At 66.3% G+C, this 56,521-nt stretch carries 50 protein-coding genes and 1 pseudogene (1 of these 51 cut by a window edge); 33 read left to right on the top strand and 18 right to left on the bottom strand.

Translation table 11 applies throughout. The annotated features are described in order from the left end of the window. From dnaA to QP552_RS00075, 15 genes and pseudogenes are all read left to right on the top strand, one after another. Positions 1-1,332: a chromosomal replication initiator protein DnaA gene (dnaA, locus tag QP552_RS00005; RefSeq protein WP_005411730.1), complete on the top strand. Its 1,332-nt coding sequence runs from the start codon at positions 1-3 to the stop codon at positions 1,330-1,332. Positions 1,333-1,607: 275 nt separating this feature from the next. Further along, positions 1,608-2,708, top strand: a complete 1,101-nt coding sequence (dnaN, locus tag QP552_RS00010; protein ID WP_005411731.1) for a DNA polymerase III subunit beta — start codon at positions 1,608-1,610, stop codon at positions 2,706-2,708. A 991-nt stretch (positions 2,709-3,699) separates the two neighbouring features. After that, positions 3,700-4,794 (top strand): DNA replication/repair protein RecF, encoded by a 1,095-nt coding sequence (gene recF, locus QP552_RS00015; RefSeq protein ID WP_286074612.1) that lies wholly within the window; start codon positions 3,700-3,702, stop codon positions 4,792-4,794. A 112-nt stretch (positions 4,795-4,906) separates the two neighbouring features. Continuing rightward, a complete protein-coding gene (gene gyrB / locus QP552_RS00020) occupies positions 4,907-7,366 on the top strand; it encodes a DNA topoisomerase (ATP-hydrolyzing) subunit B (RefSeq protein ID WP_286074613.1) in 2,460 nt (819 codons plus the stop codon). A 67-nt stretch (positions 7,367-7,433) separates the two neighbouring features. After that, positions 7,434-8,279, top strand: coding sequence for a CPBP family intramembrane glutamic endopeptidase (locus QP552_RS00025; protein WP_106549151.1), 846 nt, complete (start codon positions 7,434-7,436; stop codon positions 8,277-8,279). A gap of 71 nt (positions 8,280-8,350) precedes the next feature. Next, positions 8,351-9,157: a M48 family metallopeptidase gene (locus QP552_RS00030; RefSeq protein WP_010487422.1), complete on the top strand. Its 807-nt coding sequence runs from the start codon at positions 8,351-8,353 to the stop codon at positions 9,155-9,157. Between the two features lie 132 nt (positions 9,158-9,289). Further along, positions 9,290-10,477: a tetratricopeptide repeat protein gene (locus QP552_RS00035; protein WP_111113437.1), complete on the top strand. Its 1,188-nt coding sequence runs from the start codon at positions 9,290-9,292 to the stop codon at positions 10,475-10,477. A gap of 254 nt (positions 10,478-10,731) precedes the next feature. Next, a complete protein-coding gene (locus tag QP552_RS00040) occupies positions 10,732-11,289 on the top strand; it encodes an energy transducer TonB (protein WP_170272480.1) in 558 nt (185 codons plus the stop codon). 94 nt (positions 11,290-11,383) lie between these two features. Next, positions 11,384-12,145 carry a TonB-system energizer ExbB gene (gene exbB, locus QP552_RS00045; RefSeq protein WP_005411738.1) on the top strand — a complete coding sequence of 254 codons (762 nt, stop codon included), beginning with the start codon at positions 11,384-11,386 and terminating at the stop codon, positions 12,143-12,145. A 57-nt stretch (positions 12,146-12,202) separates the two neighbouring features. Next, positions 12,203-12,628: a biopolymer transporter ExbD gene (locus QP552_RS00050; protein WP_012509603.1), complete on the top strand. Its 426-nt coding sequence runs from the start codon at positions 12,203-12,205 to the stop codon at positions 12,626-12,628. A 3-nt stretch (positions 12,629-12,631) separates the two neighbouring features. Continuing rightward, positions 12,632-13,045 carry a biopolymer transporter ExbD gene (locus tag QP552_RS00055; RefSeq protein ID WP_032129281.1) on the top strand — a complete coding sequence of 138 codons (414 nt, stop codon included), beginning with the start codon at positions 12,632-12,634 and terminating at the stop codon, positions 13,043-13,045. Between the two features lie 161 nt (positions 13,046-13,206). Next, on the top strand, positions 13,207-14,667 hold the full coding sequence (gene cls / locus QP552_RS00060) for a cardiolipin synthase (RefSeq protein ID WP_286074614.1): 1,461 nt from the start codon (positions 13,207-13,209) through the stop codon (positions 14,665-14,667). 40 nt (positions 14,668-14,707) lie between these two features. Further along, on the top strand, positions 14,708-14,977 hold the full coding sequence (locus QP552_RS00065; RefSeq protein ID WP_049429178.1) for a hypothetical protein: 270 nt from the start codon (positions 14,708-14,710) through the stop codon (positions 14,975-14,977). A 9-nt stretch (positions 14,978-14,986) separates the two neighbouring features. Continuing rightward, positions 14,987-15,724 (top strand): annotated as a pseudogene (locus QP552_RS00070) (pyridoxine 5'-phosphate synthase); the annotation flags it as partial. A 50-nt stretch (positions 15,725-15,774) separates the two neighbouring features. Beyond that, complete coding sequence (locus QP552_RS00075) at positions 15,775-16,866, top strand: PA0069 family radical SAM protein (RefSeq protein WP_286074615.1); 1,092 nt, start codon at positions 15,775-15,777, stop codon at positions 16,864-16,866. Between the two features lie 57 nt (positions 16,867-16,923). On the opposite strand, the gene QP552_RS00080 is transcribed toward QP552_RS00075, so the two are convergent. The 3 genes from QP552_RS00080 to QP552_RS00090 all read right to left on the bottom strand — a co-directional run bounded on the left by QP552_RS00080 (position 16,924) and on the right by QP552_RS00090 (position 20,299). Continuing rightward, the gene (locus tag QP552_RS00080) at positions 16,924-17,631 is read right to left on the bottom strand and encodes a 2OG-Fe(II) oxygenase (protein WP_111113896.1); all 708 of its coding nucleotides are present in this window, start codon (positions 17,629-17,631) and stop codon (positions 16,924-16,926) included. Between the two features lie 108 nt (positions 17,632-17,739). After that, positions 17,740-18,756 (bottom strand): class 1 fructose-bisphosphatase, encoded by a 1,017-nt coding sequence (locus tag QP552_RS00085; protein WP_286074616.1) that lies wholly within the window; start codon positions 18,754-18,756, stop codon positions 17,740-17,742. 340 nt (positions 18,757-19,096) lie between these two features. Next, positions 19,097-20,299, bottom strand: a complete 1,203-nt coding sequence (locus QP552_RS00090) for an amino acid aminotransferase (protein ID WP_106549157.1) — start codon at positions 20,297-20,299, stop codon at positions 19,097-19,099. 171 nt (positions 20,300-20,470) lie between these two features. Here QP552_RS00090 and QP552_RS00095 point away from each other — a divergent pair, with 171 nt between their 5' ends. After that, positions 20,471-22,561 (top strand): TonB-dependent receptor, encoded by a 2,091-nt coding sequence (locus QP552_RS00095; protein ID WP_286074617.1) that lies wholly within the window; start codon positions 20,471-20,473, stop codon positions 22,559-22,561. A gap of 42 nt (positions 22,562-22,603) precedes the next feature. Here QP552_RS00095 and QP552_RS00100 read toward each other — a convergent pair whose 3' ends face one another. Beyond that, a complete protein-coding gene (locus QP552_RS00100; protein ID WP_286074618.1) occupies positions 22,604-22,948 on the bottom strand; it encodes a hypothetical protein in 345 nt (114 codons plus the stop codon). Positions 22,949-23,093: 145 nt separating this feature from the next. Between QP552_RS00100 and QP552_RS00105 the strand changes: the two genes are divergently transcribed. Continuing rightward, positions 23,094-23,492, top strand: a complete 399-nt coding sequence (locus tag QP552_RS00105; protein WP_004132921.1) for a hypothetical protein — start codon at positions 23,094-23,096, stop codon at positions 23,490-23,492. A 121-nt stretch (positions 23,493-23,613) separates the two neighbouring features. Continuing rightward, on the top strand, positions 23,614-24,024 hold the full coding sequence (locus tag QP552_RS00110) for a hypothetical protein (RefSeq protein WP_106549160.1): 411 nt from the start codon (positions 23,614-23,616) through the stop codon (positions 24,022-24,024). A 109-nt stretch (positions 24,025-24,133) separates the two neighbouring features. Here the strand turns inward: QP552_RS00110 and QP552_RS00115 are convergent, their stop codons facing one another. From QP552_RS00115 to QP552_RS00135, 5 genes are all read right to left on the bottom strand, one after another. Continuing rightward, a complete protein-coding gene (locus tag QP552_RS00115; RefSeq protein WP_286074619.1) occupies positions 24,134-26,887 on the bottom strand; it encodes a TonB-dependent receptor in 2,754 nt (917 codons plus the stop codon). 168 nt (positions 26,888-27,055) lie between these two features. Continuing rightward, positions 27,056-27,454, bottom strand: a complete 399-nt coding sequence (locus tag QP552_RS00120) for a hypothetical protein (RefSeq protein ID WP_286074620.1) — start codon at positions 27,452-27,454, stop codon at positions 27,056-27,058. A 171-nt stretch (positions 27,455-27,625) separates the two neighbouring features. After that, positions 27,626-28,654, bottom strand: a complete 1,029-nt coding sequence (gene adhP / locus QP552_RS00125) for an alcohol dehydrogenase AdhP (RefSeq protein WP_111111888.1) — start codon at positions 28,652-28,654, stop codon at positions 27,626-27,628. A gap of 96 nt (positions 28,655-28,750) precedes the next feature. Then, positions 28,751-29,389 carry a bifunctional 4-hydroxy-2-oxoglutarate aldolase/2-dehydro-3-deoxy-phosphogluconate aldolase gene (gene eda / locus QP552_RS00130; RefSeq protein ID WP_286074621.1) on the bottom strand — a complete coding sequence of 213 codons (639 nt, stop codon included), beginning with the start codon at positions 29,387-29,389 and terminating at the stop codon, positions 28,751-28,753. A gap of 117 nt (positions 29,390-29,506) precedes the next feature. Then, entirely contained in the window at positions 29,507-30,097 is a 591-nt protein-coding gene (locus QP552_RS00135) for a cysteine dioxygenase family protein (RefSeq protein WP_286074623.1), read from the bottom strand. A 238-nt stretch (positions 30,098-30,335) separates the two neighbouring features. Between QP552_RS00135 and QP552_RS00140 the strand changes: the two genes are divergently transcribed. After that, complete coding sequence (locus QP552_RS00140; RefSeq protein ID WP_111111889.1) at positions 30,336-31,391, top strand: LacI family DNA-binding transcriptional regulator; 1,056 nt, start codon at positions 30,336-30,338, stop codon at positions 31,389-31,391. 105 nt (positions 31,392-31,496) lie between these two features. Here QP552_RS00140 and phhA read toward each other — a convergent pair whose 3' ends face one another. After that, positions 31,497-32,390 carry a phenylalanine 4-monooxygenase gene (gene phhA, locus QP552_RS00145; RefSeq protein WP_111111890.1) on the bottom strand — a complete coding sequence of 298 codons (894 nt, stop codon included), beginning with the start codon at positions 32,388-32,390 and terminating at the stop codon, positions 31,497-31,499. A gap of 125 nt (positions 32,391-32,515) precedes the next feature. Between phhA and QP552_RS00150 the strand changes: the two genes are divergently transcribed. Continuing rightward, positions 32,516-33,001 (top strand): Lrp/AsnC family transcriptional regulator, encoded by a 486-nt coding sequence (locus QP552_RS00150; protein WP_014645428.1) that lies wholly within the window; start codon positions 32,516-32,518, stop codon positions 32,999-33,001. A gap of 147 nt (positions 33,002-33,148) precedes the next feature. Further along, positions 33,149-33,892 carry a hypothetical protein gene (locus tag QP552_RS00155; protein WP_286074625.1) on the top strand — a complete coding sequence of 248 codons (744 nt, stop codon included), beginning with the start codon at positions 33,149-33,151 and terminating at the stop codon, positions 33,890-33,892. Positions 33,893-33,938: 46 nt separating this feature from the next. Here QP552_RS00155 and QP552_RS00160 read toward each other — a convergent pair whose 3' ends face one another. Beyond that, complete coding sequence (locus tag QP552_RS00160; protein WP_005411784.1) at positions 33,939-34,931, bottom strand: patatin-like phospholipase family protein; 993 nt, start codon at positions 34,929-34,931, stop codon at positions 33,939-33,941. Between the two features lie 179 nt (positions 34,932-35,110). Beyond that, on the bottom strand, positions 35,111-36,124 hold the full coding sequence (locus QP552_RS00165; RefSeq protein ID WP_106551273.1) for a TIGR00266 family protein: 1,014 nt from the start codon (positions 36,122-36,124) through the stop codon (positions 35,111-35,113). A gap of 158 nt (positions 36,125-36,282) precedes the next feature. On the opposite strand from QP552_RS00165, the gene QP552_RS00170 reads away from it, so the two are divergent. Then, entirely contained in the window at positions 36,283-38,553 is a 2,271-nt protein-coding gene (locus QP552_RS00170; protein ID WP_099552628.1) for a TonB-dependent receptor, read from the top strand. 148 nt (positions 38,554-38,701) lie between these two features. Here QP552_RS00170 and QP552_RS00175 read toward each other — a convergent pair whose 3' ends face one another. Continuing rightward, positions 38,702-39,541, bottom strand: a complete 840-nt coding sequence (locus QP552_RS00175) for a phosphatase PAP2 family protein (RefSeq protein ID WP_286074626.1) — start codon at positions 39,539-39,541, stop codon at positions 38,702-38,704. Positions 39,542-39,802: 261 nt separating this feature from the next. Here QP552_RS00175 and QP552_RS00180 point away from each other — a divergent pair, with 261 nt between their 5' ends. Both QP552_RS00180 and QP552_RS00185 read left to right on the top strand, forming a co-directional pair. Beyond that, positions 39,803-40,681, top strand: coding sequence for a hypothetical protein (locus QP552_RS00180; RefSeq protein ID WP_286074627.1), 879 nt, complete (start codon positions 39,803-39,805; stop codon positions 40,679-40,681). 11 nt (positions 40,682-40,692) lie between these two features. Beyond that, a complete protein-coding gene (locus tag QP552_RS00185; protein ID WP_286074628.1) occupies positions 40,693-41,895 on the top strand; it encodes a DUF4785 domain-containing protein in 1,203 nt (400 codons plus the stop codon). Positions 41,896-42,277: 382 nt separating this feature from the next. Here the strand turns inward: QP552_RS00185 and QP552_RS00190 are convergent, their stop codons facing one another. Beyond that, a complete protein-coding gene (locus tag QP552_RS00190; protein WP_106551401.1) occupies positions 42,278-43,099 on the bottom strand; it encodes an ATP-binding cassette domain-containing protein in 822 nt (273 codons plus the stop codon). A gap of 151 nt (positions 43,100-43,250) precedes the next feature. On the opposite strand from QP552_RS00190, the gene QP552_RS00195 reads away from it, so the two are divergent. The 4 genes from QP552_RS00195 (at position 43,251) to QP552_RS00210 (ending at position 47,391) form a co-directional block, all read left to right on the top strand. Further along, a complete protein-coding gene (locus QP552_RS00195) occupies positions 43,251-44,453 on the top strand; it encodes a fatty acid desaturase (RefSeq protein ID WP_286074629.1) in 1,203 nt (400 codons plus the stop codon). Beyond that, positions 44,450-44,782 (top strand): hypothetical protein, encoded by a 333-nt coding sequence (locus QP552_RS00200; protein ID WP_286074630.1) that lies wholly within the window; start codon positions 44,450-44,452, stop codon positions 44,780-44,782. The genes QP552_RS00195 and QP552_RS00200 overlap by 4 nt, the downstream gene beginning before the upstream one ends. A gap of 86 nt (positions 44,783-44,868) precedes the next feature. Further along, a complete protein-coding gene (mutM, locus tag QP552_RS00205) occupies positions 44,869-45,681 on the top strand; it encodes a bifunctional DNA-formamidopyrimidine glycosylase/DNA-(apurinic or apyrimidinic site) lyase (RefSeq protein ID WP_005421105.1) in 813 nt (270 codons plus the stop codon). 105 nt (positions 45,682-45,786) lie between these two features. Continuing rightward, positions 45,787-47,391, top strand: coding sequence for a glucan biosynthesis protein D (locus QP552_RS00210; RefSeq protein ID WP_286074632.1), 1,605 nt, complete (start codon positions 45,787-45,789; stop codon positions 47,389-47,391). Positions 47,392-47,951: 560 nt separating this feature from the next. Here the strand turns inward: QP552_RS00210 and QP552_RS00215 are convergent. From QP552_RS00215 to QP552_RS00225, 3 genes are read right to left on the bottom strand one after another with little or no spacing between them, the layout of a single operon-like run. Continuing rightward, positions 47,952-48,572, bottom strand: coding sequence for a thymidine kinase (locus QP552_RS00215; RefSeq protein WP_005411814.1), 621 nt, complete (start codon positions 48,570-48,572; stop codon positions 47,952-47,954). Positions 48,573-48,581: 9 nt separating this feature from the next. Beyond that, the gene (locus tag QP552_RS00220; protein ID WP_286074633.1) at positions 48,582-49,313 is read right to left on the bottom strand and encodes a sel1 repeat family protein; all 732 of its coding nucleotides are present in this window, start codon (positions 49,311-49,313) and stop codon (positions 48,582-48,584) included. A gap of 39 nt (positions 49,314-49,352) precedes the next feature. Beyond that, the gene (locus tag QP552_RS00225) at positions 49,353-50,081 is read right to left on the bottom strand and encodes an SEL1-like repeat protein (protein WP_286074634.1); all 729 of its coding nucleotides are present in this window, start codon (positions 50,079-50,081) and stop codon (positions 49,353-49,355) included. Between the two features lie 99 nt (positions 50,082-50,180). Here QP552_RS00225 and QP552_RS00230 point away from each other — a divergent pair, with 99 nt between their 5' ends. Together QP552_RS00230 and QP552_RS00235 are read left to right on the top strand one after the other, a co-directional pair. Next, positions 50,181-52,157: a UvrD-helicase domain-containing protein gene (locus QP552_RS00230; protein ID WP_111111662.1), complete on the top strand. Its 1,977-nt coding sequence runs from the start codon at positions 50,181-50,183 to the stop codon at positions 52,155-52,157. 332 nt (positions 52,158-52,489) lie between these two features. Next, positions 52,490-53,017, top strand: a complete 528-nt coding sequence (locus QP552_RS00235) for a GNAT family N-acetyltransferase (RefSeq protein ID WP_111111661.1) — start codon at positions 52,490-52,492, stop codon at positions 53,015-53,017. Between the two features lie 114 nt (positions 53,018-53,131). Here QP552_RS00235 and QP552_RS00240 read toward each other — a convergent pair whose 3' ends face one another. Then, positions 53,132-53,782: a DUF480 domain-containing protein gene (locus QP552_RS00240; RefSeq protein WP_286074635.1), complete on the bottom strand. Its 651-nt coding sequence runs from the start codon at positions 53,780-53,782 to the stop codon at positions 53,132-53,134. Positions 53,783-53,883: 101 nt separating this feature from the next. Between QP552_RS00240 and QP552_RS00245 the strand changes: the two genes are divergently transcribed. The 3 genes from QP552_RS00245 to QP552_RS00255 all read left to right on the top strand — a co-directional run. Beyond that, positions 53,884-54,807 (top strand): 5'-nucleotidase, lipoprotein e(P4) family, encoded by a 924-nt coding sequence (locus QP552_RS00245; RefSeq protein WP_021202272.1) that lies wholly within the window; start codon positions 53,884-53,886, stop codon positions 54,805-54,807. Beyond that, on the top strand, positions 54,804-55,529 hold the full coding sequence (gene pyrF / locus QP552_RS00250; protein WP_197633754.1) for an orotidine-5'-phosphate decarboxylase: 726 nt from the start codon (positions 54,804-54,806) through the stop codon (positions 55,527-55,529). Before QP552_RS00245 ends, pyrF begins: the two co-directional genes overlap by 4 nt. 452 nt (positions 55,530-55,981) lie before the next feature. Further along, on the top strand, positions 55,982-56,521 hold the 5' portion of the coding sequence (locus tag QP552_RS00255) for a hypothetical protein (protein ID WP_111111658.1). The gene runs 414 nt beyond the window's last position; the window shows 540 of its 954 coding nt (coding positions 1-540); it begins with the start codon at positions 55,982-55,984; its stop codon lies beyond the right edge, outside the window.

The raw sequence follows: 56,521 nt of genomic DNA on the forward strand, positions 1-56,521 counted from the left end.
ATGGATGCTTGGTCCCGTAGTCTCGAGCGCCTCGAAGCGGAGTTCCCGCCGGAAGACGTTCATACCTGGTTGAAGCCGCTGCAGGCCGATCTGCGCGTGGACAGCCTGGTGCTGTATGCACCGAATGCCTTCATCGTCGACCAGGTCCGCGAGCTGTATCTGGCCCGGATCCGCGAACTGCTGGCGCATTTCGCCGGCTTCAGCGACGTTTTTCTTGAAATCGGCTCGCGCCCGCGCCCTGTGGAGGCGCAGAACGCGCCGGTTTCCACGCCATCGGCGCATGTTTCCAGCGAACCGCAGGTGCCGTTTGCCGGCAACCTGGACAATCACTACACGTTCGCCAACTTCGTTGAAGGCCGCAGCAATCAGCTGGGTCTGGCCGCCGCCTTCCAGGCAGCGCAGAAGCCGGGCGACCGCGCGCACAATCCGCTGCTGCTGTACGGAGGCACCGGCCTGGGCAAGACCCACCTGATGTTCGCCGCCGGCAACGCCATGCGCCAGGCCAATCCAGGCGCAAAGGTGCTGTACCTGCGTTCGGAACAGTTCTTCAGCGCGATGATCCGGGCCCTGCAGGAAAAGACCATGGATCAGTTCAAGCGCCAGTTCCAGCAGGTGGACGCGCTGCTGATCGATGACATCCAGTTCTTCGCCGGCAAGGACCGCACCCAGGAAGAGTTCTTCCACACCTTCAACGCGCTGTTCGATGGCAAGCAGCAGATCATCCTGACCTGTGACCGCTATCCGCGCGAAGTCGAGGGCCTGGAAGCGCGCCTGAAGTCGCGGCTTGCCTGGGGCCTGTCGGTCGCGATCGAACCGCCGGACTTCGAGACCCGCGCCGCGATCGTGCTGGCCAAGGCACGCGAACGCGGTGCCGAGATTCCCGATGATGTTGCGTTCCTGATCGCCAAGAAGATGCGCTCCAACGTGCGCGACCTCGAGGGCGCGCTCAATACCCTGACCGCCCGCGCCAATTTCACCGGCCGCGCGATCACCACCGAATTCGCCCAGGAAACCCTGCGCGACCTGCTGCGCGCCCAGCAGCAGGCGATCAGCATTCCCAACATCCAGAAAACCGTTGCCGACTACTACGGCCTGCAGATCAAGGATCTGCTGTCGAAGCGTCGGACCCGCTCGCTGGCCCGCCCCCGCCAGGTCGCCATGGCCCTGACCAAGGAACTGACCGAGCACAGCCTGCCCGAGATCGGCGATGCCTTTGCCGGTCGCGATCACACCACGGTGCTGCACGCCTGCCGCCAGATCCGCACCCTGATGGAAACCGACGGCAAGCTCCGCGAGGACTGGGACAAGCTGATCCGGAAGCTGAGCGAATGATGCACGGATGCCGATGAGGCGTCATCGCACAAAACGGTGCAGAATCCGGTAGCAAGCGCGGGACACGTTGTGGATAAAAATGGCGTTTGAAATCGCGCTGAATTTATCCACAGCTTTCCCCACCCCCTGGGGGTCGGTAATACAGAGGGTTTCGAGGTTAGAAATTCTTTTATTTACAAAGACTTAGCGTTGTTTTCCAGCGATTCTGTCTCTACCAGCACCACCAAGCTTTTGATTTATTCCACATTTTTTAAAGCATAGGGGCACGGAACCACATGCGTTTCACACTGCAGCGCGAAGCCTTTCTCAAGCCGTTGGCACAGGTCGTCAACGTGGTCGAACGCCGCCAGACCCTTCCGGTTCTGGCCAATTTCCTGGTCCAGGTGCAGAACGGCCAGCTGTCGCTGACCGGTACCGACCTGGAAGTGGAGATGGTGTCGCGGATCGCGGTTGAAGACGCCCAGGACGGCGAAACCACCATTCCCGCCCGCAAGCTGTTCGAGATCATCCGCGCCCTGCCTGATGGCAGCCGGATCACCGTCTCGCAGACCGGTGACAAGATCACCGTGCAGGCCGGGCGCAGCCGCTTCACGCTGGCAACCCTGCCCTCCAACGACTTCCCGTCGGTGGACGAAGTGGAAGCCACCGAGCGCGTGGCCATTGGCGAAGCGACCCTGAAGGAACTGATCGAACGCACCGCGTTCGCGATGGCCCAGCAGGACGTGCGCTACTACCTCAACGGCCTGCTGTTCGATCTGCGCGGCGATGCCCTGCGCACGGTCGCCACCGACGGCCATCGCCTGGCGCTGTGTGAAACCGACCTGGCCAAGCCCAGTGGTTCCAAGCGCCAGATCATCGTGCCGCGCAAGGGCGTGACCGAACTGCAGCGCCTGCTGGAAAGCGGCGATCGCGAGATCGAGCTGGAAGTCGGCCGCAGCCACGTCCGCGTTAAGCGCGACGATGTCACCTTCACCTCGAAGCTGATCGACGGTCGTTTCCCGGATTACGAAGCGGTGATTCCGATCGGTGCCGACCGCGAAGTGAAGGTTGATCGTGAAGCACTGCGCGCCTCGCTGCAGCGTGCCGCGATTCTGTCCAACGAGAAGTACCGCGGCATCCGCGTGGAAGTCTCGCCGGGCAACCTGAAGATCAGTGCTCACAACCCTGAGCAGGAAGAAGCCCAGGAAGAGATCGAGGCCGACACCACGGTCAGCGATCTGGCCATTGGCTTCAATGTGAACTACCTGCTGGATGCGCTGTCCGCACTGCGCGACGAAGAAGTCATCATCCAGCTGCGCGACTCCAACTCCTCCGCGCTGGTGCGCGAATCCAGCAGCGAGAAGTCGCGTCACGTAGTCATGCCGCTGCGTCTCTGACAGCAGCGCTGTTCCACGTGGAACCGAACGACGCCCGGGATCTTCCCGGGCGTTTTTTTTTGTTCCACGTGGAGCATTGAATCGAGTTGCCGAGCAGCCTCCGTTTGGAGGGGCATCATCCTTCTTGTTGGTCCCCTCTTTCGCTCTGCCTTCAGCACCATTCATGGCGAGCGTTGGGACCTGCGATTGCAGCCAATGCCCGCTGGCGCATCCCCTTCGATCGGAAGCGCCCGCACCTGGATTCTCAACGCGGTGCATTCGGCCAGATCTGACTGGATTGACGAAGCGCCCCGCCGCTGGTGCCGCGATCCTCGCTGGTTCTGCAAACGCCTCTGTCCACAGGACCGATTCGAGGCAGTTTGGGCCAAGCCTAGCTTCTAAATCTGGGTATAAATCTAAAGCATGGTGGTGATGGTAGGGCCAGATTTCGTGGAGAAACAAGCTATCTGTATGATTTAAAAGAAATTTATAAGGCTGAAACCCCCTGTATAGAGGCCCCTGAGGCTGGGGGGGAACCTGTGGATAGTTTTCAGCGGCAGGCAAAAGGACTTTTTTATCCACAGATTGCCCATACCTTGTGTATAAGTCATACAGGCCCGCTGTGGACAGCGTGAAACGAAGGCGCTGAATTCTTTGAAATCTGTGGAACCCTCCAGGACACTGGATCGCAGATTTGAAGGAATCCGCGGGGTCATCCGACCGCACCCCCTGCCGAAGCGCGCACTCACACCTGTGTGAAGGCGCTGAAATCGTTGAAATCTGAGGGTCGATGCCCTGCTGCCCTCGGCAGAATTGAAGGGATTTCGGCCACGTCCAGGCCTGTAAGGGGCCAAGCGGGCGGCGTGGTGCCACGTGGAACGTGCGATCGCCAAGCGCGCAGAGGCCTCTGCTCTGCTTGGCGGCTGGCGCGGCGCGTCCTGCTTGACCGATGCAGTAAGCTGATGGATTCCCTGCCCCACTACCGCCTCGTGCGGATGGTCTTTCGCGCCCCATGCTTATCCGCCGCCTCGCCCTGCACCAACTGCGTCGCTTCAGTGCGGTGGACCTGTCGCCCCAGCCGGGATTGAACCTGCTGACCGGCGACAACGGTGCCGGCAAGACCAGCGTGCTCGAAGGCCTGCATCTGATGGCCTATGGACGCAGCTTCCGTGGCCGGGTCCGCGATGGATTGGTGCGCCAGGGCCAGGAAGCGTTGGAAATCTTCGTGGAATGGGACGAACAGCGTGCCGATCACCCGCCCCATCGCCGGAAGGCCGGGCTGCGCCACAGCGGCCAGGACTGGAAGGGGCGATTGGACGGCGCAGATGTCGCGCAGCTGGGCAATCTCTGCGCAGCGCTGGCGGTGGTGACGTTCGAGCCCGGTAGCCACGCGTTGGTCAGTGGTGGTGGCGAACCCCGCCGCCGCTTCCTCGATTGGGGCTTGTTCCACGTGGAACCGGACTTTCTGTCCCTGTGGCGCCGCTACTCCCGGGCGCTGAAGCAGCGCAATGCCCTGCTCAAGCAGGGCGGGCCGTCGCGGATGCTCGATACCTGGGATCACGAGCTGGCCGAGGCCGGAGAACCACTGACAAGCCGCCGCCAGCACTACCTGGAGCGTCTGCAGCAGCGCACTGTGGCCTTGGCCGCCAGCCTGGCACCGCAACTCGGCATCCAGGGACTGGAACTGAGTCCTGGATGGCGGCGGCATGAACTTCCGCTGGCCGATGCCCTGCTTCTGGCCCGGGAGCGCGACCGCCAGGCTGGATATACCTCGGTTGGACCGCACCGGGCGGACTGGAGTGTGGATTTCCACAGTATTCCGGGTCGCGATGCCCTGTCACGCGGTCAGGCCAAGCTGACGGCATTGGCCTGCCTGCTCGCGCAGGCCGAAGACTATGCCGAACAGCGTGGCGAATGGCCTGTGATCGCGCTGGATGATCTGGCTTCGGAGCTGGATCGCACCCACCAGGCGCGGGTACTGGAGCGCCTGCTCAATGGCCCAGCACAGATCTTCATCACCGCCACCGAAACCCCAGCGGCGCTGCAGGAACTGACCCACATCGCCCGGTTCCACGTGGAACATGCACAGATCGTGGCTGTGCCATAGTGGGCACACCAGGGCCGCTCGACCCCGGCTGGTATAATTCGGGTTGGAATCCTTTCATTCTCGGCGCATCGCCCCAAGCGGTGGCCGACCTGCGGAGCCTACGGCAAGCGCAATGAGCGACGAACAGAACACCCCGGCAAACAACGGCAATTACGACGCCAACAGCATTACCGCCCTGGAAGGCCTGGAGGCTGTCCGCAAGCGTCCCGGCATGTACATCGGTGACGTGCATGACGGCACCGGTCTGCACCACATGGTGTTCGAGGTTGTCGACAACTCGATCGACGAAGCGCTGGCCGGCCACGCCGACCACGTCGCGGTGACGATCCACGCTGACGGTTCGGTCTCGGTGTCCGACAACGGCCGTGGTATCCCGACCGGCAAGCACGAGCAGATGAGTGCCAAGCTCGGTCGCGAAGTGTCTGCGGCCGAAGTAGTGATGACCGTCCTGCACGCAGGCGGCAAGTTCGACGACAACAGCTACAAGGTTTCGGGCGGCCTGCACGGCGTCGGCGTCAGCGTGGTCAACGCGCTGTCGCAGAAGCTGCTGGTGGACGTGTTCCAGAACGGCTTCCACTACCAGCAGGAATTCAGCAACGGCGCCGCAGTGACCGCGCTGGCCAAGCTGGAAACCACCACCAAGCGCGGCACCACCGTGCGCTTCTGGCCGTCCACCGTCGCCTTCCACGACAACGTGGAGTTCCACTACGACATCCTTGCCCGCCGCCTGCGCGAGCTGTCGTTCCTGAACTCCGGCGTCAAGATCGTCCTTGCCGACGAGCGTGGCGATGGCCGTCGCGATGACTTCCACTACGAAGGCGGCATCCGCAGCTTCGTGGAGCATCTGGCCCAGCTGAAGACCCCGCTGCACCCGAATGTCATCTCGGTTACCGGCGAGCACAACGGCATCGTCGTGGATGTGGCGCTGCAGTGGACCGACTCCTACCAGGAGACGATGTACTGCTTCACCAACAACATTCCGCAGAAGGACGGCGGTACCCACCTGGCCGGTTTCCGTGGTGCGCTGACCCGTGTGCTCAACAACTACATCGAGCAGAACGGCATCGCCAAGCAGGCCAAGATCAACCTGACCGGCGACGACATGCGCGAAGGCATGATCGCGGTGCTGTCGGTGAAGGTGCCGGACCCGAGCTTCTCCAGCCAGACCAAGGAAAAGCTGGTCAGCTCCGACGTGCGCCCGGCGGTGGAAAACGCCTTCGGTGCGCGCCTGGAAGAGTTCCTGCAGGAAAACCCGAACGAAGCCAAGGCGATCGCCGGCAAGATCGTCGATGCCGCGCGTGCACGTGAAGCCGCGCGCAAGGCCCGCGACCTGACCCGCCGCAAGGGTGCGCTGGATATCGCCGGCCTGCCGGGCAAGCTGGCCGACTGCCAGGAAAAGGATCCGGCGCTGTCCGAACTGTTCATCGTCGAGGGTGACTCGGCAGGTGGCTCGGCCAAGCAGGGCCGCAACCGCAAGAACCAGGCGGTGCTGCCGCTGCGCGGCAAGATCCTCAACGTGGAACGCGCGCGCTTCGACCGCATGCTGTCCTCCGACCAGGTCGGTACGCTGATCACCGCGCTGGGCACCGGCATCGGCCGTGACGAGTACAACCCGGACAAGCTGCGTTACCACAAGATCATCATCATGACCGACGCCGACGTCGACGGCGCCCACATCCGCACCCTGCTGCTGACGTTCTTCTACCGTCAGATGCCGGAGCTGATCGAGCGCGGTTACGTCTACATCGGCCTGCCGCCGCTGTACAAGATCAAGCAGGGCAAGCAGGAGCTGTACCTGAAGGACGACCCGGCGCTGGACAGCTACCTGGCCAGCAGCGCAGTGGAAAACGCTGCGCTGGTGCCGGCCACCGGCGAACCGGGCATCGAAGGCCTGGCGCTGGAGAAGCTGCTGCTGGCCTACGCCGCTGCCCTCGATTCCATCGAGCGCAACGCGCACCGCTACGACCGCAACCTGCTCGAAGCGCTGGTCGATTTCGTGCCGATGGACCTGGAGAGCCTGCGCAGTGCCGGCGAAGGCGAAGGCCTGGATGCACTGGCCAAGCGCCTCAACCAGGGCAGCCTGGGCAGCCCGCGCTTCAGCCTGGAGCTGCAGGAAGCCAACGATGAGCGCCCCGCCGCTGTGCTGGTGACCCGTCGCCACATGGGCGAACAGCACATCCAGCAGTTGCCGATGTCGGCGTTCGAGAGTGGTGAACTGCGCGCGATCCACCAGGCATCCAAGCTGCTGCATGGCCTGGTCCGCGAAGGTGCGACCATCTCCCGCGGCGCCAAGTCGATCGAAGTGGACAGCTTCGCCAAGGCGCAGAACTGGCTGCTCGAAGAGGCCAAGCGCGGCCGCCAGATCCAGCGATTCAAGGGTCTGGGCGAAATGAATCCGGAGCAGCTGTGGGACACCACCGTGAATCCGGAAACCCGCCGACTGCTGCAGGTGCGCATCGAAGACGCTGTCGCAGCCGACCAGATCTTCAGCACCCTGATGGGCGATGTCGTCGAACCGCGTCGCGATTTCATCGAGGACAACGCGCTGAAGGTCGCCAACCTGGATATCTGACACAATCCGGTGATGGCCGGTGCGCGGGGAGGCGCGCCGGCCTTCGATCCTTGAACGCAGGTACCTGATGTCCGCATCCGCCCCGGTTTCCGCCCCGCCCCCGATTCCGCCGGCCTCGGCCGCGCCGCGTGTCGTTTCACCGCTGGCGGGGTTTTTCATCGACCTGGGCATCGCCGCTGTCACCCTGTTCGGCCTGAGCCTGATCAGCGGCCTGCTGTGGGGCCTTTACCGTGGCGTGGTGGTTGGCTACGCCAATGCGCAGGCCAGCGGTGGAACGCCCGACGCCGGTTCGGTCGCGGCGACACTGGGCCAGCCCGGCGCGCTTGCACAGATTCTCATGGCGCTGTTTGCCACCGGTGGTGCTGCGTTGCTGCTGTACTTCTGGCGACGACCAGCCAACGCCGCCGAGCGTCAGGCGTCGCGCCAGGCGCTGCGCCGCCCTTCCACCTGGGGCTGGACCCTGCTGGTGGCGACCCTGATCGTGCTCGGCAGCAACGGCATCGCCTTCCTGGCCAAGCAGTTCGGCATCGAGCCGGTCCCCACCAATCTGGCGCTGATGCAGAGCGCGATCGCACGTTTCCCGTTGTTCCTGGTGCTGTTCGCGGTGGCACTGGCGCCGGCCTACGAGGAACTGCTGTTCCGCCGCGTGCTGTTTGGCCGCCTGTGGAAGGCCGGGCGCCCGTGGTTGGGCGTGGTATTGAGCAGCCTCGCATTCGCCCTGATCCATGAGATCCCTGGCACCAGCGCCAATGGCCCGGCCGAAATCGCACAACTGTGGCTGGTCTATGGTGGCATGGGGGCTGCGTTCTGCTGGCTCTACCAGCGTACCGGCACGTTGTGGGCGGCGATCACCGCGCATGCGTTGAACAATGCGGTTGCCCTTGCCGCGATGGTGTTCCTGGGGTCAACGTAACGCCGCGTCCGCTTGACGAAAGATTAAGCCGCTACGCTACACACTGCCCATATGAACACGGGGGAGCTTCCATGAAACAACTGCTGCTGGCCCTTGTCATCACCACCCTGGTCAGCGCCTGCGCGACCACCACCTCCCCTACCGGCCGCCGGCAGATGGTGGGCGGCGTTTCGCAGGCACAGCTGGACCAGCTCGGCGCACAGGCGTTCGCCGAAACAAAGCAGAAGGAAAAGATCAGCACCGACGGCCGCCAGAACGGTTACGTGCAGTGCGTGGTCAATGCCCTGGTCGCGCAGTTGCCGCCTCAATACCGTGGCGTACGGTGGGAGACGGCGGTGTTCGTCGACAAGGAGCCCAACGCATTCGCCCTGCCCGGCGGCAAGGTCGGCGTGAACACCGGCATCTTCACCGTGGCCAAGAACCAGGACCAGCTGGCTGCCGTGATCGGCCATGAAATCGGCCATGTCATCGCCCGTCACCACGAAGAACGCATCACCCGACAGATGGGGGCGCAGACCGGCTTGGCCGTGCTCGGTGCGCTGGCCGGTGCGGCCTATGGCGAAGGCGCTGCCAGCACCGTCAACCAGCTCGGCGGCATGGGCGCGCAGACCGCCTTCCTGCTGCCCGGCTCGCGCACCCAGGAAAGCGAGGCTGACGTGATCGGCCAGCGGCTGATGGCCCAGGCCGGTTTCAATCCGGCGCAGGCAGTCGACCTGTGGCAGAACATGATGGCCGCCAGCGGCGGCCGCAGCCCGCAATGGCTGTCCACCCACCCTGATCCGGCCAACCGGATCCAGGAACTGCGACGCGATGCCCCGGCCCTGACGCCGGTCTATCAGCAGGCGCAGGCGGCCGGGCTACGGCCAAAGTGCGGATGAGTGCGCAGTTCTATGCTGTATTGCAGCACATAAAACGATTTCTCACGCCATCTGTTTCTGATACGTTTGGCGGCTCAGATTTTTCTGACAGTCCGACTTTGCCGCTAACCGGCGGTTCGATCGAGGTGAACGATGATTTTCCGTAACCACAAAGCTGTGCTTTCCGTCCTCGTCGCGACCGCCCTGACCGGCGCCGTGGTCACCGATGCCTTCGCGCAGTCCTCGCGTTCCTCCGAGCGCGGCAACCGCGGTGGCAAGCAGGCCAAGGCCGAGGCGCTGTACCCGAACGCGACCCGCCAGGAGCCGACGGTCAAGGCCTCGGCCAAGATGGGCAGCAAGCTGCAGAAAATGATCGACAGCTACAACAAGGAAAAGTTCCCGGAGACCCGCGAGCAGGCAGACGCGATCCTGGCTGACAGCGCCGCGAACGAGTACGACAAGTCGCTGGCCGCGCAGCTGGCCTCGCAGGCGGCCTACCAGACCGACGACGCCCCGGCGGCGATCGCCTATCTGAAGCAGGTCCTGCAGTTCAACGGCCTGGACAACAACGGCCACTTCCAGTCGATGCTGATGCTGGGCCAGCTGGAGCTGCAGGAAGACAAGACCGCCGAAGGCCTGGCAACCCTCGACAAGTACTTCGCCGAGAGCAAGTCGACCAAGCCGGAAGAACTGATCGCCAAGGGCCAGGCGCTGTACCAGCTGGAGCGCTACCAGGAAGCGATCCCGGTGCTGAGGCAGGCCATCGCCGGTTCGGCCGAACCGAAGGACAACTGGAACCAGCTGCTGATGGCGGCCCTGTCCGAAGCCGGCCAGTCCGGTGAAGCGGTCAAGGAAGCCGAGGCGCTGGCCGCCAAGAACCCGAACGACAAGAAGGCCCAGCTGAACCTGGCCAGCATGTACATGCAGGCCGACCAGATGGACAAGGCGGCCGCGGTGATGGACAAGCTGCGCAGCAGCGGCCAGCTCACCGAAGAGCGCGAGTACAAGCAGCTGTACTCCATCTATGCCAACACCGACAAAAAGGAAAAGGACGTCATCGCGGTCATCAACGAAGGGTTGCAGAAGGGCATCCTGAAGCCGGACTACCAGGTTTACCTGGCGCTGGCCCAGTCCTACTACTACTCCGACCAGGTGCCGCAGGCGATCGATGCGTGGCAGAAGGCTGCCCCGCTGTCCAAGGACGGTGAGACCTACCTGAACCTGGCACGCGTCCTGCATGCCGAAGGTCGCATCCCGGAGGCCAAGCAGGCCGCCCAGCAGGCGCTGGCGAAGGGTGTGAAGAACCAGGCTGATGCCAAGAAAATCATCAACCTGAAGTAAGTAGGAATAACGCCTGAATGCCTGCTCAGTTGATGCGCAGGCGCTCAGGATTGGTATAAGCTTGGAGGTTCCTGCGGTGTCATGCACCGCTGATCAGGGATTCCGCCCCCGGCATCCCGGCCCCACTATTGAGCTCTTGGCGCATGACGGAACAACTAGTCGTTCACCGGTACGAACAACCCGATGACAAGGGGCTGAGCTGGCCTCGCATCGTCGGCATCGCGTTTGTAATTGCCCTGCATCTGGCCGCCTTCATGATGCTCCTCATTCCCGCCGTGGCTCCCAAGGCCGTGGCTGAGAAGGAGCGCAACGTCATGGTGACCATCGTCGATGCGCCGCCGCCGCCGCCCCCGCCGCCGCCGCCGCCGCCGCCGACCGATACTCCGCCGCCGCCGGTGAAGAATCTGTCGCCGCCGAAGCCGTCGCCGGTCCCGCCGCCGCCGCAGGCGCCGGTCGTGGACGTGCCGGAGCCGCGCCCGAGCGATATCGTCACCCCGCCGTCGCCCCCCGCGCCGCCGGCACCTGCGACCTCGATCGAGGCCAGCGTGGACATCTCGTCGAAGGCCATGAATCCGCCGCGCTACCCGCCGGCAGCCTTCCGCGCTGGTATCCAGGGCGAAGTGATCCTGATCATTGATGTCGATGCCAGCGGCAACGTCACCAATGTCACGGTGGAAAAGTCCAGCCGTAACCGCGACCTGGACCGTGCCGCGATGGAAGCGGCTCGCAAGTGGCGCTTCAACGCCGCTGAATCTGGCGGTAAGAAGGCGGCAGGTCGCGTTCGCGTCCCGGTCAACTTTGCGCTGAACTGATGCGCCCGGGTGGCCGCCTGGCCACCCCCGCTCCCAGTTCGATTGTTTAGCTTAGCTACACCCTTTATCACCACACACAACAAAGGTAAGCGTCATGCTGCAGGAAATTTTCATCGCCGCTGCTGCCGGGGGCAATCCGTCCAACGCCCTGTCGCAGATGGGCTTCGAGCACCTGATCCACGAAATGACCACCAAGCCGGGTGATTTCGCGGTTTCCTGGGTCGTGCTGCTGACCCTGATCGCCATGTCGGCCATGTCCTGGTACTGGACCGTCATCAACATCTTCCGTGCCACCCGCCTGAAGAGCGCCGCTGATCGCGTCGTCAGCCTGTTCTGGGATACCCCGAACGCGCAGGACGCCATCCGTGCGATGGAAGAGCAGCCGGCTTCGGAGCCGTTCTCGAAGATCGCCCTGGACGCTGCCCAGGCAGCTGCCCACCACCAGCGTGCTGAAGGCGGTGCCACCGGCGGCGTCGGTGAGAACCTGAGCCGTTCGGAGTTCGTCGACCGCGCCCTGCGTCAGGCCGTGACCCGCGAAAGCAACAAGCTGCAGTCGGGCATGACCCTGCTGGCCACCGTCGGCGCAACCGCTCCGTTCGTCGGTCTGCTGGGTACCGTGTGGGGCATCTACGGCGCGCTGATCAAGATCGGTGCCACCGGCTCCGCTTCGATCGACGCCGTTGCCGGCCCGGTGGGTGAAGCGCTGATCATGACCGCGATCGGTCTGTTCGTCGCGATCCCGGCCGTGTTCGCCTTCAACTTCTTCAGCAAGATCAACAGCGCGACCATCAGCAAGTTCGATACCTTCGCGCACGACCTGCACGACTTCTTCGCCACCGGTTCGCGCGTCCGCTAATTGCGACGCGCTGTACCCAGCGAGAACGTAGTCAACACGATCTAGACGGAGCCCGTTATGGCTTTCAGTAGTGGTAACAGCGGCGGCCCCATGGCCGACATCAACGTTACGCCCCTCGTGGACGTGATGCTGGTGCTGCTGATCATCTTCATCATCACGGCGCCCCTGATGTCCCACAAGGTCAAGGTGGATCTGCCGGAGGCCAACCTGGTCCAGAAGCCGGACGACACCAACGACCGAAAGGGTCCCATCACCCTGGCAGTCAAGGAAGATGGCTCGATCTACTGGAACGACGAAGAAATCAACAAGCAGACTCTCGAGTCGCGCTTGGCGACCGCCGCCCAGCAGACCCCGCAGCCGCCGCTGAACCTGCGTGGTGACCGCACCACCAAGATGCGTGTCATCAACGAGATGACCAAGATCGCGCAGGAACAGGGCATGCTGGACGTGGGCTTCGTCGCGACCAAAGAGAAGGGGCAGTAAGCCATGGCATTCAGTAGTGGTGGTGGCAAGGGCCCCATGGCAGACATCAACGTCACGCCCCTCGTGGACGTGATGCTGGTTCTGCTGATCATCTTCATCGTGACCGCGCCGATCATGACGTACCCGATCGCCGTGGACCTGCCGCAGCGCGTGCTCAACCCACCGCCGCAGCTGGTCGAACCGCCGCCGCCGATCGAGTTGAAGATCGACGCCAGCAACCAGGTCTCGTGGAACAACAGCCCGATCAATGCAAGCGAGCTGCAGCAGCGGATGGAGAACGAGGTCCAGAAGGACCCGACCAACCAGCCGGAACTGCGCATCGACGCCAGCCCTGATTCCGAGTACGACGTGATGGCCAAGGTTCTGGCCGCTGCGAAGAATGCTCAGATGAAGAAGATCGGTTTTGTGCAGCAGTAATCGCTACACCGCAACACAACAGTCATGACGCGACTGCAGACGCCCCTGGAAACAGGGGCGTCTTTTTTTTGCGCTCATCGCGCCGCCATGGGGTCAGATCCCTTTCCTGCGGAAAAGGGATCTGACCCCATCAGGGAGCACGCGCCCGCTATGATCGGTGGATGCTCGCCCTCTTCGACTCCCTGCGTCACTGGCTCGATGGCATTGCCCACCTCGGCACGATCCTGGCGGTGGCCTACCTGCTGTACCTGTTCGCGCTGGCGGGCTGGATCATGCTGCAGAAGCGTGAGCCGGTCGCCACGCTGAGCTGGATCCTGTCGTTGGCGCTGCTGCCGTACCTGGGGTTGTTCATCTACTACCTGCTGGGCCCGCAGAAGGTGAAGCGGCAGCGGCTGCGCCGCGGACGCGCACGTTCGGGCATGGAGCACTACAGCGATGTCTGCCCACCGGATGCCGACTGCACCGAGTTGGCCAAGATCGCACAGGCCACCACGGGCCTGGCGCCGAGCAGCGCCACCGAAGTGACCTGGCTGGTGGACGGTGCCGCTACCTACGCCGCACTGCTGGAAGCGGTGGCACAGGCTCGCGATCATGTGCACCTGGAGTACTACATCTTCAATCCAGACCATGCCGGTACCACCCTGCGCGACGCCCTGGTCGAGCGCGCCCGTGCCGGCGTGCAGGTGCGCCTGCTGCTGGACGCGGTTGGCTCCTCCGCCCTGCCCCGCCGTTTCCTGCAACCGTTGCTGGACGCTGGTGGCGAGGCGGTCTGGTTCCATCCGCGGCAGCTGCTGAAGCCGTTCAAGCGGCCGTGGTTGAACCTGCGTACGCACCGCAAGCTGGTGATCGTCGATGGCCGGCTGGCCTTCACCGGTGGCATCAACATCACCGACGATGAAGACGAGAGCCGCAGGCCGGACGCCTACCGCGACCTGCACATGCGCATCCGCGGCCACGTGGTGCGCAGCCTGCAGCTGGTGTTCGCCGAGGATTGGCTCTACGCCAGTGGCCAGGACCACTCGCGCTTCGACATCGCCCGCCTCTGGCCGGCCGACATGCCATTGCGCGCGGATGGCCCGATCAACGCCCAGGTGCTGGTCTCCGGACCGGATTCCGGCTGGGAAACCATCCACCGCCTGCACGTGGCGGCCATCCAGGAAGCACACGAGCGCGTGTGGCTGGTGACGCCCTACTTCGTGCCGGGCGAAGCGGCGCGGATGGCGCTGACTTCGGCGGCGTTGGGCGGACTGGACGTGCGCCTGCTGGTACCGAAGATGAGCGACTCCTGGTTTGTCACCCAGGCCGCGCGCTCCTATTTCGACGAACTGCTGCACGCCGGGGTGAAGATCTACGAGTACGGCCCGCGCATGCTGCACACCAAGGCATTCATCGCCGACGACGACGTCTGCATCGTCGGCAGCGCCAACTTCGACCACCGCAGCTTCCGCCTGAACTTCGAGCTGTCGATGATGATCAGCGACCGTGACCGCGTCGCCGCCCTGGCCGGGCTGCTGCAGGGAGAGTTCGACCGCGCCACCCGCGTGCACGACCAGGCCGGCCGTTCGCTGTGGCTGCACCGCCTGCCCGAGGCCTTCGCCCGGCTGGCCTCGCCGCTGCTCTGACGCAGCGCTACACTGCGGCGATCATCCGGGGAGCCCGACTATGTACTGGTTGTACCTGCTGCTGGCGCTGGGCTGTTTCGCCTTTGCGCTGAAGACCCCCAGCGCCGCATTGATGACCCTGTGCCTGCTGGCCGCCCTCGCCTTCCTGCTGGCCTGGGTGCGCGGCCGCTATGTGGCCCGCTTCGGCGACCTTCAGCGGGACCCTGCCACCCTTGTCGATGCCGAGGAACTGCGCCGCCTGCGCGAGCAGGCCCAGGCCCGCCGCAATGACGACGCCAACGACCACGATCCGTCCCCTCTTTCCAAGTAGTTCCGTTCCATGACCCAGCTCAGCGTCAACGTCAACAAGATCGCCGTCCTGCGCAATTCGCGCGGCGGCGCCGAACCGGACGTGGTGCGTGCCGCCCAGGCTTGCCTGGATGCCGGTGCGCATGGCATCACCGTGCACCCGCGGCCGGACCGCCGCCATATCACCGCCGAGGACGTGCTGGCGCTGTCCACGCTGACCCGTGCGCGGGGTGTCGAGTTCAACATCGAAGGCAACCCGTTCGCGCCGCCGCGCGAGGGCTACCCGGGGCTGCTGCCGCTGTGCGCGCAGACCCGCCCGGCGCAGGCCACGCTGGTGCCGGATGGCGATGGGCAGATCACCTCCGACCATGGCTTCGACTTCGAGCGCGACGCCGAGCGGCTGCGACCGCTGGTGGCCGAACTGAAAGCAATGGGTTGCCGGGTCAGCCTGTTCGTCGACGCGGGCAATCCACTGCTGGAGCAGGCCGCTGAGGTGGGTGCCGACCGCGTCGAGCTGTACACCGGCCCCTACGCTGAAGCGCACGCCGCCGGCGATGCCGAGGCAATGCTGGCGCTGTTCGCCACCGCCGCGCGCCGCGCACAGGCGGTGGGACTGGGCGTCAACGCCGGCCACGACCTGTCGCAGGACAACCTGCGCGATTTCCTGGCCCACGTGCCGGACGTGCTGGAGGTGTCGATCGGCCACGCGCTGATCGGCGAGGCACTGTATGACGGGCTGGATGCCACGGTGCGGGGCTACCTGGCGCTACCGGAACAGTTGTCGCAGCCATTGAGACGGCTGCGGCGTAACCTGCCGCAATGGGTATCGCGATCAAGGGCCGAGGTTCCACGTCCCACCTTGCCGGGCGCTTTGAAAGCACCGTCAGCGAGGCGGTGGACGACGGCTGGGCCGTGGACGAGAGCGAAGAATTCCTCGCCCCACGCCTGCGCACCGAGGTTCGTGCCGAGACCGCGCGCAGCATCATCAGCCGCAACACTTCGCCGGACGTCGGCTTCAGCCAGTCAGTGAATCCGTACCGCGGTTGTGAGCATGGGTGCTCCTACTGCTTCGCGCGCCCCTCGCATGCCTATCTGAACCTGTCGCCGGGCCTGGATTTCGAGACCAAGCTGTTCGCCAAGACCAACGCGCCGCAGCTGCTGCGCAAGGAACTGTCGAAGCCGGGCTATGTGCCACAGCCGATCGCGCTGGGCATCAACACCGATGCGTACCAGCCGATCGAGCGCAAGTTCAAGCTGACCCGCCAGCTGATCGAAGTGATGCTGGAAACCAAGCATCCGTTTTCGTTGATCACCAAGAACGCGCTGGTCGAGCGCGATATCGATCTGCTCGCACCGCTGGCGGCGGAGAACCTGGTCAGCGTGCACTTCTCGGTGACCTCGCTGGATCCGCATCTCTCCGCGAAACTGGAACCACGCGCGTCCGCACCCCATGCACGGCTGCGCGCGATGAAGCGCCTGCATGAAGCGGGCATTCCGGTGGGAGTGATGGTGGCGCCGGTGATTCCGTGGATCAACGACAGCGAACTGGAAGCTGTGCTGGAGGCCGCACATGATGCCGGCGCCAGCACAGCCGGTTACGTGCTGCTGCGCCTGCCGCTTGAAGTGGCGCCGCTGTTCCGCGACTGGCTGGACACCCATCATCCCGATCGCGCCGCGCATGTGATGAGTACCATCCAGCAGCTGCGCGGCGGCAAGGACTACGACAGCCAGTTCGGTACGCGCATGCGCGGCCAGGGTGTGTATGCGGATCTGCTGAACAACCGCTTCAAGCTGGCGCGCAAGCGGTTGGGCTTCAACGCGCAGAACAGCCATTGGCCGAAGCTGGACTGCAGCCGGTTCCTGAAGCCGTTGCCGCCGAAGAAGGATACGCCGCAGGGAAGTCTGTTCTGAGTCCATCAGTCGAGCATGGCTCGACGCTGCATTCGAGGCTGTCGAGCAGGCTCGAAATCATCCCCCGAACAACTTCTGCGCACTCTGGAACAGGATCCAGCTGGTCGCGATGAACTTGTCGCCGCCCTGTGGCCGGTTGCCACGATGGGTATGGGTAAACGCAGTCGGGGCGATCAACAAACTGCCAGTGCGTGGTGCGATCTTCCGCTCCTGGAACAGGAACTCGGTTTCGCCCTCTTCGAACTCGTCGTTGAGGTATAGCGTCCACAGCACGTGCCGATGCAGGGTCTCGGCCTGTGCGTCCTTCGGGTACAGCTCGCAGTGCCAGTAGGGGTAACCACCCTCGCCCGCCGCATACCACTGCAGGTTGATGGCGCCGGGGCGCAGGCAGGTCCGCGCAAGATCCGCCAGTTGCTGTGGCGGCATGTCGGGGAAGTCCTCGGCAGACAGGCGTCGCGGTTGGCCGTTGCTGTCCTGGATCTGCAACATCAGCGGCGCGATCAACGCCTGTGGATAACGGCGTAGATAAGTCAGCAGGCCATTGAACACCGCATGCTGCAGCTGATGGTCCACATCCTGCCAGCCATCAAGGCCGCTGATGCGCAGATCCTTGCTGTGCTTGAGTTCCGGGAACACACCACTGCCTACCGCACCTGGTCGCAGGCCCTGTGCAGCGCGCATGCGCTCGACGATCGCCGCGCAGACCTCGCTGGGGACCGCGTTGTGGATGACTTCGATGAAATCGACCGGGCCCTGCTCGTGCATGCGTGCATTCCTTAGGCGGCAACAGCTTGATGGTGCCGTTTGCCGCCCTCGGTGTCACCCCACGGTCATGTCATCGATCTGCCATGACCGCCGTCAGGCAACCGCCAATCAGCCCTGTGCGGCGTCGTGCGCGTGGTGGTAGCGCACAGCTTCGGCCACTTCCTCGCGCGAGCCGAGGAATACCGGCACGCGCTGGTGCAGCTGGTCGGGCTGGATGTCGAGGATGCGCTCGCGGCCGGTCCAGGCGGCGCCGCCGGCCTGTTCGACCAGCAGGCCCATCGGGTTGGCCTCGTACATCAGGCGCAGCTTGCCGGCCTTGGTCGGATCCTTCTTGTCCCACGGGTAGATGAAGATGCCGCCGCGGGTCAGGATGCGATGCACGTCGGCCACCATGCTGGCGATCCAGCGCATGTTGAAGTTCTTGCCGCGCGCGCCTTCCTTGCCGGCCAGCAGGTCACCAACGTAGGCCTGCATCGGCGCTTCCCAGTGGCGCTGGTTGGACATGTTGATGGCGAATTCCTGGGTGGCCGCCGGAATCTGCATGTTCTCGGTGGTCAGTACGAACTCGCCCTTCTCGCGGTCCAGGGTGAAAGCGTGGGTACCGTGGCCGACGGTCAGCACCAGCTGGGTGCTGGGCCCATAGATGCAGTAGCCTGCGGCGATCTGCCTGCTGCCGGGCTGCAGGAACGCGTCGTCGCCCGGCAGTTCCACGTTGGTCGGGCAGCGCAGCACCGAGAAGATGGTGCCGACCGAGACGTTGACGTCGATGTTGGAGCTGCCATCGAGGGGATCGAACAGCAGCAGGAAATCACCGCGCGGGTAGATGTCCGGCACCGGCTGGCTGTGGTCCATTTCCTCCGAGGCGCAGGCCGCGAGGTGGCCACCCCAGGCATTGGCTTCGAGCAGGATCTCGTTGCTGATCACGTCCAGCTTCTTCTGCGCTTCACCCTGCACGTTGCCGGTACCGGCGTCGCCGAGCACGCCACCGAGGGCGCCCTTGCTGACGGCGATGGAGATGCTGGTGCAGGCGCGGGCGACGACCGCGATCAGCTGGCGCAGGTCGGCATTGATGCGGCCGGCGTGCTGTTCCTGGATCAGGAAGCGGGTCAACGAAGTACGGGACATGGTCGGGCAGGTCTCGGCAGCGGGAAAACGCCTATTGTCGCCGGTCCGGCAAGCGCGTGCGTGAGCGCGGGGAGGCGTAATCGTTTCCAGATGCGTTGCGCTCGTGGCGCCTTCCTTTTGTCGAGGCTCGTGGGAGGGGGAGGCGATGCAGGACACGCTGCAAGTACGTCCCTGTAAGCTCGATGGCGCCATCCATGGCGCCAACGGTCCTGCATCGCCTCCCCCTCCCACGCGCTTCAGGGTTCGCCGCGAGCGCGGTGGGAATCGCAAAGGCAAGAGCAAGAGCAAAAAACAAAGGCGCCTTTCGGCGCCTTTGTCTTCAAACCACTGGAGCGTTGCTTCAGCCCTTGGCGACGGTGGCCACGGCCTTGGCGACGTACTCCAGGTTGTTCTGATTCAGCGCGGCCACGCAGATGCGGCCGGTGCCGACGGCGTAGATGCCGAACTCGTCGCGCAGGCGCTCGACCTGCTCACGGCTCAGGCCGGAGTAGGAGAACATGCCGGCCTGTTCGTTGATGAAACCGAACTGCGGCGCACCGGCCGCGGCCAGCTTCTCGACCAGTCCCTGGCGCAGGGCGTGGATGCGCTCGCGCATCTCGGTCAGCTCCTGCTCCCACATCGCGCGCAGTTCCGGGTTGGTCAGCACACCGGCCACCAGCGCAGCACCGTGGGTGGACGGGCTGGAGTAGATGGTGCGGATCACGCGCTTGACCTGCGACTGCACGGCCTTGGCGTCCGCGGCGGTCGGCGCCACCATCGACAGCGCACCCACGCGCTCGCCGTACAGCGAGAACGACTTGGAGTACGAGTTGGCGACGATGAAGCTGTCGATGCCGGCTTCGGCGATGATGCGCACCGCGGCGCCGTCCTGCTCGATGCCCTTGTCGAAGCCCTGGTAGGCCATGTCGATGAAGGGGAACAGCTGCTTGTCCTTCAGCAGCTGCGCGACCTGCTTCCACTGGGTGACCGTGAGGTCGGCGCCGGTGGGGTTGTGGCAGCAGGCGTGCAGCAGCACCACGGTGCCGGCTTCCAGCTTGCCCAGGTCGGCCAGCAGGGCGTCGAAGTTGACGCCATGGGTGGTCGGGTCGAAGTAGGTGTACTCCACCACCTCGAAGCCGGCCGCGCTGAACACCGCGCGGTGGTTTTCCCAGCTCGGGTTGCTCAGCGCGACGGTGGCGTGCGGCAGCAGCTTCTTCAGCACGTCGGCGCCGACGCGCAGCGCACCGCTGCCACCGACGGTCTGTGCGGTGGTGACGCGGCCAGCGGCCAGCAGCGGCGAATCCTTGCCGAACACCAGCTCACGCGTGGCCTGCGTGTACGCCGGCAGGCCATCGATCGGCAGGTAGCCGCGCGGTTTGGCTTCAGCGGCGAGCTGCTGCTCGATCTGCTTGACGGCGCGCAGCAGCGGAATGCGGCCACTCTCGTCGTAGTAGATGCCCACACCCAGGTTGACCTTGGTCGGGCGGCTGTCGGCGTTGTACGCCTCGGTCAGGCCCAGGATCGGGTCGCCTGGGACCAGTTCCACGTTTGCAAAGAAGGACACGGCGGTACTCGTTCGGTAGACGGAAAGGGGGAGGAATTGCGCCACGCGGTTCGCGGCTTTTCGGCCGGAAACAGCCCATCGTAACAAAGCCCGCCGGGGCTGGCCGCCGCCATCGTCATCCGCGGCCCCGTACCATGGCGTGCGTTGCCGCCCGATCCATCAACCTGAATCATGAATCCTGCTGCACGACGCCATTGCCTGCCGCTTGCTGCCCTGCTGCTGTCGCCCTGGGCGGCGCTGGCCGAGCCCGCGCCGACCGCCCTGCCCGCCGTGCAGGTGCAGGCCGCACGCGTGCCCGGCATCGACCCGTTCGCCTTGCCCGCCAGCCTGGACACGGTCTGGATCGATGCCAGCCGGCCCGGGGCTGGCGTGCAGCTGTCCGAGGCGCTGGCCGGGGTGCCGGGCCTGCTGGCGCGAGACCGGCAGAACTTCGCGCAGGATACCCAGCTGTCGATCCGTAGCTTCGGCGCACGCTCGACCTTCGGCGTGCGCGGGGTGCGGGTACTGATCGACGGCGTGCCGGCCACCATGCCTGACGGCCAGGGCCAGCTGTCACATGCCAGCCTGCTCGGCGCCGAGCGCATCGACGTGCTGCGTGGGCCGTTCTCGGCGCTGTACGGCAACTCCTCCGGCGGCGTGCTGCAGGTCTGGAGTGCGCAGGGCCAGGCCGGCGACCCGTGGCGGTTGCGCGTGAACGCCGGCGCCGACAGCACGCTCAGCGTCGGCGCGCAGCTGAAGGGGGCCGGTCGCGGACTGGACTACAACATCGCCGCCAACCACTTCCGCACCGATGGCTGGCGCGATCACAGCCGTGCGCGCCGCGAATCGCTCAATGCGCGCATCGGCGGTGAGCTGGGTGGTGGCCGGCTGGAGCTGCTGCTCAATGCGCTCGATGCCCCCGATGCGCAGGATCCGCTGGGCCTGACCCGCGCGCAGGTGGCAGCCGACCCACGCCAGGCCACGGCAGTGGCGCACCAGTACAACACCCGCAAATCGGTGCGCCAGCAGCAGGCCGGCCTGCGCTGGACCCGAGAAACGGGAGCGCAGCGCTGGCAGTTGATGGGCTATGCCGGCCAGCGCGCGGTACGCCAGTACCTGCCGATCCCGCCGACCGCCCAGGCCAACCCCCTGCATGCCGGCGGCGTGATCGATCTGGACGCCGGCTACGGTGGGCTGGACGCGCGCTGGGGCTGGCACGGCGATCTTGCCGGGCGACCGCTGGACCTGGTGGCCGGGCTCAGTGCCGACCGCCAGCGCCAGCATCGGACCGGCTACGAGAACTTCATCGGCAGCACGCTGGGCGTACGTGGGCGCCTGCGCAGAGACCAGATCGACACGGTGCAGAACGTCGATCAGTTCGCGCAGGCGTGGTGGCAGTGGAGTCCACGCTGGTCATTGCTGGCTGGCGTGCGTCACAGCACCGTGCGCTTCGAATCCGACGACCGCTACATCATCGGCCGCAACCCGGATGACAGTGGCCGCCGGCGCTACCAGGCGACCACGCCGGTGGCCGGGATCAGCTTCGAGGCAAGCCCGCAGTGGCGGCTGCATGCTGCGGTCGGCCGCGGTTTCGAAACCCCCACCTTCAACGAACTGGGCTATCGCGCCGACGGGCAGGCGGGATTGGCACTGGATCTGGCGGCGGCGCGCAGCCGCAGCCTGGAGGTGGGCAGCAAATGGCACGCGCAGAGCGGAACCCAGCTCGATATCAGCCTATTCCGCGCAGATACCGACGATGAGTTGGCCGTTGCCAGCAATATCGGCGGACGCAGCACCTACCGCAACATCGGCCGCACCCGCCGCCAGGGGCTGGAGCTGCAGTACCGCCAGCCACTAGCCCAGCAGCTGGAACTGCAGCTGGCCTGGACCTGGCTGCAGGCGCAGGTGCGCTCGCCCTACCTGACCTCGAACAACCTGGTCGCGGCGGGCAGCCGCCTGCCCGGCGTGCCGCGCCAGCAGGCGTTCGCACGCCTGCAGTGGACACCCGCCGACTGGCAGTGGGCGCTGGAGGCGACCGCCAGCAGCGATACCGTGGTCAACGATCTGGCCACCGAGCGCGCGCCGGGCTACGCCCTGCTGCATCTGGAGGGTGGGCGCCACTGGACCCTGCCGGGGGGGGAGCTGCGCGCCTTCGCGCGCCTGGAGAATGTGCTGGACCACGCCTACATCGGCTCGGTGATCGTCAACGATGGCAATGGCCGCTTCTACGAGCCCGGGCCGGGGCGGCGGGCCAGCGTGGGTGTGCAGTGGTCGTGGCGTTAGCGCGGGACCGCTGCGCTCGCCGGGCATGGCCCGGCGCTACCGTCAATCGGGGGCCTTGGCCGGCACGAACGGCGAGGTCGGGTCGCTGGCCGGGAAGGTCTCTTCCAGTGCCTCATCCTGGTTGTCACTGGCATGCTGCTTGCGCTCGCGACGCCTGAGCGGACTTTCCTGGCCGCCGCGATGGCGGTCGCCACCGTCCTTGCGGTCCTGAGCCGCCTGTTCAGCCTGGCGTTTCACCGGCAGATGTTCGTCTGGATGCTCGGCGTCGAAGAACGGCGCACCGGTGCCGCGACGGTCGGCGTTGTCGGCATCGTGCTTGCCGCGCTGTTCGCCCGGAATCGGCGGATGGTTCCCGCGCAACGGGTCTCGGGAGGTCTCTCGGCTCATGGTCTGGTACCTGCGCTCGGGGCTCCCACTACACCGCCCCCCAGGTAAAGCCGCCGCGAACCTGGCGTCATGAACATCTCGCTCACCCCCCGGTAACGGTACCGCGCGTATTCCTGCCCACCCGCCCCCGCTGCAGGAGCCGGCCATGCCCCGTCTTGAACGACCCGCACCGTCCGTGTTCAACGCCCTGCTCGATCCGCTCGGCCAGCGCACCGCGCAGCGCCGTACGCGTCGCCACGAAGATCCCCAGGCGGTGGCGCAGGATTACCTGCAGTACATGCTCAGCGACTATGAGGAACGCCGCGGGCAGAGCCACCGCAACTGGCGTGACCTTTGCCCGGTCTATGCCTTCGCGTTGACCACGCATGCTGCCGATTGGCCACGCGGTGATGCCGCCGATACCTGCGAGGAACTGGCGGAGCACTGGGAACAGATGCGCGGGCACTCCCGATTGAGCTGGTCGCAGGCACGGCCGGTGGTGGAGGATGCCTGGCGCGCGCTGGACCATATCCCGGCAGCGGCGGTGAGGCCGCTGCTGCAGTAGCGCCGGGCCATGCCCGGCGAGCGCGCATGCGTGCAATGCAACGGTACGCGCGAAGTGGCTGGTACACCGCGTGGCCGGCTGGCTAGAATCCTGCACGCATTTCAATCAGGACGATGGCTGCATGAAGAAAATGATGTTCCTCGCCGCGCTGCTGCTGCCCATGGTGGCCCAGGCCTACTCCGGCCACGGTGGCATGAAGGCCAAGCGGATTTCCAACGAGGTCTATGCCTACCATTTCGACAATGGCTTCACTGGCGAGGACGCCATGGGCTGGGATCCGGACCTGCAGTTCGCGTGGTCACGGCTGGCCGCGGCACGCGCCTGCAAGGTCAGTGTCGATGAAGGCGCCGCCCTGGACTACCTCGCGAAGAAGTTCGATCAGGACCCGGTGATGCAGGAAATCGTCGGTGTCGGTTTCCACGAGGCGCAGATCCGCAGCAATTCTTCGTTCTGCACCCAGGCGCGTATCGACAGCACGAACGAGCTGGTGGAAGAGCTGAAGGCGAACGAACTGAAGTCGCGTTTCCGCTGAAAAGCAGCCGAGCGCCGGCTCGGCTGCACAGAACGCGGTGGTACCCGTGAACCTGTGGAGCCGAGCCCATGCTCGGCTTCATCAGCGGTCAATGGCAGCAGTTGGCGGCTCAGAAGTCCGCGCGGATGCCGGCGGTCACGCGGCGACCGGAGAACTCGTACTGGGTCGGGAACGCCTTGTCGATCGTGTAGCCGCGGGTCTTCTCGTCCAGCAGGTTGATCGCTTCCAGGTTCAGCTTCCAGGTCTCGTTCAGGCGGAAGCCGATCGAAGCATCCAGCTGGCCATAGGCATCGCGGTAGACCGGGTACATGTTGAGGTGGATGTACTCGACGTACTTGTCCTTGTAGTTATACGAGGCGCGTGCGCTGAAGCGATCGTTCTCGTAGTACAGGGTGAAGTTGTAGGCCTTTTCGGCCAGGCCCTCTGGCGGCGTCGGGATCGAGAGATCCGAGGCGCCGGTCAGCGAATTGTCCAGCTGGGTGTAGTTGGCATTGATGCCCCACCCTTCCAGCGCCGGATGCAGCATCGACAGCGGCAGCTGCGCGACCAGTTCCACGCCGCTGACCTTGTACGAACCGTCGGCATTGACCGGCTGGTACACCTCGAAGTCGTAGTAGCCATCCAGCGAACCATTGGCGTTGAGCTTCTCGACGTTGCGCTCGATGCCGGTCAGCGACTGCCGCACCACGCCATCGATCTTCTTGGAGAAGTACGACGCGGCCAGCAGGCCGCCATTCTGCAGGTACTTCTCCAGGCCCACTTCCCACTGCCTGGCCGTAGTCGGCTTCAGTGCGGGGTTGCCGTCCATGAAGCGGAAGCTGCTCCAGCTGACGGTGCGGCGGTAGGCGATGTCGGTCAGCGACGGACGCATCAGCGTCTCCGACGCAGCACCGCGCAGCACCAGGCCCTCGGCGATCTCGGCGGTGAAGTTGAAGCTGGGCAGGATCTTGCTGTAGTCGCCGCTGCTGGAAATCGGCGCGGCAGTGAAGCCGCTGCTGCCATCGGGCTTCTGCACCGGATGGAAGCCGGAGGAGTCGACGTCGGTATCGATAGAACGCACGCCGAGGTTGGCGTATACCGGCACATGGCCGATATCGAAGTAGAAGTCGGCCATGGCGTACAGCGCCAGGGTCTTCTCCTTCACTTCGTAGTACTGGCCGGGATCCAGCGGCGTGGCATAGCCAGGATAGCGGAAGGTGGCGCGTGCGTAGGCGTTGGAGATCTGCTGCCAGTCCAGATCGCTGGGGCGATAGGCGCCACCCGGGGCCAGCTGGCTGATCCACATCGGGTTGCTGTCGGCCAGCGTGCGCGTGTTCACCCATGCGGTGCTGCCTGCCGAAGGGCCCTGGATCTTGCCGCTGCCGAACTCACGCTGCTTGGTCTTGTCGGTGTAGCGCGCGCCGAACTGCACCGCGCTCAGCGCCGGGAAGAAGGCCAGGTTCATCTGCCGGCGCAGGTCCAGCTGCGCGGCGTACTTGTCATCCTTCACCTTCTCCACTTCGGTTTCGTACGCTTCGAACAGGTACCTGCTGGCGGCGTTGTACATGTCGAAACTACCGGCGCTGCTCGGCACGGTTTCGCCACCATTGCCGGTCCAGCGCGTGCGCGACGGGGCATAGGCCACGTGCTTGAGGTTGGCGTAGTCCGAATCCCTGCGTGCACCGGAATAGCCGACCAGCGCATCGATGTCCCAGCTGCCTACCTTCCAGTCCAGCTTGCTGCTGAACTGGCGATAGTCGGTGTTGGCGTTGCGGTCCTTGCTGAGGATCTCGTGCTGGGTGGCGGTGTAGGCCACGTCCTTGAGTACGGTGATGCCGTACGCGCCCAGCGTGGTCTTGTCGTACTCGTGAATGCGCTCGAGCGTGCTGCGGCTGGAGGCCGAATAGGCCGCCGCATCGTACTCGTCTTCATGCGTGTCGTAGCCGCCGAGCATGGCGTCGAAGCTCAGCGTGAACGTTTCGCTGGGCTTGAACTGCAGCGATGCCGTAGCGCCCCACTGGTCCTGTTCGTTGAGGTAGACGCGGTCACCAACCTTGTCCTGGAAGATGATGCGGCTGGTCTCGTCCTTGTCCATGCGGTTCTTCACCGCGATTCCCGCATCGCGCGCCAGCACCGCGGCGGCCTGCGACGAGCGCGTACCGGAGGCTTCCAGGAAGCGCCCCATCGGGCGGAAGTTGATGCCGGAATTGGAGTCGGTGCGGTTGCTGCGCTTGGCCTTGGAGAACGACACCAGACCGCCCCAGTCGCCCCAGGTGTCACTGGCCAGGAATGAGATCTTCGGGTCGACTTTGCCGTTGATCGAATTGTGCGAGGCCTCGGCCGAGGCGCTGAACTTCGGTTCGGCGTAGTCGAACGGCTTGGCGGTCTCGATGTAGACCGAACCGGCGATGCCACCTTCCTCATCCGCAGCGGTCGGTGACTTCTGCACGGTGACCGTCTGCACCACGTCGGCGGCGAAGATGTCGAACTGCACGTCGCGCCCGCCACTGCCCGAGGCGGTGGCCAGGTTGTTGATGGAGACCAGGGTGAACTCGCTGGGCAACCCGCGCACGCTGACCTTGCTGCCCAGGCCCTTGTTGCGTTCGATGGTGACGCCGGGCATGCGCTGCAGCGCCTCTGCCAGATTCTGCTCGGGGAAATCAGCCACGTCGGTGGCGACGATCGAATCGGAGAAACCGATGTTGGCGCGCTTGAGATCGACCGCGCGCTCCAGGCTCTTCGCGTAGCTGCCGGTGACAGTGACCGTGTCCAGCTGCTGCAGCTGTTCACGGGTATCGCCGTCGGCCTCTTCGGCTTCGGCCATGGCGTCGACGGGCAGCACGGCCAGGCCGCCGATCAGCACGGCGTGCACGGCACGGGACAAACGCTTCGCTGGAGGGGCTGCGGTGGCAGCCTCCCGGATTGGGTGACGCATCGGATGGATTCCCCGGTTCCCTGTGGTGATCCGCGCCGCGCCTGCCCGGTATCCATGGGACAGACCCCTGCGCCGCGTTGCCGACGTTCGGCGGGCACCGAGCCTAGGGAGGAATTATTAAGCCTGTGTTGCGCTGCGCGAGGCGCGACGGCCGAACCACCAGCCGACCAGCAGCTGCACCGGCAGCGACGCCAGCAATGCAATGACGAACCACAGCGGGAAATCCGCACCCACCGTCCACATGGCATAGCCGCAGCCCAGCGCGATCAGCGACCAGATCGAGAAGCCGTGCGAACGCGGCCAGCAGGGTGCGTAGTAGGTGGCGAAGGCAATGCCGGCGATGCCGCCGAGCACGCTGAAGGCCAGGTCCCAGCCCAGCTGCACGCTGTTGTTGCCCGGCGACAGGCCCAGCAGCGGCGGCAGCCAGCTGGCGACGCTGCTGACCAGGGCAAGCGACAGCACGCCGCCGATCAGGGCGACGATGGACAGGAACAGGGTCTTGAGCAGGCCGGGCATGCGCGCATTGTACGGCTGCGCGATGCGGTCGTGCCGTCGGGTTGCAATGGGTCAGAGCCCATCCGTCTGGGACCGATGGGACCCGACCCGGTGGATCCGATCCGTTGGATCGGCACGGCCGCCGTGCCCGTGGGAGAGGGGTACGGAGCAGCGGCGGCCATGCACAGGCGGTCAGGCGGCGAAGTCGAGCACCACGCGGCCTTCGATGGTGCCCGCGTGCATGCGCGCGAACACGTCGTTGATGTTTTCCAGGCGATCGGTGCTGACCGTGGCCGCGACCTTGCCTTCGGCGGCGAACTGCAGCGATTCCTGCAGGTCCAGCCGGGTGCCGACGATCGAGCCGCGCACGGTGATGCCGTTGAGCACCATGCCGAAGATATCCAGCGGGAAGTTGCCGGGCGGCAGGCCGTTGAGCGATACGGTGCCACCGCGACGGACCATGCCCAGCGCCTGTTCGAACGCCTTGGGCGACACCGCGGTGACCAGGGCGCCGTGTGCGCCGCCGATCTCCCTTTTCAGGAACGCGGCCGGGTCGGTGGTGCGCGCGTTGACGGTGACCTGCGCACCGAGCTGCCGCGCCAGCGCCAGCTTGCTGTCATCCACGTCCACCGCGGCCACGTTCAGGCCCATTGCGCGGGCGTACTGCACCGCCATGTGGCCCAGGCCGCCGATGCCAGAGATCGCCACCCAGTCACCGGGCTTGGTGTCGGTGACCTTCAGGCCCTTGTAGACGGTCACGCCGGCGCACAGCACCGGCGCGATCTCGACGAAGCCCACTTCCTTCGGAAGCAGGCCGACATAGTTGGCATCGGCCAGTGCGTACTCGGCGAAGCCGCCGTTGACCGAGTAGCCGGTGTTGCGCTGCGTTTCGCACAGCGTTTCCCAGCCGCCCAGGCAGTGTTCGCAATGGCCACACGCCGAGTACAACCAGGGGATGCCGACCCTGTCGCCTTCCTTGACGTGCCCTACCCCGCCTCCCACGGCCACGACGTGCCCCACGCCCTCGTGGCCGGGGATGAATGGCGGGTTCGGTTTCACCGGCCAGTCGCCCTCGGCGGCGTGCAGGTCGGTGTGGCAGACGCCACAGGCCTCGATCCTGACCAGCACCTCGCCCGCCCCCGGGCGCGGTACCGAGACTTCCTCGATGACCAGCGGCTTGCCGAACTCGCGTACGACGGCGGCCTTCATGGTGGATTGCATGTTCGGATCTCCGCAGTGCGCTTGCCCACAGAATGACGCCGGCTCGAGGCCGGCGCTTTGATCACGATCAAACCTTTGGAGATTCGTGCAGCGTGTTCAGCTGGCCAGCACCGATGCCTCGCGCGCCAGGCGTTCGATCGCCTCCCAGTCACGGGTCTGCAGCAGCGCCGGGGTGGTCAGCCACGAACCGCCCACGCACAGCACATTGGGCAGGTGCAGGAACTGCGGCGCAGTCTGCGCGCTGATGCCGCCGGTCGGGCAGAAGCGCACGTCGGCGAACGGGCCGTGCCAGGCCGCCAGCAGCGCGGCACCGCCGGCCTGCACCGCGGGGAAGAACTTGAAGGTGTCCTTGCCGTGCTCCAGGCCCAGGATCAGGTCCGAGGCGGTGGCGGCACCGGGCAGGTACGGCAGGTCGGCATCGCGTGCGGCGGCATACAGCGCCGGCGTAGCGCCGGGCGACACCGCGAAGCGCGCGCCGGCCTGCTTCGCTGCCTGCATCTGTGCGGCATTGAGCACGGTACCGGCGCCGATCACCGCATCCGGCACGGCCTCGACCATCGCCTTGATGGCGTTCAGCGCCTGCGGCGTGCGCAGGGTCACCTCGATCACCGGCAGGCCACCGCGGAACAGCGCCTGGGCTACTTCGACGGCTTCATTCACGTCTTCGGGGGTGTACACCGGAATCACCGGTGCCAGCTTCAACAGCGCGCGCAGGCGCGGATCAGCGCTGGACATGGTCTTGCTCCTTGCCCGACGGGGCATTGCGGATCGCCGCCGGGTCCGGCAGCGCAGCGGCGCATGATGCCATGCGCGCTGCGAAGGCGCTGTCCGCTGCCCTGCCCTCTGCCCGGCTCAGGCCGGATCGGCCTGCAACGCCTGGATACGGCGCTGGTACCAGTCGCCTCCAAGCGGATCGAACACCGCCGAACGTTCCATCGGCGCTTCGTACACATGCACCGAAATGGCCAGGGCCTCATCGCTGGCATTGCGCAGGGTGTGGTACTCATGCGGTGGAATCAGGCTGCCGGCACTGCCGCAGCCGCCGCGCAGCACGGCATGGCGGCGGAAGCGCCAGCGCTCGCCGGCGCACTCCAGCAGTTCATAGCGGGTGATCTCCAGCTCGCCCGACCACACGCCCTCCACACACCACATGGCATCGTGGTCGTGCAGCGGCGTGCCCTGCCCTGGGCCCCAGCTCATGGCAATCACGCTGTAGCCGTGTTCGCGGCTGTGGTACAGCGGGCGTCGCGCGTAATGATCACTGACCGGACGGTGCACGCATTCGGGCAACTCGATGCGGCTGTCCGCGATGGCTTCCTGCAGCGCCAGCTGCAGGTCGGCGGTGATGCGCTCGGCATCACCGGCGGTCATCGCCGCGTCGACTGCGGCGATCAACCGGTCGCGGCCACGGAACGCCGGAAACGGAGAGGTCTGCAGGTCCATGCCCCGACTGTAGCGGAGCCTGGTTAAGGGAATGTTGGTGATCGCGCGCGTCGCACCCGCATTCATGGCAAGCGCGCGTGAAAAACGGTTCAGATGCAAATGCAGTAGAGCGATCACAATGGAACCCCACGCGATAGAACATGTCGAACACGACGTGTTCCGCTCCAGCTGCGACATTCCGCAACTTCGCGCCCGACGAGCGCAAGGCTAGACTTCTCCGACTTACCTGGTTCTATACATGTCAGTGCGAATTATTAGCGATGCCGCGTTGCCGGCATCGAAGGGCAAGGCTGCCACGATCAACGACATCGCACGACTGTCGGGAGTTTCCAAGAAAACGGTTTCAAGAATCATCAACAACTCGCCGCTGGTGCGCAAGGACACCCGCGACAAGGTCGAGGCGTTGATGCGCGAGGTCGGTTACGTGCCCGACCCTCTGGCGCGCGGGCTCGCGTTCCGCCGCTCCTTCCTGATCGGCCTGGTGTATGACGACCCGGGCGCCCAATGCATCGTCGACCTGCAGCATGGCGCGCTGGAAGCGCTGCGCGGCACCGGTTATGAGCTGGTGGTGCATCCCTGCGACAGCCAGGACCCGGAGTGCGCGCAGGGCGTGCGACGCTTCGTGCAGCAGCAGAAGCTGCATGGGGTGATCCTCGGCCCGCGTGCATCCGAATCGGTTGCACTCGCGCAGATGCTGGACGACATCGATTGCCGCTACGTGCGCATCAACGCACATGCGTCGGAGGATGAAGTGCAGGCGGTGGTCACCCACGATCGCGATGGCGCGGCAGCAGCAGCGGGTTACCTGCTCTCGCTCGGCCATCGTGATATCGCGGTGATCGCGGGGCCGGGAGACCGGCGCGCGGCGCGTGAGCGCACCCACGGCTTCCTTGACCGGTTGGCCCAGGTGGGGCTGACCTTGCCGGGCGAGCGCGTGCTGGAAGCGGGCGACACCTTCGAGTCTGGCGTGCATGCCGCCGAGCGCCTGCTGATGGGCGGGCAACGCCCCAGCGCGATCTTCGCCGGCAACGACGAGATGGCGGCCGGTGTCTACCAGGTTGCGCTGCGTGCGGGAATTGCCGTGCCACAGCAGCTGTCGATCGTCAGCTACGACGACAGTCCGCTGGCCTCGCGGTTGTGGCCGCCGCTGACTTCGGTGCGCCGCCATGTGTCCGACATTGGCCGCATGGCGGCGGCGATGCTGGTGCAGACCGAGGTGCCTGAGGCCCCGACTGCGGCCAGCGTGCATCCACAGCTGATGGTGCGTGGTTCCTGCCGGGCCGTGGACGCCTGAGTGCCCTGCCCTCGCCTGCGCCGCTGCAGTGGCGCAGGCAGGCAACAACGAACACGGCGCACCCATGTGCGCCGTTTCCAGTGCAAAGCCGTGCGCGCTGTGTGCTTACACGTCGCCGCCGTCGGCCCAGCCTTCCCCCGTGCCCTCCTGGAACACGCGGTCATCGCTCTGCACCTCACCGGCCGGCAGGTGCGCCTGGTCGGCCAGTGCCGCGTAGATCGGGGTGAAGTCCGGTGACGTCGCCTGCATCAGCTGTTCGAAGCTGTCGATGACGAAGTAGGTCTTCTGGAAGGTGTCGATGCGGTACTTCGTGCGCATGATGCGCTGCAGGTCGAAGCCGATGCGGTTGGGCGCAGCCGATTCCAGCGAGTACAGCGATTCACCCTTCGACGACACGATGCCGGCACCGTAGATGCGCAGGCCTTCGGGCGTGTCGATCAGGCCGAACTCCACCGTGTACCAGTACAGGCGGGTCAGGTTCTGCAGCGCATCCGGGCCGATCGCGTGCGCTTTGACGCCGCCGCGCCCGTACGCCTCCATGTAATCGGCGAACACCGGGTTCATCAGCAGCGGCACATGGCCGAACAGATCGTGGAACAGGTCCGGCTCGGCGATGTAGTCGATCTGGTCGGGGCGACGGATCCACCAGGTCACCGGGAAGCGGCGATTGGCCAGGTGGTCGAAGAAATCCAGTTCCGGCAGCAGGCCTTCGACGCCGACCAGGGTCCAGCCGGTGGCGGCGCCGAGTACTTCGTTGAGCTGGTCGAAGCGCGGAATCATGTGCGCGCTCATGCCCATCTCGTCCTGTGCATCCAGGAATTCCTGGCAGGCGCGGCCGACCAGCAGCTCGCGCTGGCGCTGGTACAGCGTGCTCCAGGTGGCGTGGTCGTCTGCGCTATAGGTGTCCCACGGCTGCTCGACGAGCGCGGTGGTGTACACCGGCACGTAGCCCTTGTCGGTCTGCTGGTGTTCGACGCGGCGGGGCTGGGCGAGGTCCATGGGGCACTCCTGAGTGGGATACTCACGATGCTAGGGCAGAGCTCGCGCAACAGGGTTGCAAAAGTTGCGCCGAATGGCCTTGTTGGCGCAAGATCATTGCGTACTCACCATGTTGCGGGGCAACAATGGCCGGAGAAGTCCAGTTCGATCGCACGGATATACGCCTGCTGGCTGAAATCCAGCGGGATGGGCGCGCCACCAACGCCGAGTTGGCGACGCGGGTGAACCTATCGCCCTCGGCCTGCCTGCGCCGCCTGCAGCGGCTGGAAAGCGAGGGCGTGATCGTCGGCTACGGTGCGCGGCTGGAACCGCGGCAGTTGCGCCTGGGCCTGCAGGCCTTCGTGCGCGTGCAGCTGGAAAAGCACGACCAGGCCGCCATCGGCCACTTCGTGGACAGCGTGCAAGCGTGGGATGAAGTGGTGGCCTGCCATGCACTGACCGGCGACATGGATTACCTGCTGCACGTCTACGTGCGCGACCTGGAGCACTTCTCGCACTTCCTGCTGGACCGGCTGCTCAATGCCGGCGGCGTGGCCGATGCCAATTCCAGCTTCGTGCTGCGCACGGTGAAGGGATTCCAGGCATTGCCGCTGTCGCAGCTGGAGCCATGATCAGCTGGCGGATGTGGGAGAGCGTGACTTGCTTTGCATCCTGGACGACACAAGGCATTTTCCTACGGTGAGACGGATGAACATCTGACAGAGTGACGCGATCGGCCTTCCTAGACTCACTGGACAACCTTGTCCGGAGAGATCGACATGAAAGTCTGCCTTGCTCCTGTCATTGCCCTGCTTGCCGCTGGCCTGATGCCGGCCGCTGCAGGTGCTTCCCCCCAGATCACCAATGCCCAACCTCTGGCGTTGAGTTGCGGTACCACTGAATTCGTCGGCATGACCAGCAACTCGTCGACGCTGGCCAAGCGCCAGTGCAATGGTAGCTATGTCTATGGAATCGGCGTCTCGGTCAATGAAGCGGTGGAGAACCTCAACGGCTTCATGGCGGTGCTGCAGGCTGGCGTGAGCTGCAGCGCGGATGCCAGCAGCATCGTCAGTGGTGCCTACGGCAAGGGTGTTTTCGCCCAGTTCGTCTGCAATGGCTGGCCGATTGCCGGCGTGGGCAACTCACCCACCACCGCGGCGCGCAACTCGCTGGCCATCGCGACGGAAATGGCGGCCACGGGTACCCATTGCTCAGCGCCCCTGCAGGGTTCGTACTATCCGGAATCCTGGGGGTTCCGTTTCCGCTACGACTGCGGCAACACGCAGACCCTGAAGAGCTGGTCCATCAGTGGGCTCGGTGCCAGCATCGATGACGCCAACGTCATCGCCATGCGACTGATGCGTTATTCCACAGCGGCAGGCCAGAGCTGCAACTTCGAGAAGGCCGAAATCAATGGCGTCATTCTGCACGCCACGCTGGTCTGCAACGGCTCGTACATCCATGGCTACGGCAGCTCGGTGACGGCCGCCGCCAATGACGCACTGGCCCAGATCGGCGCCTGACCCGTCGTGAGGCCCCTGGGGGTGACCCGCATGGAGCGGGTTGCCCTCAGCACTTGTCCTTGCGGCCCATCAGCTTGCCCAGGCGCGAGGCTTCCTCGCACTTGGGGGCAGCCACCGGCGCCGGTGCGGCCGCGGCGGCACGCGCGCGCTGCAGCTGCTGGATCCTGGCGCGGATCTGCGGCATCGCTGCCATCGCGGCCTTTTCGCCTTCCAGGATCGCAGTGCCACGCTGGCTGAAGTCGGCGGCACCGATGTCCAGTACCTTCGGGCGGATGACGATGTCGGCGCGCGCCAGTTCCTGCTCACCGAGGCGCTGGCCCATGATCGAGATGGACTGGTTGACGATGCCCAGCATGTCGGTCGGCGCCTTGCCGCTGGCCTTGCTGGAAATGTCCACGGCGATCACGAAGTCGGCGCCGAGCTGGCGTGCGGCATCCACCGGCACCGGGCTGACCACACCGCCATCAATGTAGTTGCGACCGCCGATCTTCACCGGCTCGAACACACCGGGAATGCTGCTCGACGCGCGCACCGCCTGGCCGACGTTGCCGCGCACGAAGATCGCGCGCTCGCCGGTTTCCAACTGAGTGGCGACGGCGGCGAACGGCTTCTTCAGGCGTTCGGCCGGACGGTTGGCGACCTGTTCGTTGACGTAGTCCTGCAGCTTCTGGCCCTGCACCAGGCCACCGGAGAACAGGCGCACGTCGCGGATGCTGGCTTCATCCAGCGCCACCGCCTTGCTCTGCATCTGGAAGGCGTCCATGCCGCTGGCATACAGCGCGCCGACCACGCTGCCGGCACTGGTGCCGGACACCACCGCGGGCTCGAAGCCATTGGCTTCCAGCATCTTGATCACGCCGATGTGGGCGAAGCCCTTGGCCGCACCACCGCCGAGCGCGATACCGATCTTCACCGGCTTGGCCTGCGGCACCACGGTGGGGGCCGGCGGCGGCGTGGGGCGGACCGGATCACCGCCGCAGCCGGCCAGCAGGCCGATCAGGGCGACGGACAGCAGCATGCGGGGGCGGAACAGGCTCATCGGCAGTGCGCTCGCGGCGCCGGACTCGGGAAAGGGCGCCAGCATACCGAAGCCGTGGCGGGGCGGGCAGGGTGGGGAAGTTGCCTATTCAGCAAAAAACGACCCCGGTAGGTGCCGACCTTGGTCGGCACACGCAGATTCCAGTGCCGACCAAGGTCGGCACCTACCAAACGAGTGGGTCAGAACCGGTTGTCGCCGTCCAGCATCCGGCCAAGACCCCCCAGCACCGAACCTTCGCCGCGGCTCTGGCCACCGCCCTGCGGTGCGGCCATCCACATGCGGCCAGCCAGGCGCGAGAACGGCAGCGACTGCAACCAGACCTTGCCTGGCCCGGTCAGCGTGGCCAGGAACACGCCCTCGCCACCGAACAACATGCTCTTGATGCCGGCGACCCGGCGCACGTCCATGTCCACCGTGGGGTGATACGCCACCACGCAGCCGGTATCCACGTCCAGGCGTTCACCGGCAGCCAGCTCGCGCTCGACCACGCAGCCGCCGGCGTGGATGAACACCCAGCCGTCGCCTTCCAGCTTCTGCATGATGAAGCCCTCGCCGCCGAACAGGCCGGTCATGATCTTGCGCTGGAACTGCACGCCGATCTGCACGCCACGGGCACCGGCCAGGAAGCTGTCCTTCTGGCAGATCAGGCGCCCGCCATGCTGGTCCAGTTTCATCGCCAGCACGGTGCCGGGGTAGGGCGCGGCGAAGGCGACCTTGCCCTTGCCGTGGCCGCTCTGCGTGTAGACGGTAGCGAACAGGCTCTCCCCGGTCAGCACGCGCTTGCCGGCGGCCATCACCTTGCCCATGAACCCGCTCTGCTCGCCGTTGGCGGCGCCGAACACCGTGTCCATCTGCACCGTGGCGTCCTTGAACATCAGCGCGCCGGCCTCGGCGATGGCGCTCTCGCCGGGGTCGAGCTCGATCTCCACGAACTGCATTTCATGGCCGACGATGCGGAACTCGATGTCGTCGGCGCGACCGCTGGTGCCTGCCGGCACCGGCGGCGGGGTGTTGGGCATGCCCGGGGCCGGCGCCTGCAGCTCGGCCACCTCGGCGATCGGCGTCCACCCGCTCATGCCCTGGCACCAGGCCAGGGCGCGTGGATTGGCCTGCGCGTAGCGGCGCGCGGCCTCGTCATCAAGCGGGCCGATGCGCTCGGCCTGGGCGGAGGCATGGAAGTACCACTGGGTCATGGCGGCGGGTCCGTCGCGGTGGAAACCCCGAGTCTAGCGAGCGCCCGGGGGCGCCGGCGACGGGGCCATGAACGGCGGGCATTTGCGGCGTAGGTGCTGTATTGCAACAATTATCTGGTAGCGCCGTTTTACCACCCCTCCAAACACAGCCTACCGCCATGTCCCCGACCCGTACTTCCCGTGGCCGCCTTCCGGTCGCGCGCCCCCTCGTTGCCGCTCTTTCCGCCCTGCTGCCGCTGGTAGCAGCCGCCCAGGAAACCCCCGCTGCCAAGGATCCGGTTGCCCTCGATGCCCTGCAGGTGACCGCGCAGCGCCGCGTCGAGAACGCCAAGGACGTACCGGTCGCACTGAGCGCGATCCAGGGCGAGAAGCTGGATGTGCTCGGCTCGGCCGGCGATGACATCCGCTTCCTGGCCGCGCGCGTGCCCAGCCTCAACATCGAGTCGTCCTACGGCCGTGCCTTCCCGCGCTTCTACATCCGTGGCCTGGGCAACACCGATTTCGACCTCAATGCTTCGCAGCCGGTGTCGCTGGTGTATGACGACGTGGTGCAGGAAAGCCCGCTGCTGAAGGGCTTCCCGCTGTTCGATCTGGCCAACGTGGAAGTGCTGCGTGGCCCGCAGGGCACGCTGTTCGGCCGCAACACCCCGGCCGGCGTGGTCAAGTTCGATTCGGCGCGTCCGTCGCAGGATGCCGACGGCTACGTGCGCGTGGGCTACGGCAGCTACAACAGCTGGAACGTGCAGGGCGCCTACGGCGGCCCGCTGACCGACCGCTGGTCGGCACGTGTCTCGGCGATCTACCAGCGCCGCGATGACTGGGTCGACAACACCCGTGCCGGTGCCCCCAACAGTGGTTTCGAAGGCTATGACGAAGCCGCCGGCCGCGTGCAGTTCCTGTACGAAGGCGACGACTTCGAAGCGCTGTTCAACCTGCACAAGCGCAAGCTCAACGGCACCGCGCGCCTGTTCCGCGCCAACATCATCCAGAAGGGCGGCAATTCGCTGGTCGAGAACTTCGACCGCGACAAGGTGGCCAACGACGGCGTCAACTTCTCCGACCTGGAAACCTGGGGCGGCAGCGCGCGCCTGCAGTGGAACCTCGGCTCGGTGACCCTGCACTCGATCACCGGCTACGAGACCGCCGAATCGCTCAACCGCGGTGACATCGACGGCGGCTACGGCGCGGCCTTCCTCGGTGCCGGCAACTACGGCCCGGGCCTGATTCCGTTCTCGTCGGAGTCGGCCGACGGCCTGCCGCACCACCGCCAGTGGACGCAGGAAGTGCGCATCGAGTCCAACGAATGGGGCCGCTTCGACTGGCAGGCCGGCGTCTTCTACTTCGATGAAGACGTGACCATCAACAACTTCAACTACGACTCGCTGACCCCGGGCAACCCGCAGACCGGCCACGTGGTGCAGAACCAGCGCAACAAGGCGTGGGCGGTGTTCGCTTCGGGTGACTTCGACGTCACCGACCGCTTCAAGCTGCGCGCCGGCGTGCGCTACACCCAGGACAAGAAGGACTTCAGCGCCAGCGTGCTGCAGGCCGTTCCGTTCGGCACCCCGGTCAGCGGCCCGTACCTGGCCAACACCGACGTCAACGACGTCAGCTGGGATGTCAGCGGCGTGTACAAGCTGACCGACGACATCAACGCCTACGCCCGCGTGGCCAAGGGCTTCCGCGCACCGTCGATCCAGGGCCGCCTGGCCTTCGCGCCGGGCCTGTCGCAGGCCGATTCGGAGAAGGTGATCTCGTATGAAGCCGGCATCAAGGCCGACCTGTTCGAGCGCCGCGCGCGCCTGGGCCTGAGCGTGTTCCGCTACAACGTCGACGGCCAGCAGCTGATCGCCGTGGGCGGCACCAACAACACCGCCACCCTGCTCAATGCCGACAAGACCATCGGCCAGGGCGTGGAGCTGGACCTGGAGGCCTACCTGGCCGACAACGTCCTGCTGACCTTCGGCAGCAGCTACAACGACACCGAGATCAAGGACAAGAACCTGGCGGTGGCGATCTGCGGCGGTGGCTGCACCATTACCGACCCGACCACGGTGATCAACGGCCAGACCTATGCGCTGGTCAACGGCAACCCGTTGCCGCAGGCACCGAAGTGGATCCACAACGCGACCCTGCGCGTTGGCTTCCCGCTCAGCGACGGAAGCGAGCTGTACGCCTACACCGACTGGGCCTACCGCAGTGCGGTGAACTTCTTCATCTACGAGTCGCCGGAATTCCGCGGCCGTAGTTCGCTGGAAGGCGGCCTGCGCCTGGGCTACAACTGGGATTACGGCCAGTACGACGTGGCCGTGTTCGGCCGCAACCTGACCAACCAGACCCGCGTGGTCGGTGCGATCGACTTCAACAACCTGACCGGCTTCCTCAACGAGCCGCGTACCTGGGGCGTGGAGTTCACCGCGAAGTTCTGATGCGGTTGCTGCGTTGATGCAATGAAGAAGGGCCGGCGCAATGCCGGCCCTTCTGCGTTCGGTGTCCGCCGGGCATGGCCCGGCGCTACCCATGCGTCGCAACCGGTAGTGCCGGCCGCTGGCCGGCAACGGTCCATCCGGCGTGCGCTTACAGCGCGCTCTGCGGGCGCACCTTCAGCACCGCGTTCTCGGTGGCGCAGTCACGGCTGGAATGCAGGCCGGCCTTGCGAGCGGCGGCGATCTCCTTGCGCGCGGCCAGCAGATCCTTGTTGAACGCGGCGTTGTCGTGCAGGCGGGCCACGGCGGCGGCGCCCATGAAGCGGCCTTCCAGGATGTCGCTCTGCCAGTGCACGTTGCACACCAGGCGGCTCTCGCCGTAGTTGCGGCCACGGGCCTGGATCGCATCGGCGCGGTCCGGTGCGATCTCCGACAGGATCAGTGCCCAGGCCCAGCCGATCGAGGTATGGCCGGACGGGTAGGAGCCGTTCCTGCGCAGGCCCTCTTCATCCTTCGGCGCGCAGGTCGGCTCACCGTTGACCATGAACGGGCGCGGCCGCTGGTAGTGGTTCTTGGCGGCCTTGGTGGCGGCACTGGCGTCGATCCGGCTGCGCTCCAGCAGGCGGTACAGCGCCGGGGTCTTCACCGCGTCGACGTCGATGTCGGCGGCACAGGAGAAGTGGTTGGCGCCTTCCGGGAAGCCGAGTTCGGCATCGACGCCGGCCTGGGCGAAGCGCGGGCTGCCACGCAGTGCTCGGGCTTCACGGCTGACCTGTTCGTCCAGGGCAAGGGCGGCCGAACCGGCCACCGGCGGCGCCGGCACCAGGTCCAGGCTGGCCGGGACCGCATCCTTGTCCAGATAGCCCACGGCCTTGGTGGTGATGTTGGCTTCGACGGCGGTCGGCTTGGCGGCGGTGGCGGCACAACCGGCCAGGGCCACGGCCACGGCAGGGCCGAGCAGCGGGCGGGCAGGGTGGGAAATCAGCGACATGGACGGGCTCCGGAGAAAAAACATCGCGCCATGATCGCAGTCCGTGTACGACACCGCAGTGGCCATCGGTCATACGGCCAGACCCGGCATGGTCATTGCCGCGATATGAAAAACGTCATCGAATGGCGTCAGTCTCCTGAACCCGGGCGCAGCGCACGGACTTTCACGCCGCTGCACCGTGAGCATCGGCACAACGGCAAGCGCCAGGGCCGTCCAGTTCCAGCCGGGTCGGGGGGATCCGCAGACAGAGGGAGAGAAGCGATGCGCAGCACCGCAACAGGAAGTACCGTCCTGGCCCTGCTCCTCGGGCTTGCAGCAACACCGGCGCAGGCCGCCGACGTGGTCGGCGTGGCCTTCGTGCATGGCACCGGCGCGCAGACCAACGCCACCCAAGACTACTGGCAGCCGGCCATCATCGACACCGTGCGCCAGGGCCTGCCGAACAGCAGCAACTACGTGGTCATCAACTGCGACTTCACCCAGTACATGTGGAAGCCGGAGGCCGCCGGCTGCCTGGCCAACCAGCTGACCAGCTTCATCGACAGCCGTGGCATCACCCAGCTGGTGGTGATCACCCATTCCAACGGCGGCAACGTGGTGCGCTGGATCCTGTCCAACCCGACCTACGACAGCCGCTACCCGAAGATCATCCGCACGGTGCGCAAGGTCACCGCGCTGGCACCTTCCTCGGGCGGTACGCCGTTGGCCGATGCGGTGCTCAACGGCAATACCTTCGAAACTTCGCTGGGCTGGCTGCTGGGCTACAAGAACGATGCCGTGCGCCAGCAGCAGGTGGCGAGCATGGCGACTTACAACGCGCAGAACCTGTATGGCACCGCAGGCCGCCCGGCGCTGCCCAAACCGTTCCGCGCGGTGGTCGGCAGCGATGTCGAATCGGCGGTGTGGGACAGCAACAGCTACTGCGGGGGCTATGCCGCCAATGTCGGCCTGGAGTTCACCCAGAACTGGCTGTCGTCCTGCTCCGATGGTTTCCTGGAATGCAGCAGCCAGAAGGCCGCAGGTACCACCTGGTTCACCGACACGCAGCGCACCCAGGGGGCAGAGCCGCTCAGCCACAACCAGAGCCGTCGCGAGTGCTTCGGCCTCGGCATGATCCTGCGCAACGACCTGACCCAGTGAGGGAGACGACCATGACGATCCATTCCACCCTGCTGGCCAGCGCGGTGCTGGCGATGCTGTCCCTTTCCACAGCGCAGGCTGCGCAGCCGTTGAATGCCGCACGTGCCGGCGATCAGGTGCCCGCTGCGCTGGTTGCCGCGCCGTTGCCGGCCGATGACAGCGAACGGGCACCGCTGTTCTTCGCCTGGGCGCTGGACCCGGCGCAATCGTTGCAGGCGGCGACTCCGTATGCCTCGGTCAGCCGCAGCTACTGGCAGCAGGTCGATGGCACGCAACTGCAGCGCGGCCTCGATCTGCCGCTGACGGCCGCCGATGCGGTGATCCAGCTGAGCCCGGCAGAAGGCGCGCGTGCAGTGCCGGCCAACTCGTTGCAGGTGCGCGACCCGGCAGGCCGCAGCAGCGTGGCCCGCAGTGTCGACGCGCGCGCGCTGCAGGAGGCCGGCATGCCGGTGAGTGATGGCAGCAGCATGCTGCGTACCGGCGCGACCAGTGCAGCCGGTGCGTACACGCTGCAGAGCGCGCAGGCACAGGGCCGCTACGTGGTGCAGGTACTGGAGCCGAACAGTCCGTTGCGGCTGGAGGTGCAGGCCAACCAAGGGCAGGTGCTGGCCGGTGGCAACCTGCAGCTGCAGGCGCGCCTGCTGGAAGACGGCGCTACTCCCGCAACGCTGGCCTCACGCCGCAGCAGCCTGGGTGGTGAAGCGTTGCTGGTTGCGCCGGACGGCCGCAGCTGGCCGCAGCGCCTGCTGCGCACCACCGATGGTGCCCTGCGTGCGCAGGTGCGGATTCCGGCTGATGTCGGCAACGCGCAGGGGCTGTGGGAGCTGCAGGTGTTCGCCCAGGCCGATGGTGTGTTGCGCGATGGCAAGGTCGCCTTCGCGGTGGCGCGTCCGACCGCGCGCTTCAGTGGCCAGGCGGCGCCGGACCCGGCCAGTCGACAGGTCGCACTGCCAATGCAGGTAGCCGCCGCTGGCCGTTACGAGGCGCGTGGCACGCTGTATGCCACCGGTCGCGATGGCCAGCTGAAGCCGGTAGCGCAGGCGCATGCGGCGGCCTGGTTCGATGGCCCGGGCGCGGGCCAGCTGGTGCTGCCGTTCGACCAGGCCGCATTGCCGGCCGGTTTCGGTGCGCCGTATGAGCTGCGCGACCTGCAGCTGCAGGACCAGAGCCGGATGGCACCGATCGAATCGCGCGCGCTGGCGTTGAGGTTCTGAGGCTGGGTGCAGCGGGCCGGGTTCCGGCCCGCTGCACCGGCATGGCGGCGGAATGGCATCACATGGGGAATGGCATCACGACGGGGATGGCGTGACGAGGGGATGCCATGACGGGGGGATGGCGTGACGACGGGGTAGAGTCGACTGTTAGTCGACTGCCTTTCGCCTGAATCGCAAAGATCCCGCGCTGCGCGCGATAGTCGACTAACAGTCGACTCTACCGCCGCCGGTTTCCGAGCCCGCCGGTTTCCCGGGCCCCTCGGTTTCCCAGGCCCATCGGTTTCCGAGCCCATCGGTTTCCCGAGCCCATCGGTTTCCCGGGCCCATCGGTTTCCCGGGCCCGTCGGTTTCCAAGCCCCTTGTTTCCCTCAAGGGCTCCGTCTCAGCCCGCGTACGCGGTCAGCCGGCCTTCCTGCTCGCACACGGTGATGGCGCCGCCGAACACCGCCGACAGCGGTTCGTTGCGCAGCAGCTCGGCACGGGTGCCATCGGCCAGCACGCGACCGTCGCGCAGCAGCACCACGCGTTCGATCTCGGGAATGATCTCTTCGATGTGGTGGGTCACCAGCACCAGGGTGATGCCCTGCTGGGCGAGCACCCGCATGGTCGCCACCAGCTGTTCGCGGGCGACCAGGTCCAGACCGGTGGAGGGCTCGTCCAGCAGCAGCGCCTGCGGGCGGTTGACCAGCGCGCGGGCGATCAGCACCCGGCGGGTCTCGCCGGCCGACAGCTCGGCATAGGCGCGCTCGCGCAGGGATAGGGCGCCGGTCATCGCCAGTGTCTCACCGACGCGTGCACGCATGTCGGCAGTCACCTCGCGGAAGGCCGGCACCACGTAGCTGGCGAAGAAGCCGGACAGCACCGCCTGTTCCACGGTCAGCCCCGGCATGTCGGCCAGGTTGCTGCTGAGATCGCCGGTGACGATGCCCAGCTGCGAACGCAGCCGGTCCACCTGCCAGCGGTTCTGGCCCAGCACCTTCACGGCCACCGAGCCGTCGCTTTGCGCCAGCGGGTACAGCTCGCGGGTGATCAGCTTGATGAAGGTCGATTTGCCGCAACCGTTGGGGCCGAGCAGGGCAGTGTGCTGGCCCTGCGCGATGCGCAGGCTGAGCCCGTGCAGCACCTTCACCTGGCCGCGCACCACGGTGGCGCGGTCCAGTTCGATCAAGGGGGGCAGCTCCGCAACGGGCGGGGCGGCAGTCATGGTGCTGGCGCGTGGATCAAGGCTCGACAATTCAGGTCCCCAACTGTGAACGGTGCCACGGATGACGGTGGCAATCACCGCCGCAGGGATGCAGTTTGCAACGCAAGCGCCCATGATGTCTGCCATCCCCGCGTCGATACGGAGAGCCGCCATGCCCGATGCCCTGATGTCCCTGTTGACCGGTGGTGTGCTGGGCCTGGGCTGGTGGGCCATGCTGGCGGTGCTGCTGGTCTTCACCCAGATCACCATCTTCTCGGTGACCCTGTACCTGCATCGCAGCCAGGCCCATCGCGGGGTCGATTTCCACCCGGCACTGGCCCACGTGTTCCGGTTCTGGCTGTGGCTGACCACCTCGATGATCACCCGCGAGTGGGTGGCCATCCATCGCAAGCACCACGCCAAGGTGGAAACCGAGGACGATCCGCACAGCCCGGTCACCCGTGGCATCGGCAAGGTGTTCTGGCATGGCGTGGAGCTGTACCGCGAAGCGCGCGGCATGCGCGCGGACATCGAGCAGTACGGGCGTGGCACCCCGGATGATGCGATCGAGCGCCACCTGTATACCCCGCACGCCACGCTCGGCCCGGTGCTGCTGCTGGCGATCAACAGCGTGCTGTTCGGCCTGCCCGGCGTGGCCCTGTGGGCGATCCAGATGGCGTGGATCCCGTTCTGGGCCGCAGGTGTGGTCAATGGCCTGGGTCACTGGTGGGGGTACCGCAACTACGAATCGGCCGATACCTCCACGAACCTGACGCCGTGGGGGTTCTGGATCGGTGGTGAGGAGCTGCACAACAACCATCATGCCTTCCCCAGTTCGGCGCGCTTCGCGATGCGGCGCTGGGAATTCGACATCGGCTGGAGTGCGATCCGCCTGCTGCAGGGACTGCGCCTGGCCAAGGTGCTTCGCGTTGCACCGGCCATGGACGTACGCCCGAACATCGCCGTGCCCGATGCCGAAACGCTGAAGGCGCTGCTCTCGCACCGCTTCCAGGCGATGACCGACTACCAGCGCAATGTGTTCATGCCGGCCCTGCGCGAGGAGGCCGCCCACGCCGGGGCCAAGCTGCGTCGCCTGCTGCCGCGCCGGCTGCGCCGTGGCCTGGTCAATGATGGCCGCTGGTTGAAGCCGGACAGCCGCGCCCAGCTCAGCGAATGGGTGGCGCAACGGCCGCGCATCCGCACCCTGGTCGAGTACCGGGGGCGCCTGGCCGTGTTGCTGGAAGCGCGCGGCCACGATGCGGCCGAGCGCCTGCATCAGCTGCAGGCGTGGTGCCGCGAGGCCGAGGAAAGCGGTATCGCCGCGTTGCAGGCCTACGCCGCACGATTGAAGGGCTACAGCCTGGTGGGCGCGTGAGGGCAGGGTACGGACTGCTGCTGGCGGCGCTGGTGCCGGGCGCGGTGCTGGCCCAGGTCACCGACACCGCCAGCTATCTGCAGCGGATGGACAGCGATGGCGATGGCAAGGTCAGCGAGGCCGAGTACGTGCAGTGGATGCTGTATGCCTTCGACCGCATGGACCGCAACGGTGATGGCGTGCTGGGCGCCGAGGAGCTGCCCGGCGGCAAGGGCAGGGCGATAAGCCGCGAGCAGCAGCGGCAGGTGATCGTGAAGCGCTTCCACACGCAGGATGCCAACGGCGACGGCTTCCTGGATGCACGGGAGTTGGCGGCGCCGCCGCGCTGACTCTGCACCGTCGCCGGGCATGGCCCGGCGCTGCCAGGTGCATCGGGCCCGGTAGCGCCGGGCCATGCCCGGCGTAGAATCGCCGCATGCCTGAACTGCCCGAAGTCGAAACCACACGCCGCGGCTTGGCGCCGCACCTGCAGGGCCGTCGCGTGCATGGGGTGATCCTGCGCCGGGCCGATCTGCGCTGGCCGATTCCGCCGGAAGTGGCCGAGTTGCTGCCGGGGCAGCGCATCGAGGACATCCGCCGGCGCGCCAAGTACCTGCTGCTGGATACCGCCATCGGCAGCGCCGTGCTGCACCTGGGCATGTCCGGCAGCCTGCGCGTGCTGCCCGGCGACACCCCGCTGCGCGCGCACGACCATGTGGATATCAGCCTGGACAACGGCCGCCTGCTGCGCTTCAACGACCCGCGCCGCTTCGGCAGCCTGCTGTGGCAGCCGGCCGGCGAGATCCATCCGCTGCTGCAGGGGCTGGGCCCGGAGCCGCTGGATGATGCCTTCGACGGCGACTACCTGTTCGCCCGCAGCCGTGGCCGCAGCGCGCCGGTGAAGACCTTCCTGATGGACCAGGCGGTGGTGGTGGGCGTGGGCAACATCTACGCTGCCGAAAGCCTGTTCAAGGCTGGCATCAGTCCGCTGCGCGAGGCCGGGAAGATCTCGCGCGAGCGCTACCAGCGGCTGGCTGACGCGGTGAAGGAGATCCTCGGCTACGCCATCACCCGTGGTGGCACCACCCTGCGCGACTTCATCAGCCCCGATGGCGCGCCGGGCTACTTCGAGCAGGAACTGCTGGTATACGGCCGCGATGGCCTGCCGTGCCCGAACTGTGGCCGCGCGCTGAAGCACGCCACCATCGGCCAGCGCGCCAGCGTCTGGTGCAGCCACTGCCAGCGCTGAGCCGGGCGGCCAGCGGCAGCTGAACGGGCAGGGCGCGTCTCCGCTGCCCGTTAACGTTTGTCTGCCTATGATGGCCGACCTTCCTTCTGTGCCTGACGCGCCTGCATGCAACGACGCGACTTCATCCGCAATGCCTCCCTCGCCCTGGCTGCATTCGGCCTGCCGTCCCTGCCAGCGTGCGCGGCCAGCAAGAGTGGCCAGATGGGCCTGCGCCGCCTCGGCCAGCCGCAGCCGTTCGACTTCGCCACCCTGAAGGGCCAGGCGCGCGCGCTGGCGCAGGCGCCCTACAAGAGCCACAAGCGGGTGCTGCCGGGCCGCCTGGAAGGACTGGACTGGGACCAGTACCAGTCGATCGGCTACCGCCAGGACCACGCCCTGTGGGCCGACCAGCCGGGCAAGTTCCAGGCCAAGTTCTTCCACCTGGGCCTGTACTTCCATTCGCCGGTGCGCATGTTCGACGTGGTCGACGGCAAGGCGCAGGAGCTGGCCTATGACGGCGCGGCGTTCAATTACGGCAAGAGCGGCATCAAGGACGGCGAGCTGCCGGCCGATCTGGGCTTCGCCGGGTTCCGCCTGAACACCCGCAAGGACACCGACCGCGACTTCGCTGCGTTCCTTGGCGCCAGCTACTTCCGCGCCGTCGGCAAGGAAGGCCAGTACGGCCAGTCCGCGCGTGGCCTGGCGATCGACACCGGCATGGGCAAGCCGGAGGAATTCCCGGACTTCATCGCCTATTACCTGGAACAGCCGTCGGCCGATTCGGAAACGATCGTGGTCTATGGCCTGCTGGATTCGCCCAGCGTGGCCGGCGCCTACCGCTTCGCGATCACCAATGGCGATGTGCTGCTGATGGACATCGACAGCGCGCTGTACCCGCGCAAGGCGATCGAGCGCCTGGGCATCGCACCGTGCACCAGCATGTACCAGGTGGGCGAGAACGATCGCCGCATGGGCTGGGACTGGCGCCCGGAGATCCACGATACCGATGGCCTGTCGCTGTGGACCGGCGCCGGTGAGTGGATCTGGCGCCCGCTGCTGAACCCGCGCAACCTGCGTTTCAACATGTTCGTGGACCGCAACCCGCGCGGCTTCGGCCTGCTGCAGCGTGACCGCAACTTCGACCATTACCAGGACGATGGCGTGTTCTACGAGAAGCGCCCGTGCCTGTGGGTGGAGCCGAAGGGCGAGTGGGGCGAAGGCTCGGTGCAGCTGGTGGAGATTCCCACCGTGGACGAGACCTTCGACAACATCGTGGCCTTCTGGAACCCGAAGGACAAACCGCAGCCCGGCCAGGAGCTGCTGGTTGGCTACCGCCTGTACTGGGGCGCCGAGCCGCCGGCACGGCCGCCGCTGGCGCACTGCGTGGCCAGCCGTACCGGCCTGGGCGGCGTGGTTGGCAAGAAGCGCGAGTATTTCAGCTGGCGTTTCGCGGTGGACTTCGAAGGCGGCGAGCTGGCCAGGCTGATCGACAAGGCCGAGGTCGAGGCGGTGGTGGAAGCCAGCCGTGGCCGGGTCGAGATCGTGTCGGCGCGGCCACTGCGCGAGATCGACGGCTACCGCGCGATGTTCGACCTGGTGCCGCCGGAGGGCAGCACCGAGCAGATCGATATCCGCCTGTTCCTGCGCAGTGGTGGCAAGACCCTCACCGAGACCTGGCTGTACCAGTACACCCCGCCGCCGGCGGGTGCGCCGGAGCGCACGCTGTACTGAGTGGGTCGGGATTGCAGGGCTTGCAGCCCTGCACCCGCGGTAGTGCCGGCCGCTGGCCGGCAACCTGCAGTCAAAAGCTGGTTTCCTGAGGGATGGCGGGGTGGGTCCAGTTGAGGGGGACGCTGCAAGTCCGTCCATGTAAGCTCGGTCGCCGCATCCATGCGGCTCACGCCCCCTCAACCGGACCCACCCCGCCTTCGACAGTTTCCCGCGATCTGTCGGAACGGCGTTCTGCTTTGGTGGGTGCCGACCGTTTGTCGGCACAGGCCCTGACCCCGGATGAATCTATATCTGACAAAAAAATCGTGTCGACCAAGGTCGACACCTACCAGGAGCCGCGCATCGCCGTTGCCAACAGCCGCGTGATCCTGTCGAAGGCGGGGCACTGTGGGTTTGCGGGGTGTGAGCCGCATGGATGCGGCGACCAAGGCTACATGGACGTACTTGCGCCGTCCCCGCACACCCACAGTGCCCCGCCATCCCACGGAATGCCAGCTGTTGCTGTTGCCGTTGGTGTTGCCTCTGCAGGTGCAGGGCGCAGCCCTGCAAAAGAACACCCCCTACAGCGGCAGGGGCGCCTGCGCCGGGTCGATCCGCCCTTCACCGCGGGTGATCTTCTTGAACTCGGCACGGCTGACCGACACATAGCGGTCGTTGCCACCGATCTCCACCTGCGGGCCATCCTTTACCGCGTGGCCATGTTCGTCCACGCGCACCGTCATCGTTGCCTTCTTGCCGCTGTGGCAGATGGTCTTGATCTCCTGCATCTCGTCGGCCCAGGCCAGCAGGTACTGGCTGCCCTCGAACAGCTCGCCGCGGAAATCGGTGCGCAGGCCGTAGCACAGCACCGGAATGCGCAGCTGGTCGACCACCTCGCTGAGTTGCCAGACCTGGGTGCGGGTGAGGAACTGCGCTTCATCCACCAGTACGCAGCCCATCGGGCCGTTGGCGGCCAGGTCCTGTTCGACCCAGTGCTGCAGGTCGGTGTCACGGTCGAAGGCCATGCCGTCGGCACGCAGGCCGATCCGCGAGGCCACCACGCCGGCGCCGGCACGATCATCCAGGCGCGGGGTCAGGATCGCCACCCGCATGCCGCGCTCGCGGTAGTTGTGCGCGCTCTGCAGCAGAGTCGTGGTCTTGCCGGCGTTCATCGCCGAATAGTAGAAATAGAGCTTGGCCATCGGCCAATTCTAGTCGCCCACCGCCTTGTCGTCGCGGACCGTGTCCGGCCGTCCTATCTCGACGCTGGGGGTCAGCGCGGGGCGCCAGTAGTTGTCCTGCAGGCACCAGTAGTCGGCGGCGCGCCAGTAGTCGTTGTCGTAGACGATGCTGCCCGGCGTCGCGATGCCCTGCTCGTTGCCGCGGCGCTGGACGACGATCAGGCCGGAGCTCACGTACCCGAGGCGGCTGCCGGTGATCTGCTGGCGGCCGTCCCTGAGGGCGCGCTCCATGCGAGGCTTGGCCACGCGGTCGCCATAGTCGGCATAGACCTGCTGGCCGCGCTCGATCGCCTGTGCCTGCTGCAATGCGTCCAGGCGTGCCCAATAGTGCTCCCGCAGCACCAGGAAGTCGTGGTACATGCGCTCGGCGGCAAGGTCCATCCAGATGTAGGCCATCACCGGATCGGCCCGGGTACCGAGGCCCTCCTGGTACAGCCGCGCCACCATGGCCTGGGAGAATTTGTCGGCGTAGCGCGCCGAACGCTTGTAGTAGTCCAGCGCCCTGGCGGGCTGTCTGTCCCGCTCGGCCCGCTGGGCCATGCTGCGCCAGAACAGGTCCGGATGGGCATCGAAGAAGCCTCCGGTCAGGACGGTTGGCGGGATCTGCCGCGGGGCCTCCACCGGGCATTCCCTGGCGGTCACGCCAGCGGCCATCGACAGGCCCAGCAGCAGGCAGAAGAGTGGAGCGTGCTTCGCTTTCATATGATCGCCCTCCTGGCAATGACTATGGAAATACGAACGTCAGCGCCCCGCGCCTTCCACGGGGCTGAGTGGGCCGACCTCGACGCTGCGGCCGCGGAATTCCTGTTCCCAGATGCGGTCCTGCATGCACCAGTACGCTGCAGGGTCCCAGTACGCATCCCGGTAGTAGTCATCGCCGCGGGTCGGCCAGCCGGCTTCCGGGCCGTCGGACAGTTCCACCTGCAGCATCGAGCTGACCCAGCCGGTACGGCTGCCGGTCATGCGGCTGCGGTCCACGCGCATGGCAGCCTCCATGCGCGGCTTGGCGGTGGCATCGCCGTAGGCCGCATACAGCGCCGGCCCTTCGGTGAGCACCCGTTGCCGCTGCGCGGCATCCAGGCGGTTCCAGTAGCGCTCGCGCTCCAGCAGCAGGTCGCGGTAGCCGCGTTCGGCGGCCAGGTCCATCCAGATGTAGGCCAGCACCGGATCAGGGGCGGTACCCGTGCCCTCTAGGTACATGCGCGCGACCAGCGACTGCGACAGCTTGTCGGCGTGCGCGGCCGCCCGCTTGAAGCGCACCAGCGCATGATCGGGCCGGCCCTGGCGCCACGACTGCAGGCCCAGCTCGCGCCAGTGCAGGTCAGGATGAGCCTGCAGGAAGCCCTGGGTCATCAGCGCAGGCCGCAACGATGCGCCAGGATCGGGCGCGCAGTCCGCACTGCGGGCGGCCAACGGCGCCAGCAGCAACAGCAGGGTGCCCAGCAGGGCGGCAGAAGCGGTCGGGCGCATGCACCTGGCTCCAGTGCTCCGGTGGCGAATCAATAGCTTAGGAACGGTGTGCATGCAAGTCAGGTCCGCCCGCTGCGGCCCCGCTACAATCCCATTCCCATGCACGGTCTCAATCCCCCCCAAGCCGCCGCCGTCCTGCACATCGAAGGTCCGTTGCTGGTGCTCGCCGGCGCGGGCAGCGGCAAGACGCGCGTGATCGTGGAAAAGATCGCCCATCTGATCGGCAGCGGCCGCTATCCGGCACGCCGCATCGCCGCGATCACCTTCACCAACAAGTCGGCCAAGGAAATGCGCGAGCGTGTGGCCAAGCGCCTGCGCGAGCAGGATGCGGACGAGGTGACCATCTGCACCTTCCATGCGCTGGGCCTGAAGTTCCTGCAGATCGAGCATGCCGCTGTGGGCCTGAAGCGTGGTTTCTCGATCTTCGATGCCGACGATGCCGCCGCGCAGATCAAGGACCTGATGTACGGGGCCAAGCCCGACGACATCGAGGACATGAAGAACCTGGTGTCGCGCGCGAAGAACGCCGGCCTGTCGCCCGAGCAGGCGATGGCCGCCGCGCGCAGCAACCGCGAGAAGGAAGCGGCCAGCGTCTACGAGCGCTACCAGCTGCGCCTGACCGCGTTCAATGCGGTCGATTTCGATGACCTGATCCGTTTGCCGGTGCAGATCCTGGAAGAGAATCCGGAGATCGCGCTGGCCTGGCGCGAGCGAATCGGCTACCTGCTGGTGGACGAATGCCAGGACACCAACGACGCGCAGTACCGCCTGCTCAAGCAGCTGGCCGGCGACAAGGGCAACTTCACCTGCGTGGGCGATGACGACCAGTCGATCTACGCCTGGCGTGGCGCCAACCCGGAAAACCTGCAGCAGATGGGGCGCGACTACCCCAAGCTGGAGATCATCAAGCTGGAGCAGAATTACCGCTGCTCCAACCGCGTGCTGCGCGCCGCAAACGCGCTGATCGCCAACAACCCGCACGAGCACCTGAAGAAGCTGTGGAGCGACCAGGCCGACGGCGAACGCATCCGCGTATGGGAATGCCGCAACAGCGAACATGAAGCGGAAAAGGTCGCGGCCGAGATCGCCTTCGTGGCCCAGTCGCGCAACGTGCCGTGGAGTGACTTCTGCATCCTGTTCCGCGGCAACTTCCAGTCACGCCCGCTGGAAAAGGCGATGCAGCTGCTGCGCATTCCCTACCACCTGACCGGCGGCACCATGTTCCTGGAACGCCAGGAAGTGAAGGACACGCTGGCCTGGCTGCGGCTGCTGGTGAACCCGGATGACGACACCGCGTTCATGCGTGCGGTGCAGTCGCCCAAGCGCGACGTCGGCGCCGGCACGCTGGCCAAGCTGGCCGAGCTGGCGCAGGAAAAGGACATGCCGATGGCGCAGGCCGCTGAAGCGATCGGCGCGCTGCAGCAGCTGCCACCGCGCGCGGCCAACAGCCTGGCGCGCTTCACCGACATCCTGCGTGACCTGCGCGCGCAGACCCGGCAGATCAGCTCCGGCGACATGATCCGCAAGGTCGCCAAGGAGTCGGGCCTGCTCAGCGAGCTGCGCCAGCAGGCCAAGGAAGAGGCCAGCTACCAGCGCCGGGCGAACAACATCGAAGAGCTGGCGCAGTGGTTCGAGGGTGGCCCGCGTGGTGCTACCGCGGCCGACCTGGCCGGCCAGCTGGCACTGCTGTCGCGCAGTGACAAGGACGAGGGCGGCAACCAGGTGCGCATGATGACCATGCACGCCTCCAAGGGCCTGGAATTCCCGTACGTGTTCATCGTTGGCTGCGAGGACGGCGTGCTGCCGCACCAGGTCAGCCTGGACGAGGGCAACCTGCAGGAAGAACGGCGCCTGCTGTACGTGGGCATCACCCGCGCCAAGATCCAGCTGTGGATGAGCTACAGCAAGCTGACCCGCAAGTTCGGCGAACACGTGCGGCTGAAGCCGAGCCGGTTCTTCGAGGAGATTCCGGCCGAGGAAATCCAGCGTGACGGCGCTGACCCGGTGGCGGATGCGGCGCGGAAGAAGGAGCGCGCGAGCGCGGGGCTGGCGGCGATCGAAGCGCTGTTCGACTAAGGCGCTCCAACGGCGCCGCCCCTCCGTGGTGGAGCGCGTTGGTTCCGCGGTGTGGCCGGTCGGGGTGGGTTCGCGGGGGACGCCGTGAACCCCCAGACCGGCCCAGCCGCTGGCGGCTGTGCGTTCGGGCGCTTGCGAAGCAGTGCTTCGCAAGCAAAGCGCCCTCACCCATGGGGGCTTTGCCGCGCCATCCATGGCGCGGATACCCCCGCGAACCCACCCCGACCGGCCTCTGACAGATTCCGGGTGCTTCCTTCCACGGCAATGCAAAGAAAATCAAAAACAACAGCCGAACGTTGAGGCAGAATCGGGGTTTCGGCTGGAGATCCGGCGTGCACCCCATCGAAAGTGAACGCCTGCGGCTGCGCCGCATCGAGCCTGACCGCGATGCGGCACCGATGCTGGCACTGCTCAACGATCCAGGCTTCCTGCGTTTCATCGGTGATCGCAACGTGCGCAGCGAGGAGCAGGCGCGGGAGTACATCGCGCTGCGGGTGCTGCACAGCTATGCCTTGAACGGCTTCGGCATGTATGCGATCGAGCGCCTGTCCGACGGCGCGTGGCTGGGTAACGCCGGCCTGGTGCGGCGTGATGGCCTGCCGGGGCCGGACATCGGCTATGCGGTGCTGTCGGAATTCGCCGGGCAGGGCTATGCCGGTGAGGCGGCGCGCGCGGTGTTCGCGCACGCGCGTGGCGAGCTGGGCCTGCACGATCTGTATGGCATCACCGACCTGGACAACGTCGCGTCCGGGAAGATCCTGCTGGGGCTGGGCATGCAGGTGCGTGGGGTGATCCAGTTGCCGGGCGTGGACAGCCCGAGCCGCTTGTATGCCACGCCGGGTGCGGCAGAGGTCGGGTAGTGCCGGCAGCTGGCCGGCAACCCGAGGTGGCGATGGGGTCAGAGCCCGCAGTGCGGGATCCGACCCCGGTGGGCTGATCGTGGTGGGTGCCGACCAACGGTCGGCACCCACCCTTCAGCCCCGCAGTTCCGCCAGCTGTGCCTGCAGTTCGGCCACGGCCGCTTCCAGCTGGGCCACGCGCTCGGCCAGGCCCGGGTCGGCGGCCTCGCTGCCACCGCCGCTGCTGGCGTACTTGGCTGCCAGCGCCGCGCCATCCACTTCACCGCACAGCAGGTGCATGTAGCGGTCCTCGCGCTGGCCGCTGGCGCGCGGCAGCACCACCAGCAGCGCGCGTTGCTGCAGGCGCTCGATGGCGTGGCGGGCTTCATCGGCATCGGCGAAGCGGTGCAGGCGCTCGCTGCGCGAGACCAGCTCGCCCAGGGTCTGCGGCCCGCGCAGCAGCAGCATGGCCAGCAGTACGGTCTGCTGCCGGGTCAGGTCCAGCGCGCCCTGCAGCCGGTGTTCGTAACGGTCGGCGCGTGAAGAAAAGTGCTGGCGTGCCAGCCCCAGTGTCTCCAGCTGGCGCAGGGCGTGCTGCACGCTGCCAGTGTCGACGTTCATCACCGGCTCGCGGGCGGTCTTCTGGTTGGCGGCCGACTGGGCCGCATTGACCGTCAGCGGGTAGGTGTCCGGTGTGGTTGCCTCCTTCTCCACCAGGCAGCCCAGCAGGCGGGCCTGCACGGCGTCGAGCAGGGGAACGTCGGGGGTCTGGACGGAATCGGTCATGGCGGCCTTCGGAAGGGCAACGGGTCAACCGCCAAGCATAGCCGTCCCGAGGCCGCCTTTGCCGGTAAAATGCGCGGGTATATCTGATTGCCGGTGAATCCATGCGTCGTCCTGTTTCCCTGTCCCTGACCCTGCTCGCCACGGCGGCGCTGGGCCTGTCCGCCTGCAAGCGCGTGGATGCGCCTGCTGCCGAAGCCGCTGCCCCGGAGGCCCCGGCCGCTGCCGCCAAGGCCGATGGCGCGCTTGATGCGACCGCCAACGACAATCTCAACGCCGTGCTGTGGATGCAGCGCGCGCAGGAGTACAAGGCGATCACCGAGCAGACCTACCGTGCCGCCGCCGACCACCTGGATGCAGCGCTGAAGGAAGCCCACTGGGACGCGCTGGTACCGGAAGAACGCGGCAACGAGGCCAAGGGCCTGAAGCCGGCCGTGGTGCTGGACGTGGACGAGACCGTGCTGGACAACTCGCCCTACCAGGCGCGCCTGGTGCGCGACGGCAAGGAATACGACGAGCTGAGCTGGGACCAGTGGGTGGCCGAGAAGAAGGCCAAGGCCATTCCGGGCGTGGTTGATTTCGCCAAGGCCGCCAACGCCAAGGGCGTGACCCTGCTGTACATCTCCAACCGCGCCGTGCACCTGAAGGACGCGACCCTGGCCAACCTGCGCGAGCAGGGCCTGCCGGTGGCCGATGACAGCGTGTTCCTCGGCCTGGGCACCGTGGTCGAAGGCTGCGAGCAGGCCGGCAGCGAGAAGAATTGCCGCCGCCGCCTGGCCGGGCAGAAGTACCGCGTGCTGATGCAGTTCGGCGACCAGCTGGGCGACTTCGTGGAAGTGACCGCCAACACCAACGAAGGCCGTGACGCCCTGCTGCAGCAGTACCACGACTGGTTCGGCGAACGCTGGTGGATGCTGCCGAACCCGACCTACGGTGGCTTTGAGCCGGCGCAGTTCAACAACGACTACAGTCAGTCGCGCCAAGCCCGCCACGATGCCAAGCGTGCTGCCCTGGACTACGCACCGTGAGCCGCGCGCCGCTGCCGCTGCGCGATGACGAGCGCCTGATCTTCGCGCTGGACGTGCCCGACCGCGTGCAGGCATTGGAATGGGTCGATCGCCTCGGCGACAGCGTGGCGTTCTACAAGATCGGCATGGAACTGCTGGCGTCGGGCGAGTACTTCCAGGTGCTGGACGAGCTGGCCCGCCGCGACAAGCGCGTGTTCGTCGACCTGAAGTTCTTCGACATCCCGGCCACGGCTGCCGCGGTGATCAAGCGCCTGTCACAGTGGCCGGTCAGCTACGCCACCATCCATGGCTGGCACCCGGCGATGATGGAAGCCTGCGCGGCCGCCAACGGCAGCGACATGCGCCTGCTGGCGGTGACCGTGCTGACCTCGATGGGCCGCCCGGACCTGGCACAGATGGGCATCGACCGCGAACCGGTCGACGTGGTGGTCGAGCGCGCGCTGGCCGCCCAGGCCACCGGCATCGATGGCGTGATCGCCTCGGGCCAGGAAGCGGGGCCGATCCGCGCTGCCACGGGCGCGGGCTTCTCGATCGTCTGCCCGGGCATCCGTCCGGGTGGCCCGGTCGGCGACGACCAGAAGCGCACCGTTGGCGTGGCCCAGGCCTTCGCCGATGGCGCTGACGCCATCGTGGTCGGCCGCCCGATCCGCCTGGCCACCGATCCGCAGGCCGCGGCACGGGCGATCCAGCAGGAAATCGCGTCGGCGCTGGCTGCACGCTGAGATTCCGCGGCCAGAGCTGCACGCTCGAACGCCACCCCGTCCCGCGCGGGGTGGCGTTTTTGCATCCGGCCTGGGGAGCGGTTGTGCCCGAATCGCCACAAAACATGCCGTAGATTCCACGGGCTTGGTGTTGCGGGTCATTAAATTAAATAAAATCAATAATTTATATGACATTACGTGAAGTGTTGCCTTAACTTGAGAGGCAGCGTAGGATCGCCGCCATCCGGTCCTCGGGCCGGACATGTGCCACAACACTGTCCACCGGCCTTGTGCCGGCTTGAAGAGCCTGTGATCCCCCGTGATCCCGGCTCTTTTTTTATGCGCGGGGCCCGGCCCGGGGTCAGATCCCTTCTGCCCCTGGCAGAAGGGATCTGACCCCAAGTTGCCCCCCCGGCTTGCCGCTGTCACGTCACAGGCCGCAAGATGCGGACCGGTCCGGGGAGTCCGAGTGCATGAGCGTGGCAGTGCGAGGAAGGTCTGCGCGTGGATGGGGGCTGGCAGCCATGCTGCTGCTGGCCGTGGCGGCGTGTCGTGAATCTGCCCAGGACCCGGCCAAGCCGGCGGCTGAGCCGGTTGCGGCGGTGCAGGCGATGGCGCTGCGCCTGGCCGAGGACGATCTGGTCGGCTACGCAAAGCTGTCGGTACCGCCGAGCCAGTACCAGCGCCTGCAACAGGCCTGGACCGAAGGCCACAGCCAATGGCCGCTGACCGAACTGCCGCTGGGCGACCAGCTGCTGCCGATGCTGGCCGCACTGCGCAAGCCCAACGCCGGTGCAGAACTGCAGCGCAGCTTCGATCGCCAGCTGGCCGGCCAAGCCGGCGCCGTGCGCCAGGCTGCACAGTCGATGGGCAACTTCGGTGTGCAGTACCTGCGCCACCAGAAGGGCTATACACCGGGCCAGCAGGCGCACTACATCGCCCTGGTCGAAACCCTGGCCGGCTGGGCGCAGGGCGCCCCGATCAGTGACCGGGCCCGCGCACGCAGCACCATC

Origin of the sequence: Stenotrophomonas sp. 59, assembly GCF_030291095.1 — a bacterium.
GTDB lineage: Bacteria > Pseudomonadota > Gammaproteobacteria > Xanthomonadales > Xanthomonadaceae > Stenotrophomonas > Stenotrophomonas maltophilia_Q.

Coding starts and splice junctions, on each gene's coding strand:
- cls (WP_286074614.1), top strand. CDS start 13,207: ATGCTCGCCCTCTTCGACTCCCTGCGTCACTGGCTCGATGGCATTGCC.
- QP552_RS00135 (WP_286074623.1), bottom strand. CDS start 30,097: ATGGACCTGCAGACCTCTCCGTTTCCGGCGTTCCGTGGCCGCGACCGG.
- QP552_RS00065 (WP_049429178.1), top strand. CDS start 14,708: ATGTACTGGTTGTACCTGCTGCTGGCGCTGGGCTGTTTCGCCTTTGCG.
- QP552_RS00110 (WP_106549160.1), top strand. CDS start 23,614: ATGAAGAAAATGATGTTCCTCGCCGCGCTGCTGCTGCCCATGGTGGCC.
- QP552_RS00150 (WP_014645428.1), top strand. CDS start 32,516: ATGGCCGGAGAAGTCCAGTTCGATCGCACGGATATACGCCTGCTGGCT.
- QP552_RS00140 (WP_111111889.1), top strand. CDS start 30,336: ATGTCAGTGCGAATTATTAGCGATGCCGCGTTGCCGGCATCGAAGGGC.
- QP552_RS00100 (WP_286074618.1), bottom strand. CDS start 22,948: ATGAGCCGAGAGACCTCCCGAGACCCGTTGCGCGGGAACCATCCGCCG.
- QP552_RS00225 (WP_286074634.1), bottom strand. CDS start 50,081: ATGCGCCCGACCGCTTCTGCCGCCCTGCTGGGCACCCTGCTGTTGCTG.
- dnaA (WP_005411730.1), top strand. CDS start 1: ATGGATGCTTGGTCCCGTAGTCTCGAGCGCCTCGAAGCGGAGTTCCCG.
- QP552_RS00220 (WP_286074633.1), bottom strand. CDS start 49,313: ATGAAAGCGAAGCACGCTCCACTCTTCTGCCTGCTGCTGGGCCTGTCG.
- mutM (WP_005421105.1), top strand. CDS start 44,869: ATGCCTGAACTGCCCGAAGTCGAAACCACACGCCGCGGCTTGGCGCCG.
- QP552_RS00160 (WP_005411784.1), bottom strand. CDS start 34,931: ATGAGCCTGTTCCGCCCCCGCATGCTGCTGTCCGTCGCCCTGATCGGC.
- QP552_RS00210 (WP_286074632.1), top strand. CDS start 45,787: ATGCAACGACGCGACTTCATCCGCAATGCCTCCCTCGCCCTGGCTGCA.
- QP552_RS00025 (WP_106549151.1), top strand. CDS start 7,434: ATGTCCGCATCCGCCCCGGTTTCCGCCCCGCCCCCGATTCCGCCGGCC.
- exbB (WP_005411738.1), top strand. CDS start 11,384: ATGCTGCAGGAAATTTTCATCGCCGCTGCTGCCGGGGGCAATCCGTCC.
- QP552_RS00085 (WP_286074616.1), bottom strand. CDS start 18,756: ATGTCCCGTACTTCGTTGACCCGCTTCCTGATCCAGGAACAGCACGCC.
- QP552_RS00195 (WP_286074629.1), top strand. CDS start 43,251: ATGCCCGATGCCCTGATGTCCCTGTTGACCGGTGGTGTGCTGGGCCTG.
- QP552_RS00040 (WP_170272480.1), top strand. CDS start 10,732: ATGATGCTCCTCATTCCCGCCGTGGCTCCCAAGGCCGTGGCTGAGAAG.
- QP552_RS00050 (WP_012509603.1), top strand. CDS start 12,203: ATGGCTTTCAGTAGTGGTAACAGCGGCGGCCCCATGGCCGACATCAAC.
- QP552_RS00030 (WP_010487422.1), top strand. CDS start 8,351: ATGAAACAACTGCTGCTGGCCCTTGTCATCACCACCCTGGTCAGCGCC.
- QP552_RS00240 (WP_286074635.1), bottom strand. CDS start 53,782: ATGACCGATTCCGTCCAGACCCCCGACGTTCCCCTGCTCGACGCCGTG.
- QP552_RS00170 (WP_099552628.1), top strand. CDS start 36,283: ATGTCCCCGACCCGTACTTCCCGTGGCCGCCTTCCGGTCGCGCGCCCC.
- QP552_RS00080 (WP_111113896.1), bottom strand. CDS start 17,631: ATGCACGAGCAGGGCCCGGTCGATTTCATCGAAGTCATCCACAACGCG.
- QP552_RS00075 (WP_286074615.1), top strand. CDS start 15,775: ATGGGTATCGCGATCAAGGGCCGAGGTTCCACGTCCCACCTTGCCGGG.
- eda (WP_286074621.1), bottom strand. CDS start 29,389: ATGTCCAGCGCTGATCCGCGCCTGCGCGCGCTGTTGAAGCTGGCACCG.
- phhA (WP_111111890.1), bottom strand. CDS start 32,390: ATGGACCTCGCCCAGCCCCGCCGCGTCGAACACCAGCAGACCGACAAG.
- QP552_RS00175 (WP_286074626.1), bottom strand. CDS start 39,541: ATGTCGCTGATTTCCCACCCTGCCCGCCCGCTGCTCGGCCCTGCCGTG.
- gyrB (WP_286074613.1), top strand. CDS start 4,907: ATGAGCGACGAACAGAACACCCCGGCAAACAACGGCAATTACGACGCC.
- QP552_RS00215 (WP_005411814.1), bottom strand. CDS start 48,572: ATGGCCAAGCTCTATTTCTACTATTCGGCGATGAACGCCGGCAAGACC.
- recF (WP_286074612.1), top strand. CDS start 3,700: ATGCTTATCCGCCGCCTCGCCCTGCACCAACTGCGTCGCTTCAGTGCG.
- QP552_RS00055 (WP_032129281.1), top strand. CDS start 12,632: ATGGCATTCAGTAGTGGTGGTGGCAAGGGCCCCATGGCAGACATCAAC.
- QP552_RS00105 (WP_004132921.1), top strand. CDS start 23,094: ATGCCCCGTCTTGAACGACCCGCACCGTCCGTGTTCAACGCCCTGCTC.
- QP552_RS00180 (WP_286074627.1), top strand. CDS start 39,803: ATGCGCAGCACCGCAACAGGAAGTACCGTCCTGGCCCTGCTCCTCGGG.
- QP552_RS00245 (WP_021202272.1), top strand. CDS start 53,884: ATGCGTCGTCCTGTTTCCCTGTCCCTGACCCTGCTCGCCACGGCGGCG.
- QP552_RS00095 (WP_286074617.1), top strand. CDS start 20,471: ATGAATCCTGCTGCACGACGCCATTGCCTGCCGCTTGCTGCCCTGCTG.
- QP552_RS00185 (WP_286074628.1), top strand. CDS start 40,693: ATGACGATCCATTCCACCCTGCTGGCCAGCGCGGTGCTGGCGATGCTG.
- dnaN (WP_005411731.1), top strand. CDS start 1,608: ATGCGTTTCACACTGCAGCGCGAAGCCTTTCTCAAGCCGTTGGCACAG.
- QP552_RS00230 (WP_111111662.1), top strand. CDS start 50,181: ATGCACGGTCTCAATCCCCCCCAAGCCGCCGCCGTCCTGCACATCGAA.
- QP552_RS00035 (WP_111113437.1), top strand. CDS start 9,290: ATGATTTTCCGTAACCACAAAGCTGTGCTTTCCGTCCTCGTCGCGACC.
- adhP (WP_111111888.1), bottom strand. CDS start 28,654: ATGCAATCCACCATGAAGGCCGCCGTCGTACGCGAGTTCGGCAAGCCG.
- QP552_RS00165 (WP_106551273.1), bottom strand. CDS start 36,124: ATGACCCAGTGGTACTTCCATGCCTCCGCCCAGGCCGAGCGCATCGGC.
- QP552_RS00155 (WP_286074625.1), top strand. CDS start 33,149: ATGAAAGTCTGCCTTGCTCCTGTCATTGCCCTGCTTGCCGCTGGCCTG.
- QP552_RS00190 (WP_106551401.1), bottom strand. CDS start 43,099: ATGACTGCCGCCCCGCCCGTTGCGGAGCTGCCCCCCTTGATCGAACTG.
- QP552_RS00120 (WP_286074620.1), bottom strand. CDS start 27,454: ATGCCCGGCCTGCTCAAGACCCTGTTCCTGTCCATCGTCGCCCTGATC.